Below are 53,620 nucleotides of genomic sequence, written 5' to 3'. Positions count from 1 at the left end.
GGCTATTGCGGCAGGAGCAGACGCCCCTGCCGCTGACATCAGCCGAAGCGGCCGGTGATGTACTGTTCGGTCTTCTCTTCCTTGGGCGCGGTGAAGATGGTGTCGGTGGCGCCGTACTCCACCAGCTCGCCCAGGTACATGAAGGCGGTGAAGTCGGAGACGCGGGCCGCCTGCTGCATGTTGTGGGTGACGATGGCGATGCAGTAGTCGGGCTTCAGTTCGTCCACCAGCTCCTCGATCTTGGAGGTGGAGATGGGGTCGAGCGCCGAGGTCGGCTCATCCAGCAGCAGGACGGCGGGACGCACCGCCACGGCGCGGGCGATGCATAGGCGCTGCTGCTGACCGCCGGACAGCGACAGGCCGCTCTGGCGCAGCTTGTCCTTCACCTCGCCCCACAGCGCCGTCTTGCGCAGGGCCTCTTCGACGCGCACGTCCATGTCGGCGCGGCTCAGCTTCTCATAGAGGCGGATACCGTAGGCGACGTTGTCGTAGATCGACATGGGGAAGGGCGTCGGCTTCTGGAACACCATGCCGACGCGGGCGCGCAGCAGGTTCAGGTCCTGCTTGGGCGAGAGCAGGTTCTCACCGTCCAGCAGGACCTCACCCTCGGCCCGCTGGTTCGGGTACAGGTCGTAGATGCGGTTCAGGATGCGGAGCAGCGTGGACTTGCCGCAGCCCGACGGGCCGATGAACGCCGTCACCCGCTTGTCGAACAGCGGCAGGTTGATGGCTTTCAGGGCGTGGTAACCCCCGTAGTAGAAGTTCAGGTTGCGGACGCTGATCTTCTCGCGCAGGTCACCGTCGGTGGCGAGGGCCGCCTGGGACTGTTCCGCCGTCATGGAAAGCGCGGTCATGGGGATCACTGGCCTTTCTTGGTGCCGATGGAAGCGAGCATACGCGCGCCGATGTTGAGCGCGAGGATGGCGACCGTGATGAGGAGCGAACCGCCCCAGGCCAGCCGCTGCCAATCCTCATAGGGGCTGAGGGCGAACTGGAAGATGGTGACCGGCAGGTTCGCCATCGGGGCGTTCATGTCCACGCTCCAGAACTGGTTGTTCAGGGCGGTGAACAGCAGGGGCGCCGTCTCGCCGCTGATGCGGGCGACGGCCAGGAGGATGCCGGTCATGATGCCGCTGCGGGCGGCGCGGTAGGTCACCTGGACGATGACCTTCCAGCGGGGCGCCCCCAGGGCGGCCGCGGCCTCGCGCAGCGAGCCGGGCACCAGGTTCAGCATGTCCTCGGTCGTCCGCACCACCACCGGGATGACCAGGACGGCCAGGGACACCGCCCCCGCCCAGGCGGAGAAGTGGCCCATGGGGACCACCAGGACGGTGTAGATGAACAGGCCGACGATGATGGACGGCGCCGACAGGAGGATGTCGTTGATGAAGCGCGTCACCTCCGCCAGCTTCGTGCCCTTGCCGTATTCGGCCAGGTAGGTGCCGGCCATGATGCCGATGGGCGTGCCGATCGCCATGCCCAGGATGGTCATGACCAGGCTGCCGAAGATGGCGTTCAGCAGGCCGCCGGCGCTGCCGGGCGGCGGCGTCATCTGGGTGAACAGCGACACGCTGATGGCGCTGAGGCCGTTGATCAGCAGGACCGCCAGGATCCACACCAGCCACAACAGGCCGAAGGCGGCGGCGCCAATTGCCAGCCCCATGGTGATGGTGTTGGAAATCTTGCGCCGCTTGTAGCGGCCCATGGCGAAATTGGTGCCGGGTGACATATCGGTGATGGCCATGGCTCAGACCCCCGCCTTGCGGTTCATGCGCACCAGCATCAGCTTGGCCATCGCGAGCACGATGAAGGTGATGACGAAGAGGACGAGGCCCAACGCGATCAGCGACGAGGTGTAGGTCTCGCCCACCGCCTCGGTGAACTCATTGGCGATGGCCGCCGAGATGGTCGTACCCGGCGCCAGCAGCGAGTTGGCGATGCGGTGGGAGTTGCCGATGACGAAGGTCACGGCCATGGTCTCGCCCAGCGCGCGGCCCAGCCCCAGCATGACGCCGCCCACCAGGCCCACACGGGTGTAGGGGATGGTGATGTCACGCACCACTTCCCACGTCGTGGCGCCCAGGCCATAGGCGCTCTCGCGCAGCATGGTGGGCATGGTCTCGAACACGTCGCGGGTGATGGAGGTGATGAAGGGCAGGATCATGATGGCCAGAATCAGGCCGGCGGTCAGGACGCCGATGCCGTAGGGCGGGCCCTTGAACCAGATGCCGATCCCGGGAACGTTGCCCAGGGTATTGATCAGGAAGGGCTGTACCGTCCGCTGCAGGAAGGGCGCGAACACGAACAGGCCCCAGATGCCATAGATGATGCTGGGGATGCCCGCCAGCAGCTCCACCGCGACGCCGATGGGCCGCTTGGCCCAGGCCGGGCACAGCTCGGTCAGGAAGATGGCGATGCCGAAGCTGACGGGGACCCCGACCAGCATGGCGATGGCCGAGGTGACCAGCGTGCCGTAGATCGGCGCCAGCGCGCCGAACTTCTCGGTCACCGGGTTCCAAATCTCGGTCCCGACGAAGCCGAAGCCGAACAGCTTCAGGGCCGGCCAGGCGCCGTGGATGAGGGAGATGATCACGCCGCCCAGCAGCGTCAGCACCAAGAGGGCGAAAAACAGGGTGGCGCCGCGAAACAGAAAGTCGTTGCGGCGTTGCGTGCGCGCCCGCGGGCTCGCCGCGCTGATGTCCGATGCCTTTACCGCCATGTCCACCAAAGCACCCCTCCGGCCGTAGGCCTGGTAATGACCTAAAAAACCCGGATGTCCAAAAGGAAGCCCACAAAGCTGGAGAGGAGCCGCTGGCGACCCCTCTCCCCTCTTCGTCCGCCGGTCCTGCGACCGAAGGCGGCTTCCTTTTACCCGAGGACTCTTACTTCGACCAGACCGGCTTGCCGTCGGCGGTCTTGATCGTGGCCCAGGACTTCTGGACCTGGGCGACCACGGCGGCCGGCATCGGGACATAGTCCAGCTGCTCGGCGGCCGGACCACCGCTGGTGTAGGCCCAATCGAAGAACTTCAGGGCCTCGCCCACTGCCGCCGCGTCCTGCGGCTGGCTGTAGACCAGGATGAAGCTGGCGCCGGTGATCGGCCAGCTCTCGGCACCCGGCTGGTCGACCAGCACCAGGTAGAAGCCCGGGGCGTTGGCCCAGTCGGCGCCGGCGGCGGCGGCCTGGAACGCCTTGATTTCCGGGGCGACGACCTTGCCGTCCTTGTTCTTCAGCTTGGTGAAGGTCAGGGTGTTCTGCTTGGCGTAGGCGTATTCGACGTAGCCGATGGCGCCGTCGGTCAGCTTCACCATGTTGGCCACACCCTCGTTGCCCTTGGCGCCCAGACCGGCGGCCCACTGGACGGAGGTGTTGGCGCCGACGCGCTCGGAGAATTCCTTGTCTTCCTTGGACAGGTAGGTGGTCCACAGGAAGTTCGTGCCCGACCCGTCGGAACGGTACACCGGAACGATGGAGGTGCTGGGCAGGGCCAGGCCGGGGTTCAGCGCCTTGATGGCCGGATCGTTCCAGGCGGCGATCTGCCCCAGGTAGATCTTGGCGATGGTCGGGCCGTCCAGCTGGATCTGGCCGGGGGCGATGCCCTTCACGTTGATCACCGGGACGACGCCGCCCATGATCATCGGGAACTGCTGCAGACCCGCTTCCTTCAGCTCTTCAGCCTTCAGGGGCATGTCGGACGCGCCGAAGGTGACCGTCTTCGCCTTGATCTGCTTGATCCCGCCGCCGGAACCGATGGACTGGTAGTTCAGACCGACGCCGGTCTTCGCCTTATAGGCCTCGGCCCACTTGGCATAGATCGGATACGGGAAGGTGGCGCCGGCGCCGCTGATGTCGGCTGCCTGGGCGGCGCCCACCATCATGACCGCAGCCGCGGCGGCAACCACGCCCTTCAGCAGGTTCTTCGGTTGAAAGTTCACGGGATTCCCCCACGGGTTGGAACATTTGAGGTCGACCATCTCGGGGCACCGGCCGGTCAATCCCAGGGGCATGCCCCGCGACCGATCCTGATCCCGTCTCGACGGGCGGACCCTAGATTCCGGGTCCTGAACCTTTGGTGACGTCTTTGTTACGTTTTTGTGAAACCGTGGGCCTTTTGTCGCAGGCCCGCCCCGCGTTCACGCCCCGTACCCTAGGGCCGGCATGCAACACCTGGGGTCGGGGTCGGTGCCGCCGCCCGACCGCTGGTGAAAGAACCGATCCTCAAGTTCCTCTCAACCATCGGCCTGACCTTTTGCCCGCGGTGCTTTTTCTGCGGCTGCCCACTCCCGTATTCAGGGGGCCAAGCAGCCTCCCGGGGTGCGCCCTATTCACCACACTATAGATACGATGGGACGACCGGACCTTTTTTTATGGCCGGTATAACCACGCCACCTTCTATTGCGACGGGGGGGAATTTGTTGGCCAGCCTTACTTTAAGGCCCCTAAAACCCCCGACTCGAAACTGTTGCATCTGGGCCACAGCTGGCCGCTTTCATAAATCTGTCAGACTTCAGCAGTCTCGCTGTCATGCTATATTGCTACCGAGCGCTTCGTTAGGGCCGCAGCCCAACGCTCCAAACGCGTGACGTCGGCCCCGCAACCACCGGGACTTGGGCGGCATGCCGTAGACCGGATGATGGGAGAATCAAAGAATGAAGCTGAAGACCGTGTTGCTCGCTGGCACGGTGCTGGGTGTGGCTTTCGCCGCCGCTGGCGCCTCCGCTGCTGAAAAGACCGAGAAGAAGGCCAGCGCCAACGCTGCCACCGCCGCCGCCGCCACCCCTCTGGCCACCCAGGCCCAGATCGACGCGCTGAACAAGCAGATCCAGGCGCTGCAGTCGCAGCTGCAGGCACTGGCGACCCAGTCCGACGCCGCCAACAAGGCCGCCGCCGAATCCAAGGCCGCCGCCGAGAAGGCCGCCACGTCGGTGACCACCGCCACCGCCAACCTGCCCAGCATCACCTTCCCCAACGGCGTGCCGACCATCACGTCCGCGGACAAGGCGTTCAGCTTCCAGCCCGTCGGGCGCATCCACCTGGACTACGGCTACAATTTCCAGGATGCGAAGAGCCCCGACAATCGCGCCAACAAGGACATCACCGACGGCTTCAACTTCCGTCGCGCCTACCTCGGCTTCGCCGGCAAGGCGTTCAACGACTTCACCTACAACGTGACGGCCGACTTCCCGGGCCGCTTCAACCAGTCCGGTCGCCTGCAGACCGCCCAGCTGTCCTATAACGGCTACAAGGGCTGGATCATCGACGTCGGCGCCATGCAGCCGGCCTTCACCTTCGAAGATTCCATCAGCTCCAACGACATCGGCCTGCTTGAGCGTCCCGGCATCAACAACGTCGTGACCGGCCTGATCGCCAGCGAAGGCCGCGTGTCGGCCGGTGTCCGCACCTTCGGCGAGAACTACTTCGCCGACGTCTACCTGACCGGTGACAGCGTCAACACCAGCCCGTTTGGCAGCACCACGGTGCTGACCAGCACCGCGGGCGCCACCTCGTCCGTCACGTCCAGCGCCACGACGGGTGTCGCCGACGACCAGAAGGCCGTCTTCGCCCGTGCCGCCTACCGCCCGATCAATGACGAGCACACCATCGTCCATGTCGGCGCCGATGTCGGCTACATGTACGCCCCGCCGCAGACCAACGGCGTGAACGCCGCCGGTTCGCATGTCCTGTCCCTGTCCGAGCGTCCGGAAAACCGCTATGGCGGCCTGGGCTCCATCCTGAGCACCGGCAACATCAACGCCGACAGCGTCGCCATCTACGGCGGCGAGCTGGCCGCCCGTTACGACAGCTTCTGGGTGCAGGGTGAAGGTTACCAGATCGACATCCAGCGCCGTAAGGACCTGTCCACGGCCACCAGCGACCCGAGCTTCTTCGGCTACTACGCCGAAGCCGGCTGGGTGCTGACCGGCCAGAAGCGTAACTACGTCGCCAACCAGGGCGCGTTCAGCGCCCCGACGGTCGACAAGCCCCTCAACCCGGGCGCTGGCCAGTGGGGCACCTGGGAAGCGGTGGTGCGTTACAGCTTCCTGAACCTGAACTCCGACACCTGGGCCACCAACACCGCCAATCGCGTGCGCGGCGGCCAGCAGGAAATTTGGAGCCTGGGTCTGAACTGGTACCTGACCCCCAGCGTCCGCTTCATGCTGGACTATCAGTTCATCGACCTGAAGAAGTACTCGTCCGCCACCAACAACACCCAGGTGGGCGACAACTGGCAGTCGTTGGGCGGTCGCGTCCAGTTCACGTTCTAAGGCCCGCCCCTCCCCCCGTGGGAGGAACGGCTGATGTCAAGGAAGCCCCGCCGGTTCGCCGGCGGGGCTTTTCTTTGGCTGCGACACTTGTGCACGGACGGATCCGGCGCGCGGCCATATCTTCGCGCGGGTGGATCGCGGAAAATTGTCATGGTTCGGTTATAGAACCCATAATCAGTAACAGTATCGGCGTTGCAGCCGGGCCGCTGCGACGAGAGGAGAGGATTGAGTGATGGACGAGGGGCGTGGCAGCGGTGGAACGCCGCCGGATGACGGCGCAGCGCATCTGGCGCGTGACGAGGACCAGGAGGCCGCCATCGCCGCCGAACTCGCGGACGAGGCCGAGCAATTGGCGGAGGCCGACCTGCTGGAGGGTGACGACGACGGCAACGACGGCGCGGACGAGGACGCGGGGCTTGACGCCGGCCCGGCGTCCGACGGCGTCGGTCCGACCGGCAGCAAGCGCGTGGCCTGCGGCGTTACCGGCAAGTTGCGTCCCAAGCGCGACCTGATCAGCCTGGACACCCTGCGCCCCAGCCTGGCGGTGCGCATCCGCCGCGATCATCCCGGCCTGCCGGCCGATGGCCTGGTCAGCCGCGGCGTCATCGCCCGCTACCGCTCGCTGTACGTGGAGGAACTGCTACAGCAGGAAAAGGGCGAGCTGACGGAACTGGATCGCCAGGTGGCCGAAAGCATCGCCACCCACGAAACCCTGGCGGAGAACATCGAGGAGGGCTACGCCGAGGAACGCACCCTGGGCGAGCGCATGTCGGACCACCTGGCCAGCTTCGGCGGCAGTTGGACCTTCATCCTGACCTTCGGCGCCTTCCTGATCGCCTGGATGATCATCAGCGGCTTCCAGGGGGACAGGTCTTTCGATCCCTATCCCTTCATCCTGCTCAACCTGCTGCTGTCCTGCCTGGCGGCCATCCAGGCGCCCATCATCATGATGAGCCAGAAGCGGCAGGAGGCCAAGGATCGCCTGCGGTCCGAAAACGACTACCGGGTGAACCTCAAGGCCGAACTCGAGATTCGCCATCTGCACGAAAAAATTGATTATCTCATCCAGCGCCAGTGGAAGCGGCTCACGGAGATTCAGCAGCTGCAGCTGGAGATTATGCAGGAAAAGCGCTACCGCCGCTGACCCATATATCCCTTTCGAGCCGCCTTCCGGTTATTCCTGGCTAGCTAGGGCGTGGGGGCTACGCGAAAGGGCTAAAGCGACCGGACACAAGTGAGGGTTGTCTAATGCGGCGAATGCGCCAATATTAAACACTCCGATTGAGTTGCATCTGCGTCGGAGGTTTGGATCATGGCCAACCATGATGTTTTGGTGATCGACCCGAGTACCCTGTTCCGTCAAGGACTAAGGCAACTGCTCCCGCAGGATTTTCGCGTGGTTTCCGAAGCGCGGGACGTTGACGGCGTGCGGACGGAACTGAACAATCCCACACCAAATGATACATCCCTGGCCCAGCCGTCCGGCAAGGGCATCGCGCTGGTCCTGTTCGACGTGACCGACGCGGGTGAATTGCGGACGGCCGCCAGCCAACTGCACAGCCTGTTCCCCGAAGCCCGGCTGGTCTATCTGACCAACGGCTTCGACGCCCCCCGCCTGCGCATGGCGCTGGAAGCCGGTATTGACGGTTACCTGACCAAGGACCGGTCGTCCAACGCCCTGATCCAATCCCTGCATCTCGTCATGCTGGGGGAAAAGGTCTTCCCGTCCGACCTGGCGCTGCTGCTGACCCAACAGAGCCATCCCGGCGTCGGTTCCGGCGGCCCGCACAAAGGCCTGTCGATGCGGGAAACCCAAATCCTGCGCGCCCTGGTCAAAGGTGAAAGCAACAAGGTCATCGCCAACGGCCTGCACATCACCGAGGCGACGGTGAAGGTTCACCTGAAAAGCCTGCTGCGTAAGATCAACTGCAACAACCGCACCCAGGCCGCCATCTGGGCGCTGAACAACGGCCTGACCGAAGCCACCCCTACGGCGGGCGCGGCCTGAAGCCAGGCGCCCCTGCACCCTGACACCCGGAGCGTGGCCCCGTTCAGAGGCCCCCGCCCCCATGAGGCCCCGCCGTTTTGAACGTGGGCTCGCAAAAGAAAAAGGCCGCCGTCCCAGGCAGGGGATGGCGGCCTTTTCTTTTTGCGGCCGCGGGGCCGGCGGCGGCTTCCACCAGCGGCACGAGATTCCGACTCGTGCCGCTGTAGGACGCGACCGCGTCCGCCGGAGCGAGTACCGAAGGAACGGAGCGAGGAAGCCAAGCGACCGGATGGTCGCGCCCGGCGATTGAGGGACGATATTATAACAGCGGCACGAGATTCCGATCTCGTGCCGCTGTAGGACGCGACCGCGTCCGCCGGAGCGAGTACCGAAGGAACGGAGCGAGGAAGCCAAGCGACCGGATGGTCGCGCCCGGCGATTGAGGGACGGTATTAAGCCGCCGCGCGTTGGCGCCGCAGCGCCACGGCGTAGAAGATGGCCCCGGCCGCCAGAAGGGCCGCCACCTGGCCACCGAAGTAGGCGAAGGGCGACAGCCGGTCATAAAGCTGCACATAGAGGCCGCCCACCATGTCGCCGGCGAAAATGGTCAGGTAGAAGACCGCGGTGATCGACGATTTCAGGCGGGCCGGCGCCTCCATATAGGCCCATTGCAGGCCGATCATGCTGATGCACAGCTCGCCGAAGCCCAACAGCACGTTGGACGTCAGCATGAACCAGATGCTGACCGGATGCTCCTTGCTGGCCAGCCCGCCCGCCACCGCCATGATGGCGATGGACAGCGCGGTGATGCCGAAGCCCACGAACACCTTGGTCCGCGCCGGGGTCAGGACGCCACGGCGGCGGTCCACCCACCCCCAGACGGCGTTGAAGATGGGGGTCAGCAGGATGATCATCAGCGGATTCACCGCCTGCATCTGGTCCGGGGTCAGGTCGACACCGAAGGGCCAGAGGTTCAGGTCGATATAGTCGCGGGCGAAGAACACCCAGGTGGTGGCCGTCTGGTCGTAGGCCATCCAGAACACCAGGATCATGGGGAAGCCCAGCAGCATGCGCATCAGGCGGACGCGCTCCTCCGGCGTCATGCTGGCCTGGCCGGGTCCCCCTTGGGTCCGGGCGGCCGCGCGGCTGGCGGCACTTTCCTGCGGATAGAAGCGCCGACCGGCGGCGAACACGATCAAGGCCCCGGTCATCAGCGCCGCCGGCAACATCAGCGCCACCTGGTAGCCCGCCTTGTCGCGCACCCACGGCAGCGCGTAGGAGGTGACGAAGCCCCCGACGTTGATGGCCACGTAGAAGTAGCTGAAGGCCTTGTCCATCAGGGCTTCCTTGCCCTGTTCCTGGTACATGCGGGCCATCATCGGGCTGACGTTGGGTTTGATGGCGCCGGCGCCCATGGCCAGCAGGCCCAGGCTGGCGTACAGCATCCACGGGCTGCCGGCGAAACCCAAAGCCACTTGGCCGAAGATGTAGGGAAAGGAGAAGAAGATGATGGTGGGATAGCGGCCGAGCCAGCGGTCGGCGATGTAGCCGCCAACCAGGGGCAGGGCATAACAGGACGCCATGAAGATTTGGATGACGGTGGCGGCGTCGCTGTCGGAAAAGCCCAGCTGGGAGGTGATGTACAACGCCAGCAGGGTCCGCATGCCGTAGTAGCAGGCGCGCTCGGCCAACTCACCCCAGAAAACGAACCAGAAACCCACCGGATGCCGAACGCGTGCCCTGAGCTGTGCCTGCATGCCCAAATCCTTGAAAATGGAGCGTAGATGCGCGGCCCCCGAACGGCTTGAGCGGAGGATGTGCCCACCTGTTGTTCCGCGCGGCCCGTTCCGCCAGGGCCGTCGTTCGCCCGCTTCGTTAGGGGAATCGGACGCGCGACACAAGCCGGGAATGGCAAATCGCCAGCCCATCAAAAAATTTAGCGGAAGGCCGCCGCGTCTGGCCGGCGGTGGCCCACCCCGCGCGTGGCCTGGCTTCCAGGAAGGGCCGGCACCATCGGCGCGCTGTCAGGGCGTGCGCGGATGAGGCAAAGTGTAGCGCCGGCATAAACGGGGATCCCGTATTCCCCATTCGCGGGCTGCCTCTCTTTTGATTGTCTTGTGCGCTGCGGGAGCGGCCTGTTAATTGGCGGAAATGATGGTTGCCCTGGATGCCAGCGCGCGCAGCGATGCCCGCCCCCGTAGCTTGGACCTGCCCGTGGCCACGGCGCTGGGCCTGTTCGCCTTGGCGGTGGTCCTGACCCCGCTGTTCTTCGTGCTGGTGCCGCCGCTGACGGACTACGCCAACCATCTGGCGCGCATGCAGATCATCGCGCGCCTGAGCCAGGAACCGTTGCTGCAGCGGTTCTACACCATCGACTGGCAGGTCATCCCCAACCTGGCCATGGACCTGGTGGTGCCCCCCCTGGTCAAGGTGGTGAACGTGTTCGCCGCCGGCAAGCTGTTCATCGCCGCCATCGTCGTCAGCATCGTCACCGGCACCTGGGCCCTGCACCGCGCCCTGCACCGGGCGGAGCATGGGCCGGGCGGCGCCAACGCCCTGCTGGCCATGGCCTTCATGTACAATGGCATCTTCCTGCTGGGCTTCACCAACTTCCTGTTCGGCATCGGCCTGGCCCTGTGGGGCACGGCCATCCGCCTGTCGTTGCGCCGCCAGTCGCATCTGCGGCGTCTGGCCGCCTCCACCGTCACGGTGCTGGTGCTGTTCTTCTGCCATCTGTTCGCCGTCGGCCTCTATGGCATGGCCATCTTCTGCCTGGAGGCGCCGGACCTGGCCCGCCGGCCCTGGCGCCAGGCGCTGCGCCATCTGGGCCTGATGGCCCTGCCCTTCCTGGTGGTCCTGCCCCTGCTGGCGCTCAGCCCGACCATGGGCCTGGCCGACCAGGTGGTGTGGAGCTGGGTCGGCAAGGGCGAGGGCTTGCGCTTCCTCGTCACCACCTTCCATGAGAATTGGGAGGTGCCCCTGGGCCTGGTCGGGCTGGCCGTGGTCGTGGCCCTGCTGGCCACCCGGCGCATGCACCTGCATGCCGCCGGCTGGATGCTGCTGGCCACGGGGGCCGCGACCTACATCGCCATGCCCACCATCCTGTTCGGCTCGGCCTATGCCGACGAACGGTTGCCGGTGGCCCTGCTGTTCCTGGGCCTGGGCTTCGTGCGCTTCGAATTCCGCAGCCGCCTGGGCCGACTGACGGCGCTGGGCGCCATCCTGGCCATCATCGTGGCGCGCAGCGTGGTCATGATCGGCGACTGGCTGCCCCTGGGCCAGGTGTACAAGGATATGCGGGCGTCCATGGCGGTGGTGGAGCCCGGCTCCACCATCCTGGTGGCGGAGGCGACGGTGCCGACGGGCGACGTCAACTTCAACGCCGCCTTCAGCCATGCGCCCTGCCTGGCCATCATCGACCGGCAAAGCCTGGTCAGCACCGCCTTCAGCGTGGCGGGCAAGCAGGTGCTGGCGGTCAAGCCCGCCTATACCGAGCGCGTGGACCGCGAGGATGGCGATCCGCCCAGCACGGGGGAGATGATGAAGGCGGTGGCCACCCCCTTCCCCGTCGGCACCTACTTCTGGCAGGACTGGCGGCGTGACTATGACTACGTCATCGTCCTGAACACCGAGGCCGGACATCGGGAGTTGACGGGCCTGGCCGACCTGGTTCATGAGGGCAAGGGGTTCCAGCTCTATCGCGTGCTGCACGACGCGCCGACGCTCCCCGCCCCCTAAGACCGCCCGCGAAGGACGGCATACCCGGGGCGCCCGCCACCAACCGCACTGGACACCGCCCCCCCGAATGGATCCCTGGACCTGGGCCCTGCTGATCGGCGCCGCCTTCGCGGCCGGCATCCTGAACGCCGTCGCCGGCGGTGGCAGCTTCCTTGGCTTTCCGGCCCTGGTGTTCGCGGGCCTGCCGCCCGTCACCGCCAACGCCACCAACACCGTGGCCCTGTTCCCCGGATCGTTCGCCAGCGTCTACGCCTATCGGCGCGATTTCCAGCCCATCCAGGGCGTGGGCATGGTGCCCATGGTGGCGGTCAGCCTGGCGGGCAGCGTGGCCGGCGCCCTGCTGCTGCTGAACACGCCGGAATCGGTGTTCGTGGCCTTGGTGCCCTGGCTGTTGCTGCTGGCCACCCTGGTCTTCGCCTTCGGCCGCCAACTGACCGCGTTGATGAAGGATCGCCTGCACCTGACGCCCACGGCGCTGCTGTGCTGCCAGTTCGTCATCGCCATCTATGGCGGCTATTACGGCGGCGGGGTGGGCATCCTGTCCATGGCGGCCATGACCCTGTTCGGCCTGCGCGACATGCACGCCATGAACGCCTGGAAAACCCTGCTGAGCGGCAGCCTGAACGCCATCGCCACCCTGACCTTCGCCCTGGGCGGCCGGGTGGTGTGGGGCCCCGCCCTGGTCATGATGGTCGCGGCCATCGCCGGTGGTTATTTGGGGGCCGCCGTGGCCCGCCGCCTGCCCGGCGAGCTTGTCCGGCGGTTCGTCATCCTGACGGGCGTGGCCATGACCCTGTATTTCTTCGGTAAACTCTATCTTTGAGGCGCGTCAGCGGCCGGCGGACACCACCACCGGGTCTGGGGCGATCCCGGCCTCCTGCGTCGCCTCCGGCGGCGCGCTCAGCACCACCGCGGTCAGGAAGGCGGACACCGCCACCAGCACCATCAGGTCGACACCACGGCCGCGGTCGTTGAAGCGGCGCATCAAATTGGCGAGATCGGATGGCATGGCTCGGTTCCCCCGGGGGCGCCGGAGGACGTTCCGGCCCACCTGATACGGATGGGGTGCGACAACCGTGCGCCTTGAAACCGGCGATTTCAAAAAAATGGGAAACCGGCGATTTCAAAAAAGACGGCCGCGCCCCGTTGAGGCTGCCCAGACTGAAACCCTCAACGGAAGGCGCGGCCGTCCACGAAAGGGGGCTCTGGGAGAAACACCCCTTTTCCTCTCAAGACAATCAGGCGGTGCCCGGCCCCGCCCCTCCTCCTACCGGCACCCGCGCGTGAACACGGGCGTGCCGTTACCGCGCCATGCGGCCGGATAAGAAGGACGTGGTGATTGCCGGAAACCGTCGGCGATTCGATCCCTGCGCTTTTTCCACCGGTCGCGCGAAGCGGACAGCCCCCGCAACCACCGATGGTTGAGAGGAAGAATTCCAGGATAAGACAACGCTGTCAAGTCTGATTCCGTGAGACTATCGGGCACAATGCCCGTCATGCGGGACAGAACTTGTCAGAAGGAGTCAGCCGGGTGGCAGCGGGGCGCCCGCCTCCAGGGCCAACTTCTCCTCCGGCCCGTCCTCGCGCAAATCGACCGGGATGGCCTTGGAGGTCTTGGCGCCCATGTCCTTCAGCTGCTCCACCTGGCGCACCAGGTTGCCGCTGCCGGTGCTGAGCTTGGTCATGGCGCCGCCATAGGTCTTCTGCGCCCGGTCCAACTGGGTGCCCAGGCTGCGCATGTCCTCCAGAAATCCCACGAACTTGTCGTACAGCTTGCCGGCGCGGTCGGCGATGGCCTCGGCGTTGCGGTTGCGGCGCTCCACCTGCCAGACGTTGGCCACGGTGCGCAGCGCCACCATCAGGGTGGTGGGCGTGGCGATGGCCACATTCATGTCGGCGGCGTACGCGGTCAGGGCCGGATCCTCCTGCACCGCCACGGCCAGCGCGCCCTCGATGGGCACGAACATCAGGACGTAGTCCAGCGCGCTGCCCACGGCGCCCGTGTAATCCTTGGATCCCAGGGTCTTGATATGGGCGCGCAGCGAGACGACGTGGCGGGCGAGCGCCGCCATGCGCTCCACCTCGGTATCCGCGTTCACGTGCGCCTCGAAGGCCGTCAGCGACACCTTGGCGTCGATCACCACCCGTTGGCCGCCCGGCAGGTTCACCACCACGTCGGGGCGCAGCCGGCCACCCTCGGCATCCGTACGGCTTTCCTGGGTCACGTACTCCTCACCCTCGCGCAGGCCGGAGCGTTCCAGGATGGTGGACAGGATCATCTCGCCCCAGGCGCCCTGGGTCTGGGCCTTGCCCTTCAGCGCCTGGGTCAAATTATGCGTCTCGCTGGTCATGCGGGCGCTGGTGTCGGTCAGCTGGCGGATCTGCTGGGCCAGGGCGGCCCGGTCCTTGGCGCTTTCCGTATGGGCCAGTTGCAGGCCCTGCTGGAATTCCACCATGCGGTCCCGCAAGGGGGCCAGCAGGCCGTCCAGCTGGCTGCGGTTCTGCTTGGCGAAGGTCTCGCCGTGGCGGGTCATCACCTCGTCGGCCAGGACCTTGAATTCCTTGGCCATCGCCTCCCGCGCCTGGGACAGCAGAAGCAGCTTCTCCTCCGCCTGCTTCAGCTCGCGCACCAGCGCCTCGCGCGAGGCGGCCAGGTCCTGGGACAGCCGCGCCTTCTCCTCCCGCACGGCCGACAGGTCGCGTTCCAGCAAGGGCACGCGGGACGCCCGTTCCCCCTCGACCGCCAGGCGGCGATCGATTTCGGCCTTGGCGTCGCGCAGGTCCGCCAGGTCGGCTTCCAGCGCGGCCAGCCGTTCCGCTTGCGCCGCCCGCGCGCCAGCGCCGGCCACGCGCGCGGCCACCAGGGCCACGACCAGCGCCGCCACGAAACCGAGGGCCAGGGAGAGGAGATCGAGGGACATGGACGCGCGTCCTGCTCAAGAAGATGGGGGTAAGGGCTTGATACACCCCCATCCGCTTGAGCGGAAGGCATCACAGGAACAAAACGGGGACGGGTGCCCGTGCGGAGACGCCCCCGGCCGCTGGTCCCGGCCAGCGCGCTTACTGCGCCGGGTAGGGGCTCTTCCCGCCCTCGGCGATGAAGCGGTCGATGCGGGCCTCCAGCACCGGCAGCGGCACCGACCCCAGCTTCAGCACCGTGTCGTGGAAGTTGCGCAGGTCGAACTTCTGGCCCAGCGCCTTCTCCGCCTTGGCGCGGGCCTTCAGGATGGCCATCTCGCCCAGATAGTAGGACAACGCCTGGCCCGGCCAAGCGATGTAGCGGTCGACCTCCGTCTCGATCTCATGGTCGGCCAGGGCCGTGTTGTCGTGCAGGTATTGCTGGGCCTGTTCGCGCGTCCAGCCCTTGGCATGGATGCCGGTGTCCACCACCAGGCGGGCGGCGCGCCACATCTGGTAGCTCAGCATGCCGAAGCGCTCATACGGCGTCTCATACATGCCCATCTCCTCGCCCAACTTCTCGCAGTAGAGCGCCCAGCCCTCACCATAGGCGGAGATGTAGACCTTCTGCCGGAATTCCGGCTGATCCTTCTGTTCCGCCGCGATGGGCATCTGGAAGGCGTGGCCGGGAGCGGATTCGTGCAGGGTCAGCGCCGGCAAGGAGTAGAGGGCGCGGGCCGGCAGATTGTAGGTGTTGACCAGGTAGACGCCGGGACCGCCGCGGCCGGAGGTGTAGAAGGGGGCGATGTCCGCCGGCACCGGGATGATGGCGAAGCGCGACCGCGGCAGGTAGCCGAAATACTGGTCGGCCTTGCCGTCGAATTTCTTGGCGATCCACGCCGCCCGCATCAGCAGCTCTTCCGGCGTCTTGGCGTAGAACTGCGGATCGGTGCGCAGGAATTTCAGGAAGGCGGGGAAGTCGCCCTGGAATTTCACCTCCTTCATCACGTCCAGCATCTGGGCGTGGATCTTGGCGACCTCATCCAGGCCGATCTTGTGGATCTGGTCGGCCGTCATGTCGACGGTGGCGAATTCCTTGATCTTGGACTGGTAGTAGGCCTTGCCGTCCGGCAGCGTCTCCGCCGCCAGGTCGGTGCGGGCACCGGGGAAGTACTCCTCGCGCACGAACTTCAGCAGCGCCTGGTGGGCGGGCACCACCGACTTGGTGATGGCGGCCACGGCGGCGGCGCGCAATTCCGTTTGGGTGGCGGCCGGGATGCTGTCCGGCATCTGCTTGAAGGGCGTGTAGTAGACGTTGTCTTCGGGCGTCTTGGCCTCGACCACGTTCACCAGGCCGCTGTCGCGGCCGGCCAGCGTCACCTTGGGCGGGGTGAAACCGCGCTTCAGGCCGGCGCGCATGTTCACGATCTGCTCGTTGAAATAGCGCGGGATGTCATTCATCTGGCCGATGAAGGCCTTGTACTCCGCCGCCGTATGGAACGGCTTGCGCGCGCCACCGGCCAGATTGGACCAGAAGGAGCTGTCGGCGTTCAGCGGCTTTTCATAGTCACGGAACTGCTGGCTGGCCAGCAACACCGCGATCTGGTCACGATAGATGCCGTAGTTGACCTTGGCCTCGGGCGAGAGGTCGGCCTGGGGGACGGCCTCCAACTCCTTCATGATGCCATCCCAATATTTCAAGCGCCGGTCCTGGGTGGCGGCGTCGACCTTGGGCAGGTGGTTGGTGACCTGGTCGGTACTGTCCTCGTCGTCCTCGCCCTTGAACTCCTCCTGCCGCCACGTCCATTCCTTGGTGTAGATCGCCTTGAACTGGGCGTCCGCCTTGCCGGCCACAGGATTGGCGGGCGTGGCGGCGTGCGCCACGGTGGCCAGGGGCCCGGTCACCTGACCGATCGACACGGCGCTCACGAAAAGGGCGGTACCGACAAGCAGGCGGGCGGCCAGTCGATTGGAAGGCAGGCGGTTCATCAGATAGGCGCTCCCTGAGAGGCTGACGCTGCGACGACGCGGCAACCGAAGACCGGTCCCGCGGAATAGCCGGTCTCCGGCTCAAACCGGATGACGACAGTGAATTTGCCCGCCGTCAGATCGGCGGGGATGGGGTATTCCACATCAAAGAACGCACCCGGCCGTTCCGCGTCCAGCTTTTGCGTGGCGATGCGGGTGCCATCGACCAGGATGTGGAACCAGCGGCGGCGCTCGTCGCCCCAGTATGTGGCCTGCAGCACCAGGGCGCCGGACCGAACCTTGGCCTTGAACTCGAAGAAGCCGCCCGTACGCGCGTCACGCCCGTTCCGGCCCCGGTAGGTCACGGGGTAGGAGGTCTTGGCCTCCAGCCCATGGTCGCGTTCCGGCTGCATCTCGCCCAGGTGCATGACGTCGACGGAGCGCGCCTGGATGTCGCGCTGGCGCGCGGCCTCCTGTGCCAGGGCCGCTTCGGCCGTTTTCCACTGCGGCTCGGTATAGCGCTTGAAATAGACGGCCGTGCGCCGGGTGTACTGCTGATAGAAGGGCTTGAACTCCATGTCGCCCGGCCGGCCAATGCCGGCGGTCCGCCACACCATCGCATCGGGGGCGGCACGCTGAAAGCCATCCAGGACGGACGCCGCCACCAGGGCTGGCGCGGGCCCCTGGAAGGCCTCCGCCACCGGCGTCGGTTGGGGGGAACCGGTGGGCGCCTCACTCTTCGGCGCCGGGCCCAGATCGGCCGCCAGCACCAGGGGGCCGTGCAGGAAGGCCACCGTGTCGGCATCGTCGTTGGTCGATTCCAGGCGCAGCGCCATGGGCAGTCGCAAGGCGACGGCATCGCCGGCCTTCCATTCCCGCCGCACGACGGCATAGCCGTTCCGCGCCTGCATCTCCTGCGGCTTGCCGTTCACCGCCAGCGTGGCGCCGGTGCACCAGGCGGGGATGCGGAAGCTGATGGCGAACGTGGCCGGGCGCTTCAGCGCCTTCAGCGTCAGCAGCACCGTCTCCGCTTCCGGATAGCGGGTGTCGAGTTCCACCACCGCCCCACGCTCCGCCCAGGTGAGGGTGGAGGGGATGTAAAGATTGACGGCCAGATCCTCCGCGCCGCCGTTTCCCGTGTTGGCCCGCCAGTAGATGCTCTCGCCATGCTTGGCGTGGCTTTCCATGCCGCTGCCGACACAGCACCAGAAATCCTCGGTGGGGGTGGAGAAATCGCGCGCCGCGCCGGACATCAGCGGCGTCATGTAGGTGAACATGCCCGTTTCCGGGTTCTGCTGCGCCAGCACATGGTTCAAATGCGCGCGCTCATAGAAGTCGAAATAGCGCGCGTCGGCCTGGCGGGCGTACAGCATGCGGGTCAGCTTCAGCATGTTGTAGCTGTTGCAGCCCTCACAGGTCTGTTCGGTGATGTGACGCGAGATGGAGCGCGGCTCCTGGAAATACTCGCGGTCCGCGTTGCCGCCGATGACATAGGAATGGTTGGTGGTCACCGTCTGCCAGAAGAAGGCCGAGGCCTTGGCATGGCGTTCCGCCCCCGTCAGTTCCGCCAGGCGGGCCAGGCCGATCAGCTTGGGGATCTGGGTGTTGGCGTGGATGTTGGCCAGCTCATCCCGGCCTTCCGACAGGGGTACCAGCACCTTGGCGTGGTAGAGCCGCTCCGCCAGCAGCAGCCAGCGGCGATCACCGGTGTGGGCGTAGAGTTCGGCGAAGCTCTCGTTGATGCCGCCATGCTCGCAATCCAGCACCTTCTGGACCTGCTCGTCATTCAGGTGGCTGAACACCCCATCGATATAGCCGCCCAACTTGACGGCCACGTCCAGGGCCTGGGTGTTGCCGCACAGGGTCTGGGCGTCGAACAGGCCGGCATAAAGCTTGTGCCAGTTGTACAGCGGCACCCAGCAGCCGTTAAGGTCGAACCCGGCGGAGCGGATGTCGCCACGCCGCAGTTCATCGAACACGACCTTGCCGTCCTCGACGATGTCGCCGCGCTTGCGGGTGAAGCCGGCGACATAGCCGTCGCCCTGGGCCTTCTGGCACTCCGCCAGTTCGGCGACGATGTAGTCCACCCGCCGCTTGCATTCCGCGTCGCCGGTCTGGGCGTGCATGAGGGCCAGCGCGCTCAAATAGTGGCCCAGGGTGTGGCCGGCAATGGTGTCGGCCTCCCACCCGCCATAGACCGCACCCTTGGCCTCAAGCCCGGCGCCGGTACGGAAGTTGTGCAGCAGGCGGTCGGGTTCCAGGCTGTGCAGATAGCGCGTGTTGGCATCCACCGCCGCCTTGAAGGGCGAGGGCTTCAGCCGCACGGCCGACAGCGGGAAGGGCTGGGCCGTGCCGGACGCCAAGGGCGGCGCAAGCGGGGCCGCCACCGCCGGCAGGGACATCAGGGCGGCGGCCGAGGCCGCGCCGCGCAGGATGGTGCGCCGCGACGGCGCACTGAAATTCGTCATGGGGTTGTCTCCCAGCTCACGCGCCATCACCATGCCCCTGTGTTTTTGGATTTGTTGTCGTGATCAGATTGGGGCGCCCCGGCATAAACGCCATGGGCCGCCGGCGATGCGGGCGGCGGAGCAAAGGGACCCAACTGCCAAGCTGGTTTGGGATATCGTATACGATTTTGCATCTTGAAGAACTACGCCTCCGGTCATAGGACGGAAGTGAGGGATGAGGGCGCCTTACGAGAAGCGGTCCAGGGCCATGGCCGGGTCCGGCCGCGTGCGGCCGGCGACGATATCGGCCATGCGGCGCGCACTGACGGCGGCCAAGGTCAGGCCCAGGTGCTGATGACCACAGGCGGCATACAGACCGCGGTGCCGACGGCTGGCGTCCAGCATGGGCAGGTAGTCGGGCAAACTGGGACGACACCCCGTCCATTCGCTGCTGTCCCCACCGGGGGCCATCAGGCCGACCTCCCGCAGATGGTGGCGCAGCAGGGCCGGGCGGCGGGGATCGGGCGCGTCATCGGGGCCGTTGAAATCGGTGAAACTGGTGGCGCGCAGGCCCATCGCCATGGGTGTCACGATAACGGTGCGGTCCTCGAACACCACCGGGCGGTCGAGCCCCGAGTCGCCCGGCACCACGACATGATAACCGCGCTCCGCGATCATCGGGACGCGATAGCCCAGGGGCTCCAGCAAGGTGCCCGAGTCGACGCCCAGCGCCACCAGCACGGCGTCGGCCGTCATCACGCCACCGCCATGGCGCAGCCGCCAGCCCGCCCCGTCGGTTTCCAGGGATTGGACGTCCGCCTTCTCGATGCGCCCGCCACGGGCCAGGAAGCTTGCCACCAGATCCTGGGTCAGGCCGAAGGGGTCGTTGACGTGGCCCGTGCCGGTATAGGTCATGCCGCCCGTCACCCGGTGCCGCAGGGCCTCGGGCAAGGCCGGCCAATCCTCAGGCCGGGAGCCCCAGTTGGTGACGGGCACGCCCAGGGCCTGGGCGGCGGCCACGGATGCCGCGATGGCGGCCTCCGGTGCGGCACTTTCCCAGACGCTATGATGGCCACGCGTCTGGAAGCGCGCCTCGGCGCCCGTGCCCACCAGCAGGCCGCGCCAGTCCTGCACCACGGTTTCGATCAGGCCGGACAGGATCGCGGTGCCCTGGGCGTGGGCGCGCGGCAGGCAGGCGGCCAGGAAATCCTTGGCCCACCCCCGGGCGAGGATGGGCAGGGCGCCCTTGCGGATACCCAGCGGGCCTTTGGGATTCAACAACAGGCGCGGCACGCGGCGCAACGTGGCGAAGGACGCCAGGGGCAACAGTTGTTCGGTGGCGATGTGGCCGGCATTGCCATAGGAGCAGCCGCGCCCCGGCTCATCCCTGTCGATCAGGACGACCTCATGGCCGTCGCGCACCAGGGCCAACGCCGTCGCCGTGCCCACCACACCCGCCCCCACCACCGCGATGGTGCCGGCACCGGGGCGGAACGGCATGGGTGGGTTGCGGCTATTATCAGCGGCCGACATGTGCGGAGTCCCTTGATTGGATACAATATCCCATTATAGTATCCATCGGAGCGCATGCCGACAAGCGCGTATGCGGAATCGTGAAAGGTTTTAAGAGATGGCCCTGCCCAACTGGCGCGGTGTGTTCCCCGCGGTGACGACGCAGTTCAACGAAGACCTCAGCATCAACCTGGCGGAAACGCAGCGGGTGATCGACGGGCTGATCCGCGACGGCGTGCACGGCCTGATCATCATGGGCACCGTGGGCGAAAACAACTCCCTTGAGCCTGACGAGAAGCGCAAGGTCCTGGCCGCCGCCAAGGAAGTGACCGCCGGCCGCGTGCCCGTGATCACCGGCGTGTCGGAGCTGACCACGCCGCGCGCCGTCGCCTATGCCCGGGACGCCGCCGAAATCGGCGCCGACGGCCTGATGCTGCTGCCGGCCATGGTGTACGTGCCGACCGAGGAAGAGCTGTTCCGCCACTTCGCCGCCGTGGCCGCCGCCTCGCCGCTGCCCATCATGCTGTACAACAACCCGCCGGCCTACCGCGTGGACATCAGCGTGGCCCTGCTGCAGCGCCTGGCGGAAATTCCGACCATCGTGGCGCTGAAGGAATCGGCCCCCGACACCCGCCGCTTCACCGATCTCGCCAATGCCATCGACGAGACCAAGCTGATGCTGATGGCGGGCCTGGACGACGTGGCCCTGGAAGGCCTGCTGCTGGGCGCCAAGGGCTGGATCTCCGGCCTGACCAACGCCTTCCCCAAGGAGTCGGTGGCGCTCTATGACGCCGTCGTCGCCGGCGACCTGGCCAAGGCCCGCGCCATCTACCGCTGGTTCCTGCCGCTGCTGCACCTGGATGCCCGCCACGACCTGGTGCAGAGTATCAAGTTGGCTGAGCAGGTGATGGGCCGGGGTTCCGAGCGCGTGCGCCCGCCGCGCTACCTCCTGGAAGGCCAGACCCGCGCCGACGTGATCGCCATGGTCGAGAAGGCCGCCGCGACTCGTCCGAGTCTCTAAGTAGTTCCCTCAGACGCCGGCGGGGCTTGTTCGTTTTCCTCAAGCGCCGGCGCCAGCGTCCGCTGGCTTGGCTATTCTCGCTGCGCCCTGCGGTGCTCGCTCCGGCGCCCGCCGTCGCGGGCTAGCGAAACTGGAACTGGGGAACCAGTTCCAGTTTCGCCAGTATCCCCAGTAGTCATCTGCCTTGAAGGCCTGCTCCCATGACCACCGCCCCCAGCGCTCCGACCGGCGATCCCGTGCTGCCCACGGGCCGTCAAACCTTCGCCTGCATCGACGGGCACACCTGCGGCAACCCGGTGCGCTTGGTCATGGGCGGCCACCCGCCCCTGGTGGGCGCCACGATGAGCGAGAAGCGCCAGGATTTCCTGTCGCGCTTCGACTGGATCCGTACGGCGCTGTGCTTTGAGCCGCGCGGCCACGACATGATGTCGGGCGGCTTCGTCTACCCGCCGTGCAGCCCGGAGGCCGACGCCTCCATCCTGTTCATCGAGACCTCGGGCTGCCTGCCCATGTGCGGTCACGGCACCATCGGCATGGTGACCTTCGCCCTGGAACACGGCCTGATCCGCCCCCGCACGCCGGGCAAGCTGGTGCTGGACGTGCCCGCCGGCCAGATCGGCGTCGAGTATGAGATGGCGGCCGGCAAGGTGACCTGGGTACGGCTGTTCAACATCGACAGCTTCCTGCACAGCCGGGGCATCACCATCGAGGTGCCGGAGCTGGGCCCCATCACCCTGGACATCAGCTACGGCGGCAACTTCTACGGCATCATCGAGCCGCAAGGCGCCTACAAGGGCATCGACGACCTGGGCGCCCAGAAGATCATCCATTACAGCGGCCTGGTGCGCCAGCTGGTGCGGGAGAAGATCACCCCCGTCCACCCGCTGGACAGCACCATCCGGGGCTTGAGCCACGTGATGTGGGTGGATAAGCCCAAGCACCGGGACGCCCACGGCCGCAACGCCGTGTTCTACGGCGACCGCGCCATCGACCGCTCGCCCTGCGGCACCGGCACCTCGGCCCGCATGGCCCACCTGGCGGCCCAGGGCAAGCTCAGCGTCGGCCAGAGCTTCGTGCACGAGAGCATCATCGGCAGCCTGTTCGAGGGCCGCGTGGAAAGTGCGGGCAAGCTCGGCGACTTCCCCAGCATCCGCCCGTCCATCAAGGGCTGGGCGGTGCAGACCGGCCTCAACACCATTTACGTCGACCCCACCCAGGATCCGTTCTGGCGTGGCTTCCAGGTCTAAGTCCCAAGCCTGGCTTAGATCTGGCGTTTCCTCCCAAGGCACATCCTGACAAGGGCCGGTCCTCGCGGATCGGCCCTTTTTTTCGCCCTCAGACGCCGGGCGGGCGCATCCGCGCCCTTGGCTTGTCCTCCGTTTCCGGTCCGCTGATGCTCCCCGGAAACGTCCGGCACCCGCAGTCGCGGGCTACAGCCGCATGATCAATGGACCATGCGGCTGGATGCCCCGCTTAATGATGCAACCCGAAGGGGTTATCCACGTCGGTCGGCGGGGTGGTGAACCAGCGGGGGCCGTCTTCCGTCATGTAGACATGGTCCTCGAAGCGCACGCCGAACTTGCCGTAGAGGCACAGCATGGGCTCCACGCTGAAGCAAAGGCCAGCTTCCAGCGGCTGCTTGTTGCCGCCGACGATGTAGGCGGGCTCATGCAGGTCCAGGCCCACACCGTGGCCGGTGCGGTGGGGGCAGCCCGGCACCTGGTAGCCAGGGCCGTAGCCGCGCGATTCCAGGAAGCTGCGGGCGGCGATGTCCACCGCCTCGCACGGCACGCCGATCTGGGCGGCGTTGAAGGCCGCCATCTGGGCGTCGCGCTCATCCTCCCACACCCGGCGGTATTCGATGGAGGCGTGGCCGAAGGCGTAGCAGCGGGTGATGTCCGACTTGTAGCCCTCGATGGCGCAGCCGGTGTCGATCAGGACGGGATCGCCCTCCTTCAGGAACCATTCGCCCGGGGCACCGTGGGGATAGGCGGTGGCCTCGCCGAACTGCACGGCGCAGAAGGTGTTGCCGCCGTCCGCCCCCAGGGCGCGATGGGCCTGGCCGATGAAGGCCACCACCTCATCCGGGGTGATGCCGGGACGCAGGATGCCGGCCGCCAGGCGGTGGACCTCCAGCGTGATGGCCTTGGCATGGGACAGCAGGGCGATCTCATGCGCCGACTTCACCCGCCGGCAGGCCTCCGTCAGGGGCCGCGCGTCGACCAGCGTCGCCTGCGGCAGACTGGCCGCCAGATCGAAGAACACGCCGGCATAGCCCAGCGCGTCCACCGCCACGGTGGCCCCGCCGCCCGACTGGCCGCGCACCAGATCCGCCACCAGGGCGTAGGCGCTTTCATCCTCCTGCCAGGTCAGGATCCGGTCACCGATGGTGAGGTGACCGCGCAGCTTGGGCTCCTCGAACGCCGGGCAGACGTAAATGGGATCGCCGTCCTTCAGGATCAGCGCCGCCGTCAGCCGCTCACTGGGGTGCCAATCGAGGCCGGTGAAATACAGCAGGTTGGAAGACGCCGGCAGCAGCAGGGCGTCCACCTTGCGTGCCGCCATCTGGGCGCGCACCGCCTCGATCCGGGCGCGGAACTCTTCCGCCGTGATGGGCTGCACCGCCGCCCGCCGGGATTTCAAGGTCGACAGCACCGCCGGGGCTGACAGCCCCCCAACACCCTTGGTCATTTTCAAAAATCCGTCTTTTTCAGGATCGTGAGAGATATGGCAACGGCATGAGCATGCCTCATGCCGTTGTAGGACGCGACTGCGTCCGCCGGAGCTTTTGGGGGAGCGTCAGCGGACTAAAAAGCGAGAACAAGCCAAGCTGCCGGATGGCGGCGCCCGGCGCCTGAGGGAACTTGCCAGGTCAATCATTCAGACGGCGCAGCGGCACCACCAACAACAGCAGCAGCACCGCGGCCGCGCAGGACCACAGGCCAGCCGTCAGATACACCGCCTGGTATGAGGCCAATTGCGCCGCCGCCGGCAGGCCGCTGTCGACCACCGTCGCCTGGGCCACCAGCGCGCTCAGGCGCTGGCCATAGGCGGTGGACAGGAACCACAGGCCCACCAGCAGGCTGGTGATGGCCGGGGGAGCCAGACGGGTGATGGCCGACAGGCCGGTGGGCGACAGGCACAGCTCCCCCACCTCCTGCAGCAGGTAGAGCGACAGCAGCCAGGCCACGCCGACGCGCAGGCCCGCCGGGGTCAGCTCGATGCCGCCGGCCAGCGCCAGGAAGCCCAGGCCCACGAACAGCACGCCCAGGGCGAATTTGGTGACCGGGCCGGGATCGCGCCGCCGCCGGTCCATCCAGCGCCACAATCCCGCCAGCGGCAGGGCCAGAAGGATGACGAAGGCCTTGTCGGGGAACTGCAGCACGGGGGCCGGGACCAGTACGGGGCCGATATGGCGGTCGGTCCATTCGGCGGCGAAGACGTTCAGCGACGCCGGCCCCTGGTAGAACAGCGTCCAGTACAGCACCGACACCAGCATGAGCAGCAGCAGCAGCGCCAGGTGGCGGCGCTGGCGCGCATCGTAGCTCCGCGCGAAATAGAAAACGGCGGCCAATCCGGCCACGGCGGCGATGTCCAGCACATGGCCCACCACCTTGGGGTGGTCGACGATCAGCCAGCAGGCCAGCGCCACGGCCAGCCCGCCGGCCAGCGCCAGCACCCCGCCACGGCTGGTGCCGGCGGTGCGGGGCCCACCCTCGGCCACCGGCAGCTCCGGCGGCAGCAGGCGGCGGCCCAGGGTGAAGGTCGCCAGCGCCACCGCCATGCCGATGCCGGCGGCCCCGAAGCCCCATTCCCAGCCCAGCACGGCGCCCAGCCAGCCGCAGACGATGCTGCCCATCAGGCCACCGGCGTTGATGCCCAGGTAGAAGATCAGGAATCCCCGGTCACGCGCCGCGTGGCGCTGGCCATAAAGGCGGCCGACCAGGGCGGAAATGTTGGGCTTCAGCAGGCCCACGCCGGCGGCGATCAGCGCCAGCGACAGATAGAAGAGCTTAAGCCCCGGACCATCCGGCTTCTTTTCCAGCCGGCCCACCAGGGTGACCGGGGCGCCGTCGGGACCGGCATAGGTCAGCGTCCGGACATCGGGGTCGCCATCCGGCACGCCGACCAGGCTGGTGATCACCTGGGCGGTGCCGTTCACCACCACCTGGCGGGCGCCCTCCTCCCCCTCGGCGGGGTAGAGGATGGGGCGCTTCAGGTCATAGCTGGCGTCGGGCGTCACCAGCCGTTCCACCGTCTGCGCCGGCTGCCAGGCCATCAGCCCGTGGCCCAGCATCAGCAGGACGGCACCGGCGCGCACGGCATGGCGGGCGCCCACCCAACGGTCGGCGATGAACCCGCCCACCACCGGGCACATATAGACCAGCACGCCGAAGGCGCCGAGCTGGGCATAGGCCGAGACCTTGTCCATGGACAGGTGCCACAGCAGGAAGAAGATCAGGATGGATTGCAGGCCGTAATAGGAGAACCGTTCCCAGAACTCGACCGCGAACAGGAGATAGAGACCGGGGGGATGCCCGCCGCTGGCGTCGTCGCCCTCCGGCGCACCCGCCACCGCGACGCCATTCCCTGGACCGCTGTCCGCACCCGCCATCGCCGCCATGCTGTGCCCTGTCCCGTTATCGTCTTTGATCATGCCTCTGGGCGCGCGTGGCCCTGGCAGGGGGATAGCGTATCGGATACGATATCCAAACTGTCAAGCTCGGCGCCGCCCCGTCCCCGGGCCCCATCCCCGGAACGGACGGCCGTGGCGCCCTCGCTTGAGGCTGAACGGGAAATAGACCGGGCCATGCACCAACAACCCATGGCGCGTCCGCCCCGAACCGTCTAGCCTATTTTAGAAAAACAATTGCTTTTACATCCGTTTTAAGGATGTTCAGGGGCAATTCACAGGGTCGCCTTTTCCAATCCGCATCCCTTCCCAAGAAGCCACCAAATGATTGCACGCGCCAAGATCGAACGGAAATCGTTGTCGGCCCAGGTGGTCGACGCCCTGCGGCAGATGATTCTTTCCGGCGAATACGCCCTGGGCGCCCAGTTGCGCCAGGATGAGATCGCCCAGAAGCTGGGCGTCAGCCGCATCCCGGTGCGCGAGGCGCTGCAGCAGCTGGAGGCGGAGGGCCTGGTGGCCACCATCCCCTACAAGGGCTCGGTGGTGGCGCAGCTGTCCCCCGCCCAGGTGCGGGAATATTTCGAGGTGCGACTGCTGCTGGAGATCGACCTGCTGAACCGCGCCATCCCGCAGTTGAGCGCGAAGCAGATCAAGAAGGCGGAAGGCGTGCTGAAGGACCTGCACACCGCCGACCCCAGCCGCTGGGGCACCCTGAACTGGCAGCTGCACGAGGCGCTGTACGAGCCGGCCCAGCGCCCGGTGATGCTGGAGATGGTGAAGCGCATCCACGACAGCCTGGACCGCTATGTCCGGCTGCACCTCTCCATCACCCCGGCCATCCACGACCGCTCCATGGCCGAGCACGACGCGCTGGTGGCCCTTTGCCGCGACGGCAAGCGCACGGAAGCCGTGGACCTGCTGCGCACCCACCTGACCCACGCGCTGGAGGAACTGGTGGCCGTGCTGGAAGGGCAGGAGGCGGCGCCGGCGGCCTGATGCCCCGGTTCCCTCGACCCACAGGCGCCCGCATCCCAACGAGCCGTTTGCCCCGCCCGTCCCGGCATATGCCCGGTACGGTAACAGCGAAATGATGATTTGAGAATCATTCTTAATCGCAGTATCGTCGTGCCGTTGTTTCACTGGCGCGGAAGGGGACCACCATCATGGCAGAGACGGAAGCGACGCTGGACGAGATCCTGGACGAGCCCATCGTGCGCTTGCTGATGGAGCGCGACCGCGTGTCGGAAGGGGAGGTGCGGACGCTGATCCGGGACACCTCCCCCCTGCTCTCGCTGTTCCTGTTCGCGGCCTGACCGACATCACCCCACTGTCACCCTGTTGCAGGCGTGGGCCAGGCCCACGCCGCCGGTCTCGCGCGCGGATCTGTTGGCCTAAGCCCAGCGCCGGCTGGCGGCAGGGTGGTTGTCCGGCAACCGGGCGCCCTGGCCGGACAGCTTTTCCCGCAGCGTACCGGGCGTGTACTCGGTCTTGTAGGCGCCCCGGCGTTGCAGTTCCGGCACCACCAGGTCGATGAAGTCGGTGAAGCATTCCGGCGTCACCGTGCGCGCCAGGATGAAGCCGTCGACGTCCGCCTGGTCCACCCACGCCATCAGTTCATCCGCCACCGTCGCGGGTCCGCCGACGATGGGCGCCTGGCGTCCGCCCAGCCGCAGGCCGTCCACCAGACCGCGCCGTGTCAGCACCTTGTCCCGCCGGCGGGCGGCCTGGTTCTCGATGTTGGAGGTGACGGCCTGACTCTGCCCGGCATGGATGGGTTCGTCCCAGTCCTTGGCGGCGAAGTCCATGCCCAGCGAGGCCGAGGCATGGGCCAAGGCGCCCTCCACGCTGGCGTGGCGCTCATAGTCCTGCCGCTTGACCTCGGCCAGGGCGTCGGTCTCCGCCGCCACCACGGTGGCGCCCACGAAGACCTTGAGGTCGGCCGGATCACGGCCCAGGCTGCGGGCCAGGCCGCGCAGGTCGGCCACCAGGCGGGCGACGTGCGGCTTGGGGCCGCCGTTGACGAAGACGCATTCGGCATGGGCGGCGGCGAACTTGCGCCCCCGGTCGGACGAGCCCGCTTGGTACAGCACCGGCGTGCGCTGGGGCGACGGTTCGGCCAGATGCACACCCTGCATCCGGAAATGGGGGCCGCGGTGGCGGATGGCGCGCACGCGGGCCGGGTCGGCGTACACCCCCGCCTCACGGTCGCGGCGCACGGCGTCGTCGGCCCAGCTGCCCTCCCACAGGCGGTAGACCACGTCCATGTATTCCTCGGCCACGGCATAGCGGTCATCATGCGCCGCCTGGCCGTCCAGCCCCAGGGCACGGGCCGCGCTGTCCAGATAGCCGGTGACGATATTCCAGCCGATGCGCCCGCCCGTCAGATGGTCCAGCGTGCTCATGCGCCGGGCGAAGGTGTAGGGCGGCTCATAGCTCACATTGGCGGTGACGCCGAAGCCCAGATGGGTGGTCGCCGCCGCCATGGCCGGGACCAGCAGCAGGGGATCGCCCACCGGCACCTGCACCGCCTCGCGCACCGCGACCTCAGGCCCACCCTGGTAAACGTCGTAGACGCCCAGCACGTCGGCCAGGAACAGGCCGTCGAACAAACCGCGCTCCAGCGTGCGCGCCAGCTCCATCCAATAGGCCAGGTCGGTGTATTGCGTCGAACGGTCGCGCGGATGGCGCCACAAGCCCTGGTGGATGTGGCCGACACAGTTCATGTCGAAGGCGTTGAGGCGGATCTGCTTCATCACGGGCGGGTCCGGTTGGGGGCCTGGGGCGCGGGGCGGCGCCATGATGGCAAGGTGGCCACAATGCCGCCATGAAATTGCCAAGTGACACCCGGGGATGGATCTCCTATGACACGGGACTGTCCATATAGCCTATGCCGGGTCCTCCCCGCCCCGGTCGTTTCCAGGGAACGGTTCCGCCCGTGTCGCGATCCATCCGGTTCGGCCTGCCGGCCACTGTCATTTCCGCCACCCCGCTCTGGGCCGCCCCCCTCTGGGCCGCCCTTCTGCTGGCCGGCTGTGCCGCCGACTATTCGCCCAACACCTACAATGCCGCCGCCGTGCAGCAGGCCAACAAGGCCGAGCCGGGAATCATCATCGGCTTCCGCCAGGTGTCGATCAGCGCCAGCGGCACGGTTGGCGCCGTGGCCGGCGGGGCCGCGGGCGGCATCCTGGGGTCACAGCTGGGCCCCAGCAGCGCGCTGGGCGCCGTGGGCGGCACCGTGGTGGGCACCATCGTCGGTACCAGCGCGGAGCACATGACCGGCGACACCACCGGCTGGGAATATATCGTGCGCAAGCCCAACGGCGACCTGCTGTCGGTCACCCAGCGCGAGCCCGCCCCCATCCCCCTGGGCCAGAAGGTGCTGGTCATCACCGGCGCCCAGGCGCGCATCGTGCCCGACTATACCGTCGCCATCGACCCGCCGGCGGAGACGAAGGCGGCGGAACCAAAGCCCGAGTCCAAGCCGGCCAAGCCCGCGCAAGCGGTGGCGGTCACCCCCGCACCGGTCACACCAGCCCCTGTCACCCCCACCGCCGTCACACCCGTCCCCACGGCGCCGGAGCCGGCCACCGCCGTGCCCGCCCCGGCCGCGCCGACACCGCAGCCGGAGGCGGCCCAGACCGCCGCGGCGCCGGAACCGACGCCCGCGCAGCCGGCGCAGCCACCCCAGATCGCGACGCCCCCAGCCACGACGCCCCAAGCCACGACGACGCCCGCCACGACGCCACCTGCCGGGCCCCCCGACACCGCGACGCCACCGACGGACGGCGCCGCCCCCAAGACCGGCTGGGTGCCGGCCGAGCCGGACTCCGCTCCGGCGACGACAGCCACCGAGGGCGATACGCCCAAATAAGGACAGCCGCCCCATGACCGCGCCGCGCACGCCCTATCCCCCCATCGAGCCCTATGAAACCGGCACGCTGGATGTCGGCGATGGACACGTGATCCATTACGAGCGCTGCGGCACCCGGGGGGCCAAGCCCGTGGTCTTCCTGCACGGCGGCCCAGGCGGCGGCATCAGTCCCGGCCATCGCCGCCTGTTCGACCCCGCCCTCTACGACATCCTGCTGTTCGACCAGCGCGGCTGTGGCAAGTCCACGCCGCACGCCAGCCTGGAGGCCAACACCACCTGGCACCTGGTGGCGGATATCGAGCGCCTGCGGGAAATGGCGGGCGTGGAGAAGTGGCAGGTGTTCGGCGGCTCCTGGGGATCCACCCTGGCGCTGGCCTATGCCGAGACCCACCCGGAGCGGGTGAGCGAGCTGGTGCTGCGCGGCATCTACACCCTGACCCGGGCCGAATTGCTCTGGTACTATCAGTTCGGCGCGTCGGAGATGTTCCCCGACAAGTGGGAACGCTTCCAGGCGCCGATTCCCGAGGCCGAGCGCCACGACATGATGGCCGCCTACCGCCGCCGCCTGACCGGCGATGACGAGGCGGCCAAGCTGGAAGCCGCCAAGGCCTGGGCCATCTGGGAGGGTGAGACGGTGACCCTGCTGCCCGATCCGGACCTGGCCGCGGTCTTCCAGGACGGGCGCTACGCCCTGGCCTTCGCCCGCATCGAGAACCACTATTTCGTGCACGGCGCCTGGCTGGAGGAAGGGCAGTTGCTGCGCGACGCGCACAAGCTGCGGCACATCCCCGGCACCATCGTCCATGGCCGCTACGACATGCCCTGCCCCGCCCGCTACGCCTACGCCCTGCACAAGGCCTGGCCGGAAGCGGACTTCCACCTGATCGAAGGGGCCGGCCACGCCCATTCCGAACCCGGCATCCTGGACCAGCTGATCCGCGCGACCGATCGCTACGCCGGCAAGAACTGAGGCGTCGCAAGCCGGCCAGGACATGCGCCTGAGCCGGCTTTCATACCTTGCGGTACCGCTACTTCAACACCTCATCCAGCGCGCCCTTCCATACCTTGGCCTGGGTCAGGGTCTGGTGGCCGCGCGTCTGGTCCGACGCCGGGATCAGGACATAGCGGCCGGTGGGGATGCGCGTCATCGCCGCCTCCATCACCCCCAGTTCGGCGGGGTTCAGCAGGTCGTCGGCGAAGTTCACCGCCACCAGCTTGGCCTTGATCTTCTCCAGGTCGGGGGCCGGGTCGTAGTCGTAGGACGATTCGAACCAGTAGAGATAGTCGTTGGCGTCCACGGTCCGGCCGTAGTCCGCCACCCACTGGCCGTAGAGGGTGGTGGCCGCCGCCCGGCTGGGCGCCTGCTGCTGCAGGATGGCGGCGTTGTTGACCATGATGTTGAAGATGGGCAGGGCGTGGGTATAGCCCGCCGGCGGGGTCGTGTATTCCCCGCCCTTCCAGTCCGGATCATTGCGGATGGCATCGATGATCAGTTGGCGCCACAGCATGTTGCGACCGGAGATGGCCACGGGTTGGGAGGCGATGGGCATCAACGCATCCATCATCCCCGGGTGGCGCTCACCCCAGATCCAGGTCTGCATGCCGCCCATGGACGTGCCGGCCACCAGCTTCAGGTGCTTGATGCCCAGGCCCTTGGTGACCGTCAGGTACTGGCCCTCGACCGCGTCGACATAGCCGTAGTGGGGGAAGCGGCCCTTCAGCCCGTCCGACGGCTTGGAGGAGCCGCCATGGCCGATGCCGTCGGCCAGGATGATGAAATACTTGGCGGCGTCCAGCGGCTGGCCCGGCCCGAACAGTTCCCCGCCCAGGCTGGGGTTCAGGAAGTTGCGGCCGCTGCCGGTGGTGCCGTGCAGCAGCAGCACGCCATTGGTGATGGCGCCCGACGCATCCCGCTGGGGCGTGCCCAGGGTGGTGTAATGGAATTTGGCGTTCGCCAGATGCTCCCCATTGCTCAGCGCGAAATCAGGCACGACCACGTCGCCGTCCGCCTGGTTGGGATAGCTGGGCGGCTTCGTGTCGGCGGCAAGCGCACCGCCCGCCGCCGCCAACAGGGCGGCGACGGCCAAGGCAAGGGCGGAGCCGGTGAACCGGGCTTTCTTCATCAACATGACCTTCTGCCTGCGGGCTGCCTGCGGGCTTCTCGGGAGCCCTTCGTGAAAGGGGATCAGGCGGCGCGGAGCGCCGCCAGGAAGGTGGAAACGCGGGCGCGCAAGCCATCGGACTGGCTGGTCAAATCGTCGGCGGCCATCAGCACCTCGCTCGCCACCGTCCCCGTTTCCTCCGCCACCTGGCGCACGCCGTTCATGCCGGCGCTGACCTCGCTGGTGCCGCGGGCCGCCTCGGCCACGTTGCGGGCGATTTCCTGCGTGGCCGCCCCCTGTTCCTCCACCGCCGCGGCGATGGTGGTGGTGATGTGGTCGATCTGGCCGATGGTCTGGCCAATGGCGGCGATGGCGCCGGCCGCCTCCCCCGTCGCGGCCTGCATGGATTCGATCTGCTGGCGGATGTCGTTGGTGGCCCGTTCCGTCTGATTGGCCAGGGCCTTCACCTCCGACGCCACCACGGCGAAGCCCTTGCCCGCCTCGCCCGCGCGCGCCGCCTCGATGGTGGCGTTCAGGGCCAACAGGTTGGTCTGCCCGGCGATGTCGGCGATCAGGGCCACCACAGCGCCGATCTGCTCGGCCGCCGTCGTCAGGCTGGACACGGCCTGGTTGGTGCGCGTCGCCTCCGCCACCGCCTTGGCGGCGATGGTGGCCGACACCGACACCTGGCGCCCGATCTCGCCGATGCTGGCGCCCAGTTCCTCCGCCGCCACGGCCACCGTCTGCACATTGGCCGCCGCCTGTTCGGAGGCGCCGGCCACCGCCACGGCGTCGCGGGCCCCCGTCTCGGCGATGCGGCTCAGGCTCTCCGCCGTCTCGTGCAGACCGCCTGACGCCTGGCTGACCGACTGCAGGGTGTGGGCGACATCGCTGTCGAAGGTCTGAACCAGCGCATCCACCCGGTTCGCCCGTTCGGTCCTGGCCGCGGCCTCCGCCGCCTGCGCCGCCGCCAGTTCGTCCCCCTGGCGCATGCTGGCGCGGAAAACGTCGATGGCGCGGGCCATGTCGCCCACCTCATCCCCGCGCGCCGTGCCCTCCAGCGTGAAACCGTAATCCTTGTCGGCCAGGCGGCGCATGATGCCGGCCAGCCGCGCCAGATGCCGCACCACATCACGGTCCAGCCACAAAACCGCCCCCGCCGACACCGCCACCGCCACCAAGGCGACGAGGGCGATGCTCCACAGGGCATGGCTGTAAGCCTGTCGCACCACTTCGTTGGCTTGGGCCGCCCCCTGGCGGTCATGGCTCGCCAGCGCCTCCAGCGCCTCCTGAACCTTGCGGAAGGCCTGGACGATCTCCCCGTTCATGGCCTTTTCCGCCTGCTCGCGGTTCTGCTTGGCGAGATCGAAGGCGGCGGTCATGGACGCCTCGTAGGGCCCGCGCAACGCCTGGTACTTGCCATAGAGGGCGGCGGCCTCGCCCGTCACACCGATGGCGTCGAAGCGCTTCAGCGCCGCCGCCAGGTCGGCCGTCTGCTTGCCGTAAAGCTTCAGGGCCTCGCCCCGCGCGGCATCGTCGGCCGCCACCGCCACCCGGCTGGCGGCGATGCGCTGACGGGCGGTGTACGCCTTCATATCGCCGATGACGTCGATGGACGGCAGCCAAACCGTCCGAATCTCGGCGGCGGCACTATTGATTGTGCCGATCTGCCATAAGGAGAGCAGGCTGATGGCGATGGTCAACAGTAACAGGCCACCGAACGCGGCCAGCAATTTGGGGCGAAGGGCGAGATTCATAAAATTCACCGTTAATTCTATCTGCTTCGCGGCAATTCAACCTAAGGGGCTTTAGAGCTTATAAGCCCTCTGTTACGCTTTGACGTGATGCGTCGAATCCGCCCACCGGCCATGTTTCAACAGCATTCCAAGGGGGCTGGCGCCATTATCTCTCGACAGCGGGACCGGCCGGGGTCAAGGTCGGCGGCAAGAGCCGACATTAATGCAAAGGACAATGGTGCAATGACCGGAAACCGGCAGGCGCCCACCGGCACCCCAAAGGCCATTCCCGGGGGCGGGACGCCGGAGGGCATGGTGCTGGATGAGTCTCATCGCTATTTCACCGGCATCGCCTACCCCCGGCGCTATTACCAGGAACTGAACCCGGCCTCGATCGCCTACGCCGCCCTGCAGTGCGGCTACCAGGCCCCACGGCTGGACCGGCCTTTCCGCTATCTGGACCTGGGCTGCGGCCATGGCTACAGCCCGCTGCTGTTCGCCAGCCTGTTCCCCCAGGGCCATTTCATGGGCGTGGATTTCAATCCCGTGCATGTGACCAGCGCCGAAGGCCTGCGCCAGGCCGCCGGGCTGGACAATGCCAGCTTCAGCGCCGCGAGCTTCCAGGATCTGGCGACGGATGAGCGCGGCCCCAGCGGCGACTGCGACTTCATCGTCATGCACGGGATCATGAGCTGGGTCAGCGAGACGGTGCGGCGGGAGATCGGCGCCGTCATCCGCCGCCGCCTGAAGCCCGGCGGCATCGTCTATGCCAGCTATAACTGCCAGCCGGGCTGGGCCGGCAAGATGCCCATCCGCGCGCTGATGGTGGACGCCTACGCCGTCACCACCGGCACGGTGGAGGAGCGGGTGAACAAGGTGCGCGCCTTCCTGCGCCAGATGGCGGACACCGGCGCCCTGTACTTCGACGCCAATCCCGCGATCAAGCAGCAGCTGGAAGCCATCGAGAGCCTGGACGCCGGCTACGTCGCCCATGAATACCTGAATGAATATTGGCGCGTCTTCTATCACAAGGAAATGGCCACCTTCATGGGCGGCCATGGCGCCGGTTTCATCGGTTCCGGCACCCATGCCGACAACGTGCCGCTGCTGGCCGTGCCGGAGAAGCCGCGCGCCCTGATGGCGGCCATGCCCACCTCGCTGTTGCGCGAGGGCGTGCGCGACATGGCGCTGAACCGCCAGTTCCGCCGCGACATCTACGCCAACGGCCTGGCGCCCCTGAGCCTGGACGCCCTGCTGACCGTCCACCGCGGCACCCGCTACGCCCTGGCCCGCCGGCGGGCGGACTGCGCCATGGTCGTGCCCCGGTCCTTCGGCGATGTCGCCCTGCATGAAGGCTTCTTCGCCCCGCTGCTGGACCGGCTGGCGGCGGGACCTGCGATGTTCGATGAGCTCGCGGCCCTGGCGCCCCTGAACGAGTGGGCGGTGGCGGACCAGGTGCAGGCGCTGCAGGTGCTGGTGGGCGCGGACTATGTCCGCGCGATCGTCGACGGGGCCGGGGTGGCGGCGGACAGCCCCACGGTGCGCCGTTTCAACCAGGCGGCCCTGGCCGCCGCGCTGGCCGACGACCAGCCGGACGTGGCGCTGGCCGCCCCCGCCCTGTCCGGCGCCCTGCGCGTGCATCTGGACGATACGGCGGATCTGCCGGTGGATTTGCCGGGCGCGACCTTCAGCGCTTAGCGCGGCTTCACGCGTCAGATACGTCCCTCTGGGCCGATCATCGCGCCCTACGCCGGCGGCGGGGCGGACGACTCGCGCACCACCAGACGGGGCGTCACCGTCAGGGGCTGGGAGGTCTTGGACTTGGCGGAACCGGCATCGCCCTCGTTGATGCGGGCGATCAGCCGGTCGGCCGCCAGCCGGCCCATGTCGTGGATGGGCAGGCGCACGGTGGACAGGGCCGGGCACATGCGCGAGGACAGCGGCGTGTCGTCGAAGCCCACCACCGTGAGGTCACGCGGGATGGCGATGCCCAGGCGGTAGGCCGCCCGGTAGATGCCGGCTGCCATCTCGTCATTGCTGGCGAAGATGGCGGTGGGGCGGTCTGGGCCGGTCAGCAGCTCCATGCCCCGCGTCTCCCCGGACTCGAAGGTGTACTGGCCCTCGAGAATCCAGGATTCCGGCACCGACACCCCCCGCTCCGCCAGCGCGCCGATGAAGCCCTCGCGCCGCTCAAGGGTGGAACGATAGCGCTGCGGCCCGGTGATCAGCGCCACCTGGGTGTGGCCCAACTGGGCCAGGTGCGCCCCCACCTCCGCCGCCCCCGCGCGGTCGGTGTGCAGCACCATGGCCTTGGGCTCATCCAACGGCACGGACATCAGGCGCATGTAGGGGCAGTCGATGGCGCGCAACAGGGCCACCAGGGCCGCATCCTCCGACAGGGGCGGGATCAGGATGACGCCGTCCAGGTTCTGGCGCTGGATGAAAGCCTTCACGTCCGCCAGGAAGCCCGGCGCCACCTGGCGACAGGGATGGACCACCAGCTCGAACCCCTCGCGGTGGCAGGCCTCCAGGATGCCGCCCTGGACGTTCACGATGTATTGGGCGTTGGGGTTGTCGTAGATGAGGCCCAGCAGGAAGGAGCGGTTGATGGCCAAGCCGCGCGCCTGCGGGCTGGGGACGTAGCCGATGCGGGCCACCACCGCGTCCACCACCGCGCGGGTGGCGTCATGGACGTGGGGCGACTGGTTGATGACCCGGGAGACCGTCTTCTTCGACACCTTGGCCAGGCGCGCCACGTCGTTGATGGTGGGCGGGCGGGCCAGGGTCCAGGCGGGTATGGCCGTGGCGTCCGGGGCCTCCGCCAACCGGCCGTCGCCGGCCAGCGCCTTGCGGCGGTGGGCCCGTTTGGCTGCCGGGGTGTCGATATCCGCCAAGGACTGCTCCGCTAACGGTCGATGCGCGCCGGCGCGTAGCGCGGCGTCACCAGATGGATCAAGGCGAACGCCACGAAATAGGCGCCGGCCGCCATCAGGAAGATGGGACGGTAGCTGCCGGTGGCCTGCAGGATCCAGCCGGCCGCCTGGGCCATCAGCATACTGCCGATGCCGCCCGCCGCCCCACCCAAACCGATCACCGATCCCGCAGCCCAGCGGGGGAACAGATCGGACGGCAGCGCATAGAGATTGACGGAAAAGCCCTGATGCCCGGCGCAGGCGAAACCGATCAGCAGCGCCGCCACCCACAGGCTGGACGTTTCCATGGCCAGCGCCACCGGCATCACCACCAGCGCGCAGACCAGGAAGGCGATCTTCCGCGCCCGGTTGAGGCCCACGCCCCGGGCCAGCAGGCGGGAAGAGCCCCAGCCCCCCAGCACGCTGCCGACATCGGCCAGGATGTAGATCAGCACCAGGGGCGGCCCGAAGCCCTTGAGGTCCAGGCCATAGCGCTTGGCGAAGAAGTCCGGCAGCCAGAACAGGAAGGTCCACCAGATTGGATCGATGACGAAACGACCAAGGACATAGGCCCAGGTTTCCCGTGTCGCCAGCACCCGCCGCCAGGACAGCCGCACCGGCGGCGGCACCGGGTCGGCCTCGATATAGGCCAACTCCTCGGCCGAAAGACGCGCGACCTCGCGCGGGCGGCGGTAAAGGGCCAGCCATGCGACCAGCCAGACGATGGTGAACAGGCCCGTCACCAGGAAGGCGGCGCGCCAGCCCCAGGCCAGCGTCACCACCGGCACGATCAGCGGTGTCAGGATGGCGCCGACATTGGCGCCGGCGTTGGCCAGGCCGATGGCCAGGGCCCGTTCCCGCTGTGGGAACCATTCCGCCACCGCCGCCAGGCTGGCGGGGAACGCGCCCGATTCGCCGAGGGCCAAGGGCACACGGGCCAGCGCGAAGCTGGCGACGGACGACGCGGCGGCGTGGGCCATGTGGGCGATGGTCCAGATGCCCACCGCCAGGGCATAGCCGACCCGGGCGCCGATGCGATCCACCAGCCGGCCGAACACCAGATAGCCGCTGGCGTAGGCCGCCTGGAACCAGAAGACGATGGTGCCGTAGCCGATTTCGGTCCAACCGTAGCGTTCCTGCAGCAGGGGCTTCAGCACCCCCAGCACCTGCCGGTCGACGTAGCTGAGCGCCACGGCGGAGAACAGCAGGAAGCAGACCAGCCACCGGTAGCGGCCCTGCGGCTTGGCCATCCCAGGGGGTACCCCAGGGGCGTCAGGCGGCACTGTCTCCACGGCCGGCGGGGCGACGCTCACCGCGCCGCCACCACATCGATGGCGCACACGATCGCCTGGCCGGTGACGGGGCGGAAGTCGAGTTCCAGGCCGTCGCCGCCCTTCACCTCGACGGACACGGTGCGGTCCAGCGCCTTCAGGGGCCCGCCGGCCTCGGCCGCGACATCCAGGCGCTTCACCACCACGCCGCCATTGGCGGCGACGTCAAACACCCGGGCGCCGGCCGCCAGCGCCGGCTCGACGAAGTGCAGGGTGACCTGATAGCGCCCGGCCGGCACCGGCACATGATAGCGGAACGCGCCCTCGCGATAGGTCTCGAACAACACGGGGTCGGGGGTGCCGGTGACGGCGGGCGGGGTCGTGTCCGGCTTGCCGAATTCCGGTCCCGGGTTGCGGTCGTGCGGCGTGCCGCCGGTGACAAAAGCGTCGGAGCCATAGCGGGCGCCGGCCGCGGTGGTCAGGCCGGCCGAGGCCCCGGCGCGGATGCGGATCTCGTCCGCCCGGCCGCCGAAGCGCCAGGTGAGGCTATCGCCGATCGCCTTGCCCCCAATATCGGCAGAGGCCACCAGCACGTTGTCGCCCACATCCAGGCGCACCGCCGGCCAGCGGCAGATGTGCTCGGGACAAGGTGCGGTACCCAGGTCGCGGCCGTTCAGGGTCAGACGCGCGGTCGCGGCATTGCTGTAGGCCTGGACGTCGGTCACGGGATAGGCACGGTCGACATAGCGGCGGCCATTCAGGTGCAGCACCGGCTGGTCGCTCCAGTCCGCCTTGTAGAAGAAGAACACGTCCTTCTTGACCGTGCGGTCATAGGACACCAAGCCCTTGTCGTTGGTGTCGACCATGTCGCCTTCGGTGCGGCTGTCGCTGGCGAAGTCGAACATGTTCCAGATGAAGGTGCCCCAGAGGTAGGGCCGCGCCTTCAGCTGCGCCCACCAAATCTCATGCAGCCGGCTTTCCAGCTCTTCCGGATGGAAATGGCCCTTGGCGTAGACGACGCCGGCCTGCGCCTGGTCGGTATGCTGGGTCAGGGCGCCGCCGGCGCCGTATTCGCTGACCGACAGCGGCAGGCGGGGGTGCAATTTGTGCAGCCGGTCCAGCACCGGGCCCAAATCCTCCGGCTTGTCGTAGTACCAGCCCTGATAGCGGTTGTAGCCCAGCAGGTCCGTGATCTCCGCCACCACGTCCAACCCGGGCTTAGGCTGGTCGGGCCAGGGCTCGCAACAGTCCGCCATGGTGGTGGGGCGGGTATGGTCCAGATCGTACGCCGCCTGGTTCAACCGGGTCAGCAGCGGCCGGGCCTTGCTGACGCCCCGGCCAAAGGACGCCATCAGGTTCACCTCGTTGCCGATGGACCAGGTGACGACGCTGGGATGGTTGTAGTTCTGCTTGATCAGTTCATGCAGCTGGCTGTCGGCATTGTCGGCGAAGGCGGCGGACGTGACGCCCTTGTCCCCCTCCGGCGTTTCGGGCGCGGTGCGGTTGACCAGGGGGATTTCCGCCCAGACCACCACCCCATCCTTGTCAGCCAGGTCATAGATGGCCTGGTCATGCTGGTAATGGGCCAGGCGCAGGGTGTTGATGCCCAGGTCCAGCATGATGTCCATGTCCTGGGCCTGGTCGGCGGGGGTGATGGCCCAGCCCTTGCCCGGCCGATCCTGGTGACGGGAGACACCGTGCAGGGACACATGCCGCCCGTTCAGGAAAAAGCCCTGGTCGGGATCGAAGCGGAAGCTGCGGATGCCCAGCGGCTGGGTCACCTGGTCCAGCATCTGGCCGTCCGCCGTCTCCACCCTCGTGACCACCTGATAGAGATAGGGGTCGGTGCGGCCGTCCCAAAGATGGGGGTTGGGCACGCTCAAGCTCTGTTCCGGCTCCTCCAGCGCACCGGCGGCCAACGACAGGGGATGGCTGTCGGTCGCCACGGGGACGCCCTGGGCATCGACGATGGCGGTCTTCACCACCACCTGCCGCGCCTGGGCCGCATCGTTCTTGACCCGGGCGGTCACCGCGATGATCGCCGTGTGCCCGTCGACGGAATCGGTGTGGGCGTAAAGGCCCGGGCCGCCCCAATCCAGCATGTCGATGTGCACCGGATCGGTGGCGATCAGCGAGACCTGGCGATACAGCCCGCCGAACAGGAAGAAGTCGCCGGACATGGGAATGACGTCGGTGGTGGGCGACCCCGCCTTCGATGGGCTGGAATTGTCGGTCCGGACGGCCAGCACATTCACCTTGCCCAGCTTCAGCGCCGGCGTGGCGTCGAAGCGGAAGCGGCCGAAGGCGCCCTGGTGCACGCCCAGCTTCCGCCCGTTCAGCCAGACCTCCGTATTGATGCTGGCGCCATCGAACTGCAGCCAGACCTTGGCGTGGGTATAATCGGCCGGCGGGGTGAAGCGGAGGCGGTACCAGCCGGCCCCACGCGTGGCGTTGTAGTCGGGCCCCCGCTGGGCCGTCCCGCCGAGATGGTTCCAGGTGTGGGGCAGGCCGACGGTGGCCCAGCCGGTGTCGTTGAAGGCCGGCGCCTCGGCACCCCCCACATCACCCTGATGGAACTGCCAGCCGGCGCTGAGCGGCAGGTCGCGCCGTTCCCCGGCATGCGCGCCGCTGGCCATCAGGGCGAGGGCGGCCACCGCCAGGACGGGATGACGAAGGCGCTGGCGGTTCAGGCGGCGGGCGGCGTGAGGCGGCATGGGTGTCCTTCCTGACATCGTTTCTTGGTGCATGGGGCGAAAGCCGGGGGCGGGCAATGGGTGAAGGCTACGCTAATGGCATCCAACCGGTTCGGTCGCGAAAACATTTGATCCGAACCCGTGACAAATAAGAAGGCCACCCGCCCGCAAGCCGTTCCCGGAGGCGCCCCGCGGGCGGGTGGAGGGGGAGAGCGCTCAGTAGTTGAAGCCCAGGCGCATGCCAAGGTAGCGGTTGTAGTCCCGGGGCAGGGTCTGGGTATAGGCGAACACGCCCCAAGTGCCGCGGGCGTTGGCCATGTTCACGGCATAATGCTGGTCGAACAGGTTGTTGGCGAAAAGGGTCAGGCTGTAGCGCTGATTGTCCCGCTCCACGAAGGAAATGGAGAGGTTGGCGATGCCGTAGGCGTCCTGCACCGTGCCCGGATCCTGCGTCAGGCTGAAGTTAACCTTGCTCTGCCAGGAATAATTCAGATTGATGTCGCTGGTGACGGGCAGGCCTTCCAGCGGCAGGTGATAGCTGGCCCCGATGTTGAACTTTTCCTCCGGCGCGTTGGGCAGGCGCTTGCCCGCCAGATTCTGCACGTTCAAGGGGGCGGGCAAGAGGCTGCACGCCTGGCCGCTGTAGCACTGGGCATAGGGGAAATCCGTCACCCGGGCGTCGGTGTAGGCGAAGCCGCCGGTCAGGCTGAGTTCCGGCGTCAGCCGGGCCAGCCAATCCAGTTCCAGGCCCCGCGTCCGCACCCCGCCGACGTTGGTCAGCAGGAAATTGGTCGTCACCCCGGGCACGATGGATTGCACCTGGAAGTCCGTATACTCCGTATCGTAAGCGGTGACGTTCAGGACGAGGTGGCGGTCGAACAGCTCGCTCTTCACGCCCAGCTCGTAGTTGTTCGACATCTCCGGCCGGATGGGTTGGTTGGCCGCCACCACCGCGCTGAAGCTGCTGGTCAGGTCATAAGCCAGGCCCTTGTAGCCGCGAGAATATGTGGCGAAGGCCATGACATCGGGCGACACCTGGTATTGCAGGCCGACCCTGCCGGTGGCGACCGTGTCCCCGTCGCCGGTGGAGGCCCCCGCCAGCGGATAGGACGTCTGCTTGTAATAGTCGTTGAAGCGGTAGCTGCCCTCTTCGCGGTTGATGCGCAGGCCGGTGATCAGCGTCCAGTCGGGCAGGAAGGTCCAGGTCGTCTGGCCGAAAGCCGCGTAATTCTGGTACTGGGCCTCGCCCCGCCAGTCGGCGGCCCCCACCCGGGTGTAGGGGCCGCGGTGGAAGCCGCGCACGAAATCCTCATCCGACGCGTAGATGCCGGCGAGATAGCCGAAGGGCACGGCATCATGCGAGGCGAGGCGGAATTCCTGGCTGAAGGTGCGGGCGTCGAACGTTCCGCCCTGGACCAGGCCGCCATGGCTGGCCGGGGTGATCTGGCCATTGGCGGCGGTGTAGGGGGTGAGCGCGCCCAGCACGTCCTGCGCCGTGCCATCAAGGTCGGTATGGTCGCTGAGACGGTACTTGTTCCATCCGGTGATGGAGATCAGGGCCATGTCGTCGAAATCATAGGTCATGTGGACGGACCCGCCATAATCCAGCGTGTCGGAGCGGGGCGCCTGATCCTGGCTGACGTTGGTGTTGTCGGGGCCGGGCACGACGCCGGGCAGCACCTTGGCCGGGGTGGCGCCGGCGATGCCAAGCAGCAAGGCGCCGGAGTCCACCCGTGCCAGCGTGCCGACGCAGCAATTGGACTGGTCCTTGTTGTAGTGGGCGGACAGCGTGCCCTCGAACCGGTCGGTCGGCTTCCATTGCAGCTTGCCGTGCAGGCTCCACGACCGGTCGGCGCCCAGCTTGTCGTCCGTCGCCAGGTTGTGGATGTTGCCGCCGTACTGGTGCTGCGAAGCCGTCAGGCGGAAACTCAGCGTGTCGCTGAGGGGGCCGGAGATGCTGACATTGGTGCGCTGTTCGTCATCGTCGGTGACGGTGACGTCGCCATACGCCGTGAAGGTGTCGGTCGGCGCCTTGGTGGTGACGCTGACCACGCCGGCGGAGGCCGACTTGCCGAACAGCGTGCTCTGCGGCCCGCGCAACACCTCCACCCGGTCAACGTCGGCCAGGTCGGTGAAGGCCTGGGCCTGCAGGCCCACCGCCACGTCGTCGATCACCACCAGGACGCTGGGCTCCACGCCGATGCTGTAGGCGAAGGTGCCGATGCCACGGATGACGATGGCGCTGTTGGCCGGCTGGTCACCCGCCGACACGGTCATGGACGGCGCCAGCTTGGTGATGTCGGCGAACTGGGTGACGCCCGCCTTGGCCAGCGCGTCGGCGCTCACCACCGTGACCGCCACGGGAATGTCCTGGACGTTTTCCGCCCGCTTCTGCGCCGTCACCACGATCTCGGCGATCGCGTCGGCGGTGTCGGCAGCCGCGCTTTGCGGCGATGCGGGCGGCGGATTCGATTGGGCTTTGGCCTGGATGCTCCCATTCATCACACCCAGCAGCGCAGCCGTGGCCAACAAGGCCATTTTTCTGCTCATTGGAGCGTTCCCTTCCCCTGTGTCAGGCCGCTCGAGCGACCCTTTATAATTGGTATGGCGATATTGGTCATACCACATGGCGCCTGTCAAGCCTGCTCCAGCCGCCTGGCCTGACCGCATGCTACCCCAGTAATCGGGCATCCATGGGACCCACGTCCCCATAAACAACAAGGGCGCGGCCAGATCGCCGCGCCCAAGGGAAACCAAGCGGGACAAACCACCCTTACCAATTATGCAGGGTACCGTCCTCCAGACGGTTCACCGGCAAATAAGCCCGGCGGTAAGGGTAGCGGGCGGCCAGCGCCTCATCCAAATCCACCCCCAGGCCGGGGGCGTCACCCGGGTGCAGATAGCCGTCCTTGAAACTGTAGGCGTGGGGGAACACGGCATCCGTCTCCGCCGTGTGCCGCATATACTCCTGGACGCCGAAATTGGGGATGGACAGGTCGAAATGCAGGGCCGCCGCCATGGTCACCGGCGACAGGTCGGTGGCGCCGTGGCAGCCGGTGCGCACCTGATACAGTTCGGCCAGGTTGGCGATGCGCCGCAGATGGGTGATGCCGCCGGCGTGCACCACCGTGGCGCGGATATAGTCAATCAGCTGGTTCTGGATCAGATCCTTGGCATCCCAGATGCTGTTGAACACCTCCCCCACCGCCAGGGGGGTGGTGGTGTGCTGGCGGATCAGGCGGAAGGCCTCCTGGTTTTCCGCCGGCGTCGGGTCCTCCAGCCAGAACGGGCGATAGGGCTCCAGGCTTCCACCCAGGCGCCCGGCCTCGATGGGCGTCAGGCGATGGTGGACGTCATGCAGCAGGTGGACGTCATTGCCCAGGGCCAGCCGCGCCGCCTCGAACAGCTTGGGCACCGTGCGCAGGTACTTGGCGGTCGACCAGACATTCTCCGTCGGCAGGGCGCCATCCGCCGGCTCATAGAACATCTTGTCGCCCGACACGCCGTAGGTGGACGGCAGGCCGGGGACACCCGATTGCAACCGGATCGCCTTGTAGCCCATCGCCTGGTACTTGCGCGCCTCCTCCACCGTCTCCTCGATGGTCTGGCCGTTGGCATGGCCGTAGACCATGACGCCCGAGCGGCAGGCACCACCCAGCAGCTGGTACAGCGGCATGCCGGCGGCCTTGGCCTTGATGTCCCACAGCGCCATGTCCACGGCGGCGATGGCCGACATGGTGACGGGCCCCCGGCGCCAATAGGCGCCCTTGTACAGATACTGCCAGATGTCCTCGATCTGGTGGGCGTCGCGGCCGATCAGGCAGGGGATGACATGGTCCGCCAGATAGCTGACCACCGCCAGTTCGCGGCCGTTCAAGGTGGCGTCGCCCAGGCCGTACAGCCCGTCCGCCGTCTCGATGCGCAGCGTGACGAAATTGCGGCCGGGGCAGGTGACCACCACCCGGGCGTCCTTGATCTTCAACATCGGGTCCAACCTTCACCAGTGGAGAGGGCGGCTCATCCCGCCCCGGAGGCGGCCTTACGATCCGCACAAAATTGGTCTTACCACTTATGTCTTCCATACACCAGGGGACCTGTCAAGAAGACGATATTGAACTGGCGGAGTGAACGGCCCCTGCCCTATCCTGATTTGGTCCGCCCTTGATCTGGTCAGAGCAATCCCATGCTGCCCATTCCCGCCAGTGGCCAGAGGCTGTACCGCCACGTGGCCGACGCCATCGCCGCCGACATCCGCCGGGGAACCTACGCCCCCGGCCAGCGCCTGCCGTCCGAGCGCGACCTGGCGGAGAAATTCGACGTCAGCCGGCCGACAGTGCGCGAGGCCATGATCACCCTGGAAATCCTGGGCCTGGTGGAGGCGCGGCACGGCTCCGGCATCTATGTCACGGACCAGCTGCCGGCGCAGGAGTCCTCGGCGGAACTGGACATCGGCGCATTCGAGCTGACCGAAGCCCGGCGCCTGGTGGAGGGCGAGGTGGCGGCCCTGGCCGCCACCACCATCAATGATGAGGAATTGGCGGAACTGGCCACCCTGCTGCACGAAATCGGGGAGGAGAACGCGCGCAACGCCGTGGGGGAGAAGGCCGACCGCCGCTTCCACCTGACCATCGCCCGCGCCACCCGCAACTCCGCGCTGATCGGCGTGGTCGAGCAGCTGTGGGACATGCGCTACAAGTCGCCCCTGTGCATGGCCATGCTGGAGCGCGCCCGCACGGTGGGCGACCATCCCCGGGTGGAGGAACACCAGCGCATCCTGCACAGCCTGGCCGCCCGTGACAGCCAAGGGGCCCGCGCCGCCATGCGCGACCATCTGGGCCGGGTCATCGAGGGCCTGCTGGAGGCCACGGAGATGGAAGCCGTGCAGCGCGCCCGCGCCGAGGTGGCGGCCAAGCGCAACGAACTGCGCCGCCGCGCGGGCGTCTGACGGGCGCGAATCGTCAGTTCAGCAGCCGGTTCGCGCGCAGGCGCGCCACGGCGAGGTCAATGAACGCCCGCACCTTGGCCGGCGCGTGGCGTCCTTCGGGATGCAGCACGTGGATGGGCAGCGGCGGTTCCTCATGCTCGCTGAGCACGATCCGCAGGCGACCTTCCAGCAAGGCTGGACCGACCTGATAGTGCAGCACCCGCGTCAGCCCCCACCCCGACAGGGCGGTCGCGATCGCCGCGTCGTTGGTGTTGCAGGACAGGGTGGGGTGGAGGAGCACCCGCTGGTCGTCGGCGAACCGCCATTCCGGCGACGCCCAGGCGCTGGTCGAGGCGGCGATGCGATGATCCTTCAGGTCGGTTGGTGTCGTGGGAATGCCGTGCCTCTCGAAATAGGCGGGCGCCCCGCAGATCACCCGGCGGACCGAGCCCACCTTAATGGCGGTGAACCCCGAGTCCGGCAGACGGCCGATGCGGACGGCGACATCGATGCCCTCTTCAATGATGTTCACGGGACGGTCGATGAAAAAGGTGCGGGCGGACATCGCCGGATAGGCGTCCAGATATTCCGTCACAATGGGCAGCACGTGCATCCGCCCGAACAGCGCCGACGCCGTGACGGTCAGCGTCCCCGATGGTGTGGCGTAAGAGCCGGCGGCGGCGGCCTCCGCCTCGGCCAGGTCCGCCAGGATGCGCCGGCAATCGTCGAAATAGCGGCTGCCCGCCTCGGTCAGCTTCACCGACCGCGTCGTCCGGACGAAAAGCCGGGCGCCGATGGCGTCCTCCAAGGCCGCGATGGTGCGGGTCACCACCGGCGCGCTCATCCGCATGTGGCGGGCGGTCGCGGCGAAGCTCTCCGTCTCCGCGACCTTCACGAACATGCGCATGGCCTGCCAGCGATCCATCGATCCTTACCTTCCGCTGTCCCGCCCTTCATATCAGCCGGGCGCGGGACTCGGCACAAGTACAGGGATCCGGGATCGGCCTGTCGCCAAAATAATCCCGTATCGGAATACCGCCGTCACCGGACGTGATCGCCATCATGCCCGGCGTGGCGGTTCCAGGTCAGAGGGCCAGTTGGACGCGGGCGTCCGCACCCGGCGCCGGCGCCGCCGGGACGGCGCAGCAGACCAGCACCTCATCATCCGCCACCGGCGCCGTGGGTTGCTTCACATAGGTGACCGATCCCGCCAGCAGCTTGGTGCGGCACGTGCCGCAGCTTCCGGAGCGGCAGCTGAATTCCGGGGCCAGGCCCCGCGCTTCAGCCAGTTCCAGCAGAGTTCCCGAGTCCGGCGTCCACCGCGCCTCCTTCAGGGAATGGGTAAAGACCACCGGAACCGGCACGGTCGCAGGTGGCGGACGCGGCGGCGCGGCGACGGTGGCGTCGGCCGTCCGCACCAGCGAGGAAGGTCCGAACGCCTCGGCATGGATGCGGTCATCGGCGATGTTGAGACCGCGCAGGCCGTCATAAAGCGCCTGCATGAAGGGCGCCGGCCCACACAGGTAGAAGTCGTAGTCGTTGAAAGGCAGGAAACGACCCAGCAGCGCCATGTCGATGCGCCCGGCGGCCTCATAGTCGACACCCGGCTGGGCATCCGTGACGTCGCTGAGCACGCGCACCACCCGCACCGCCCCGTTGGCCGTGGCCGTCAGCTCCGCCAACTCCGCATCGAAGGGACGTTCGGCCTTGGACCGGGCGGCGTGGAACAGCGTGGTCGGCCGGATGCCCCGGGTGCGCAGCCCTTCATAGACCACGTGGCGCAGCATGGCGAGCATGGGGGTGATGCCCACCCCGCCGCCCAGCAACACGGCCGGGCGCTTCTGGCGGGCGTCGATGGTGAAGGCGCCGGCGGGGGCCCGCGCCTCGATGATGTCGCCCACGCGGATGACGTCGTGCAGGTGGCATGAGACAGCCCCCTCGCGCTTGACGCTGATGCGGTAGACGCCATCCGACGGCGCCACGGACAGGGTGTAGGTCCGGATGACGGGCCTGTCCGCCCCGGGCAGGCTCAGCCGGATGGGCAGGTGCTGGCCCGCCTCGTGCGGAATGAGCCCGGCACCGTCATCCGGCAGCAGATGGAAGGAGCGGATCTGGGCGCTTTCCTCCACGATCCGGGTCACCTTGAACGGCCGCCACCGCGTCGGGAGATCGGCGGCGCGGAGACGGTCGGCGGCCTGCGCCCAGTCACCCGTCATCAGCGAATTGGGCGACCAGCCGTCCTCATGGAAAGACCAGCGCAGGGGAAACGCGGCCGGTCGCCGCACCACGCGGCGGGGGCGGAACGTCCACAGCCGCTCCGCCCCCTGGAAAGCCGCGATCTCAGGCGACTCCAGGACCACCTGGGCGTCGCCGGTCATCTGCAGCATGTCGCCGGTCGCGAAATCGATGAAGACCAGCCCGGCCTTGCCGTTCACCAGGATGTTGCCCAGCGTGGCGAAGAACAGGTTGCCGGCGAAGTCGGGAATGGTCAGCGTGCCGTCCTCGGCGACGCGGACGAAGCCCGCCCTGCCGCCGCGATGCGACACGTCGACCTGACGGCGGTCGTCGCGGTCGGCATAGGACGCGACAAAGAAGGTGTCCGCCGCCGCGATCATGCGGCGCGCGGCCGGATCCAGCCCCGCGCCCTCCAGCACCTCGCCCACGAACGGCTCGCCGGGTTCCCGGGCGAAGCGATGGTCGCGCCGCTGGATATACTGCGGGCAGTTGCCGAAGCTCTGGTCGACCTCGAAGCGGAAGGGGCCGCCATCCGAGCGGAGGATGCCGTTCACCCGATTGCGCCGGCGCGTGTGCAGCTCTATCCCCAGCAGGCCGATGGCCTCGCCCTGCCGCATGCCCTCGCCCGCCGGGTCGGTGGGATCGGGCCGGGCGGCGATGTCCAGGGACTGCGGCGTGGGAGAGGAGATGAAGCCGGGCCGGCCGGCCAGAAGCGTGGCCCAGGCGTCACCCCGCCGGTCAACACTGCCCGCGACGACGAAGGGAATCTGGGCGTAGAACGCGCGATGCTGATCGGGCATGTAGTCCCGGATCACCCGTTGCCCCACCACCGCCATCCGTTCGGCGACGCCGGCCTTCTCCTGAAGGGCCGTCTCGCCGTCATGCCATACCGCCAGCGTCTTCTTCGTCAGGCTGTCGCTCATCATCCCTACCCCTTCCCGGTCGCGGTCGGTCGGGCGCACCCCTTGGTGCACCCGAGGCACCCGTCACTTGGCGGCGGACAGGCCGGCCGGCGTCTCGGCGAAGGGGACGAAGCCCGGCAGCGCCTCGATGCGGCGCAGGAAGGCGATCACCCGGGGATAGCCCGACAGGTCGACATTCCCCTCCGGCGCCCGCGCCACATAGCTGTACAGCGCCACGTCGGCGATGGTGGGATGGGTGCCAACCAGCCAGTCGCGGCCGGCCAGATAAGCCTCCAGCGTCTTCAGCAGGGCGTGGGCCCGGCCGATGACCTCATCCGGATTGTGCTTGGACCCGAAGACAGTCACCAGTCGGGCCGCCGCCGGGCCGTACGCGACCTCCCCGGCCGCCACCGACAGCCAGCGCTGCACGGCGGCCGCGCCCTGCGGATCCTCCGGCAGCCAGTCGCCACGGCCCAACTTGCGGGCGAGGTAGACGAGGATGGCGTTGGAGTCCGAGACGATGGCGCCGTCGTCGTCCAGCACCGGCACCTGACCGAAGGGATTGAGGGCCAGGAATTCCGGCGTCTTGTGGGCGCCCGCCATCAGGTCGACCTCGATCAGATCGTGCGGCTGCCCCAGCAGCGAGAGGAACAGACGTGCCCGATGGGCATGGCCCGACAGCGGGTGGTGGTAGAGCTTCATGGCCTGGTTCCTGATTTCGGGGCCGGGTTCATTCCCGATCCGCCACCACAAGGTCGCCCACTCAGCCCATGTTGAGAATTGCCGGTCTCGACACTTCATTATTGCCGCCAGCGTAATGATGCGGCCGCCCCGTCCTGCGATCGCGCCGCCCTGGCCCCCACCCGCGCTGGCCAGGATCATCAACGATGGCGCCGGCATCAAAACCCGAACTCCAGCTGCGCCGGCGGGCCGGACGCCTCGAAGCTGGAGACGGTGACCCCCAGCAGGCGCACGCCGGTGGGCAAGGGATAGACAGTGCGCACCAGGTCCACGGCGACGGTGCGCAGCGTGTCCTGGGCCACCACGGGGGCGGCCAGCGTGCGGCTGCGGGTGGCTTGGCGGAAGTCGCCATACTTGATCTTCACCGTCACGGTGCGGCCGAAGGCCTGGGCCTTCTCACACCACCCCCACACCTCATCCGCCATGGACAGCACCCCCTGCTCCACCGCCGCCGGTTCGGTCAGATCCTCCAGGAAGGTGGTTTCCGAACCGGAGGACTTGCGCGGCCGGTCCGGCACCACCGGGCGGTGGTCCTCACCATGGGCGATGGCGTGGTACCAGGGGCCGGACTTGCCGAAATGGGTCTGCAGGAAGGTGACCGTCTGCCGCCGCAGATCGGCGCCGGTATGGATGCCCAGGCCGTTCATCTTCTCCGCCGTCACCGGGCCCACGCCGTGGAACCTGCCCACCGGCAAGTTCTCGACGAAAGCCTCGCCCATGCCCGGGGGCACGACGAACTGGCCGTTGGGCTTGCGGTGGTCGGAGGCCAGCTTGGCCAGGAATTTGTTGTAGGAGACCCCGGCCGAGGCGTTCAGCCCCGTCTCCGCCTTGATGCGGGCGCGAATCTCCGTGGCCGTGGCGGTGGCCGTGGGAAGGCCCCGGCGGTTCTCCGTCACGTCCAGATAGGCCTCGTCCAGCGACAGTGGCTCGATCAAATCGGTGTAGTCGGCGAAGATCTCCCGGATTTGGCGGGAGATGGCGCGATAGACATCGAAGCGCGGCGCCACGAAGACCAGGGGCGGACATTTGCGCAGCGCCGTGGTCGACGGCATGGCCGAGCGCACACCGTACTCCCGCGCCTCATAGCTGGCCGCCGCGACCACGCCGCGCTTGGCGCCATAGCCCACGGCTACCGGCCGCCCGCGCAGGTGCGGGTTGTCGCGCTGTTCCACCGACGCGTAGAACGCGTCCATGTCGACATGGATGATCTTGCGGATGCCGGGGCTGGTCATGGCCCCGGCATCCTAGCAGATCATTCATGAACGGAAAGGGAACATTGCCATTGTTGGCCCGGTCCCTCGATCGCCGGGCGCCCGCATCCGCCGGCTTTGCGTCCTCACTTTTCGATCTTGAACACCTGGTAGGAGTGCGGCTGCACCGTGGCGGCGAAGTCGGTGCGGGCCGGCACGCCGTCGCGCTTCCAGCGGTCCGCCGCCTTGGCATCCACCGCCGCTGACGCCACGGCCTGATCGGTGGACAGGTTGCGCAGGTGCACGCCTTGGCCCAGCAGCGACAGGGTCACCGTCACCGGCTGGTCGCGGAAGGACTCCACCACGAAGGTGCCATTGTCGTACGCGAACAGGCTGACATGGTCCGGGCTGTCCAGACGCACGGGGAAGTCCCGCTGCAGGTACTTCTTCACTTCCGTCACCAGGCCTTGGGGCAGGTTGTACAGGTCGCCCGGGTTCTCCGGCATGGTCAGGACGTAAAGGATGCCCTTGGAATACCGGTTCATCAGCAGGATGGGAAAGCCCTTGGCGTTGGCCACGCCACGGAGGATGGGCCAGCTGTCGTTGGTGTAGAAATGTATCTCGGGGAACAGCACGGCCGGATTGTCGTGCGCCGGGTCGTTCAGGCTTTCGCCGTTGCCAGCGCCATAGCCGTTCAGGAAGTCATGGATGGCGACCTTGTGCCCGGTATCGCGCACCTCCAGGATGTCCTCGATGCCCTTGCCTTGCAGCGCCGAGAGCAGCCCGGAGGTGATGAACACCGTCTTGCCTGCCACAAGGTTGCCCTTGATCTCCTCCACGATCCTGGGGTCATGGGCGGCCGCCTGCGTCAGCAGGGCCACGTCGGCATTGACCGGGAACTTCGGCGACAGCTCGATGGGGATGCCGATGGTGCCCAGGTAGTTGTGCAGGAAGTCCTCGCCGGAGGACTGATAGGGCTTGTAGCTGGCGATGCCGATGGGCTGGCCCAGCTTGCCCAGATCCTTGTCCACCGTCTCCAGGGCATAGCCCGCCAGGCGGCCCCAGCCCGGGCGGGGGTCCTGACCGTCGCGGGGGGCGCCGGCCTTGTAGCCCGCCACCATGTCCTGCCAGCGGAAGGTGGTGGGCAGATCCGCCCAGGCCTGGCGGTTGCCCGGCTGGACCGCCTTGGCCTCCGACATGGGGCGCCAATTGAACAGGGTGATCTCCGGCGCCTTGGCGAACAGCGTGTCCCACAGCTGCTCGGCATAGCGGTCGGCATAAAGGGTGGAGTTGTCGTCGACCCAGCCGCCGCCGTTGCCGATGCCGCCTTTCGCGTCCTTGGGCCGGATATTGCTGTAGTAACGGTAGATCTCGTAGCTTTCATACTGCTGCAGCAGTTGGTCGGTCACCACCGGGTCGCGCGTCTCGGTGCCGGTGTAGATGGCGTCGAAGTCCTGGGACTCCTGCTCCAGGTCATAGCCCGCCCCCTGGAAGTGCTCGTACCAATTGGGGTACTTGATGACCATGCGGACCTTGGGGTTGGCCTCCTTGGCGGGCTTCAGCACCAGGTCGCGCGCCACGCCGCGCATGGTCTCCAGACGGTATTGGGTCCAGCTGCGGCCGCCCTTGGCGGCGATGTCGGCGTCGCTCTTGCTGGCATAGAAGAAGAAGTCATCCAGGATCACTTCGTCGAAGTGCTTGCCCGCCAGGCGGGCCGCCTTGGCGCATTCCTCCCGGTCGGCCGGCTTCTCGTAATCGAAGGTGCCGAACTGGCCGCCCTCGCCGCCGGCCGCCAGCGTGATGCCGCCGGACACCTGCACGCCCTTTTCCTCGAACCAGGCCTTGATGCGGGTGATCTCCTCATCCGTGGCGAAGACGTGGTTGCGGTAGACCTCCAGATAGACCTTGTTGAAATGGGTCTGCCGCATCGCCCGCTCGAACTCGCGGTCGAACGTGGCCTTGTCAGCCAGCTGGCGGGTGCTGTTGACGGCGATGTAGATCGCCACCCGGAAGTTCTCGTAGTGGTGGGCCGGGGCTGCGGGCTTGGCCTGGGCCGGCTGAGGCGCCAACGCGGCCGTCAGCGGCAGGCCGAACAGGGCGGCGCAGGCCAGGGCCTGGAACGCACGTCTCATCGATTCACTCCCTAACATGGTTTTATGGGCGCTCTTCCGGATGAAAACGATTTCTCGGAACCGGTATGCACGATGGTAGCGGTATCTTTTATTAAGCACATCAATACGGCCGTTACTCAAGGCGCCGCCGACCTGTTGGTCACCGACAGAGGGGGGGCAGGCCGTCGCACGGCTCTGGACACTTTCACCTTTCTTTTGTAAGGTGATTTTATCCTAAAGAAGTGATTGTGCGGCTATGACCGGTACACGACGCTATCAAAGCCCACTTAGAGCATCGAGCCTTTAATTGGACGCATATCCTGCGGCCTTGAGGTAGTTCCAGCATTCGTCGGGGTCGTAGAGGTCACAAATGTTTCCGATGGCTTTCCAGAGGTCGTCGATGGTCCTTGCGCCGATGCGCCTGAGGTGAGCCTTGAGTTTGGCGAATGCCATCTCGATGGG

At 67.4% G+C, this 53,620-nt stretch carries 38 protein-coding genes and 1 pseudogene; 13 read left to right on the top strand and 26 right to left on the bottom strand.

Annotated elements, in window-relative coordinates; all coding sequences use genetic code 11:
• Positions 1-38: 38 nt before the first annotated feature.
• The 4 genes from pstB to pstS all read right to left on the bottom strand — a co-directional run bounded on the left by pstB (position 39) and on the right by pstS (position 3,935).
• Positions 39-854: a phosphate ABC transporter ATP-binding protein PstB gene (gene pstB / locus FHS74_RS00190; protein WP_184796319.1), complete on the bottom strand. Its 816-nt coding sequence runs from the start codon at positions 852-854 to the stop codon at positions 39-41.
• 5 nt (positions 855-859) lie between these two features.
• On the bottom strand, positions 860-1,744 hold the full coding sequence (pstA, locus tag FHS74_RS00185; RefSeq protein WP_211106017.1) for a phosphate ABC transporter permease PstA: 885 nt from the start codon (positions 1,742-1,744) through the stop codon (positions 860-862).
• 3 nt (positions 1,745-1,747) lie between these two features.
• A complete protein-coding gene (gene pstC, locus FHS74_RS00180; protein WP_184796317.1) occupies positions 1,748-2,719 on the bottom strand; it encodes a phosphate ABC transporter permease subunit PstC in 972 nt (323 codons plus the stop codon).
• Between the two features lie 163 nt (positions 2,720-2,882).
• Positions 2,883-3,935, bottom strand: a complete 1,053-nt coding sequence (gene pstS, locus FHS74_RS00175) for a phosphate ABC transporter substrate-binding protein PstS (RefSeq protein ID WP_343066818.1) — start codon at positions 3,933-3,935, stop codon at positions 2,883-2,885.
• 714 nt (positions 3,936-4,649) lie between these two features.
• On the opposite strand from pstS, the gene FHS74_RS00170 reads away from it, so the two are divergent.
• From FHS74_RS00170 to FHS74_RS00160, 3 genes are all read left to right on the top strand, one after another.
• On the top strand, positions 4,650-6,266 hold the full coding sequence (locus tag FHS74_RS00170; RefSeq protein ID WP_184796315.1) for an OprO/OprP family phosphate-selective porin: 1,617 nt from the start codon (positions 4,650-4,652) through the stop codon (positions 6,264-6,266).
• A 232-nt stretch (positions 6,267-6,498) separates the two neighbouring features.
• Positions 6,499-7,410 carry a DUF1003 domain-containing protein gene (locus tag FHS74_RS00165; RefSeq protein WP_184796313.1) on the top strand — a complete coding sequence of 304 codons (912 nt, stop codon included), beginning with the start codon at positions 6,499-6,501 and terminating at the stop codon, positions 7,408-7,410.
• Between the two features lie 168 nt (positions 7,411-7,578).
• Entirely contained in the window at positions 7,579-8,274 is a 696-nt protein-coding gene (locus tag FHS74_RS00160; RefSeq protein ID WP_184796311.1) for a LuxR C-terminal-related transcriptional regulator, read from the top strand.
• A 431-nt stretch (positions 8,275-8,705) separates the two neighbouring features.
• On the opposite strand, the gene FHS74_RS00155 is transcribed toward FHS74_RS00160, so the two are convergent.
• Positions 8,706-10,010, bottom strand: a complete 1,305-nt coding sequence (locus tag FHS74_RS00155) for a peptide MFS transporter (protein ID WP_184796309.1) — start codon at positions 10,008-10,010, stop codon at positions 8,706-8,708.
• Positions 10,011-10,404: 394 nt separating this feature from the next.
• Here FHS74_RS00155 and FHS74_RS00150 point away from each other — a divergent pair, with 394 nt between their 5' ends.
• Together FHS74_RS00150 and FHS74_RS00145 are read left to right on the top strand one after the other, a co-directional pair.
• A complete protein-coding gene (locus FHS74_RS00150) occupies positions 10,405-11,991 on the top strand; it encodes a hypothetical protein (RefSeq protein ID WP_184796307.1) in 1,587 nt (528 codons plus the stop codon).
• A 67-nt stretch (positions 11,992-12,058) separates the two neighbouring features.
• Positions 12,059-12,814: a sulfite exporter TauE/SafE family protein gene (locus FHS74_RS00145; RefSeq protein ID WP_184796305.1), complete on the top strand. Its 756-nt coding sequence runs from the start codon at positions 12,059-12,061 to the stop codon at positions 12,812-12,814.
• A 6-nt stretch (positions 12,815-12,820) separates the two neighbouring features.
• Here the strand turns inward: FHS74_RS00145 and FHS74_RS00140 are convergent, their stop codons facing one another.
• The 5 genes from FHS74_RS00140 to FHS74_RS00120 all read right to left on the bottom strand — a co-directional run bounded on the left by FHS74_RS00140 (position 12,821) and on the right by FHS74_RS00120 (position 20,837).
• Positions 12,821-13,000, bottom strand: coding sequence for a hypothetical protein (locus tag FHS74_RS00140; RefSeq protein WP_184796303.1), 180 nt, complete (start codon positions 12,998-13,000; stop codon positions 12,821-12,823).
• 514 nt (positions 13,001-13,514) lie between these two features.
• Positions 13,515-14,912 carry a DNA recombination protein RmuC gene (locus FHS74_RS00135; protein WP_184796301.1) on the bottom strand — a complete coding sequence of 466 codons (1,398 nt, stop codon included), beginning with the start codon at positions 14,910-14,912 and terminating at the stop codon, positions 13,515-13,517.
• 139 nt (positions 14,913-15,051) lie between these two features.
• Positions 15,052-16,878, bottom strand: coding sequence for a DUF885 domain-containing protein (locus tag FHS74_RS00130; RefSeq protein ID WP_246462832.1), 1,827 nt, complete (start codon positions 16,876-16,878; stop codon positions 15,052-15,054).
• Positions 16,878-19,325: a glycoside hydrolase family 127 protein gene (locus FHS74_RS00125; protein WP_184796299.1), complete on the bottom strand. Its 2,448-nt coding sequence runs from the start codon at positions 19,323-19,325 to the stop codon at positions 16,878-16,880. Before FHS74_RS00125 ends, FHS74_RS00130 begins: the two co-directional genes overlap by 1 nt.
• A 225-nt stretch (positions 19,326-19,550) precedes the next feature.
• Complete coding sequence (locus FHS74_RS00120; protein WP_184796297.1) at positions 19,551-20,837, bottom strand: NAD(P)/FAD-dependent oxidoreductase; 1,287 nt, start codon at positions 20,835-20,837, stop codon at positions 19,551-19,553.
• Between the two features lie 97 nt (positions 20,838-20,934).
• On the opposite strand from FHS74_RS00120, the gene FHS74_RS00115 reads away from it, so the two are divergent.
• Together FHS74_RS00115 and FHS74_RS00110 are read left to right on the top strand one after the other, a co-directional pair.
• Complete coding sequence (locus tag FHS74_RS00115; RefSeq protein WP_184796295.1) at positions 20,935-21,837, top strand: dihydrodipicolinate synthase family protein; 903 nt, start codon at positions 20,935-20,937, stop codon at positions 21,835-21,837.
• Positions 21,838-22,037: 200 nt separating this feature from the next.
• Complete coding sequence (locus FHS74_RS00110; protein WP_184796293.1) at positions 22,038-23,084, top strand: 4-hydroxyproline epimerase; 1,047 nt, start codon at positions 22,038-22,040, stop codon at positions 23,082-23,084.
• A gap of 226 nt (positions 23,085-23,310) precedes the next feature.
• On the opposite strand, the gene FHS74_RS00105 is transcribed toward FHS74_RS00110, so the two are convergent.
• Together FHS74_RS00105 and FHS74_RS00100 are read right to left on the bottom strand one after the other, a co-directional pair.
• A complete protein-coding gene (locus tag FHS74_RS00105; RefSeq protein ID WP_184796291.1) occupies positions 23,311-24,528 on the bottom strand; it encodes a M24 family metallopeptidase in 1,218 nt (405 codons plus the stop codon).
• 181 nt (positions 24,529-24,709) lie between these two features.
• Positions 24,710-26,461, bottom strand: a complete 1,752-nt coding sequence (locus tag FHS74_RS00100) for a peptide MFS transporter (protein WP_184796289.1) — start codon at positions 26,459-26,461, stop codon at positions 24,710-24,712.
• A gap of 333 nt (positions 26,462-26,794) precedes the next feature.
• Here FHS74_RS00100 and FHS74_RS00095 point away from each other — a divergent pair, with 333 nt between their 5' ends.
• Positions 26,795-27,466, top strand: a complete 672-nt coding sequence (locus FHS74_RS00095) for a GntR family transcriptional regulator (protein ID WP_184796287.1) — start codon at positions 26,795-26,797, stop codon at positions 27,464-27,466.
• Between the two features lie 167 nt (positions 27,467-27,633).
• Positions 27,634-27,783 (top strand): hypothetical protein, encoded by a 150-nt coding sequence (locus FHS74_RS00090; protein WP_184796285.1) that lies wholly within the window; start codon positions 27,634-27,636, stop codon positions 27,781-27,783.
• Between the two features lie 78 nt (positions 27,784-27,861).
• Here FHS74_RS00090 and FHS74_RS00085 read toward each other — a convergent pair whose 3' ends face one another.
• Positions 27,862-29,223, bottom strand: a complete 1,362-nt coding sequence (locus FHS74_RS00085) for an LLM class flavin-dependent oxidoreductase (RefSeq protein ID WP_184796283.1) — start codon at positions 29,221-29,223, stop codon at positions 27,862-27,864.
• Between the two features lie 182 nt (positions 29,224-29,405).
• Here FHS74_RS00085 and FHS74_RS00080 point away from each other — a divergent pair, with 182 nt between their 5' ends.
• Together FHS74_RS00080 and pip are read left to right on the top strand one after the other, a co-directional pair.
• Positions 29,406-30,341 (top strand): hypothetical protein, encoded by a 936-nt coding sequence (locus FHS74_RS00080; RefSeq protein WP_184796281.1) that lies wholly within the window; start codon positions 29,406-29,408, stop codon positions 30,339-30,341.
• 13 nt (positions 30,342-30,354) lie between these two features.
• Complete coding sequence (gene pip / locus FHS74_RS00075) at positions 30,355-31,311, top strand: prolyl aminopeptidase (protein ID WP_184796279.1); 957 nt, start codon at positions 30,355-30,357, stop codon at positions 31,309-31,311.
• Positions 31,312-31,369: 58 nt separating this feature from the next.
• Here pip and FHS74_RS00070 read toward each other — a convergent pair whose 3' ends face one another.
• Both FHS74_RS00070 and FHS74_RS00065 read right to left on the bottom strand, forming a co-directional pair.
• The gene (locus FHS74_RS00070) at positions 31,370-32,464 is read right to left on the bottom strand and encodes an alpha/beta fold hydrolase (protein ID WP_184796277.1); all 1,095 of its coding nucleotides are present in this window, start codon (positions 32,462-32,464) and stop codon (positions 31,370-31,372) included.
• A gap of 62 nt (positions 32,465-32,526) precedes the next feature.
• The gene (locus FHS74_RS00065) at positions 32,527-34,200 is read right to left on the bottom strand and encodes a methyl-accepting chemotaxis protein (protein ID WP_184796276.1); all 1,674 of its coding nucleotides are present in this window, start codon (positions 34,198-34,200) and stop codon (positions 32,527-32,529) included.
• Between the two features lie 222 nt (positions 34,201-34,422).
• Between FHS74_RS00065 and FHS74_RS00060 the strand changes: the two genes are divergently transcribed.
• Positions 34,423-35,877 (top strand): class I SAM-dependent methyltransferase, encoded by a 1,455-nt coding sequence (locus tag FHS74_RS00060; protein ID WP_184796274.1) that lies wholly within the window; start codon positions 34,423-34,425, stop codon positions 35,875-35,877.
• Between the two features lie 47 nt (positions 35,878-35,924).
• Here FHS74_RS00060 and FHS74_RS00055 read toward each other — a convergent pair whose 3' ends face one another.
• The 5 genes from FHS74_RS00055 to manD form a co-directional block, all read right to left on the bottom strand.
• Positions 35,925-37,073: a LacI family DNA-binding transcriptional regulator gene (locus FHS74_RS00055; protein ID WP_246462831.1), complete on the bottom strand. Its 1,149-nt coding sequence runs from the start codon at positions 37,071-37,073 to the stop codon at positions 35,925-35,927.
• 11 nt (positions 37,074-37,084) lie between these two features.
• Positions 37,085-38,341 (bottom strand): MFS transporter, encoded by a 1,257-nt coding sequence (locus tag FHS74_RS00050; RefSeq protein ID WP_184796272.1) that lies wholly within the window; start codon positions 38,339-38,341, stop codon positions 37,085-37,087.
• A gap of 59 nt (positions 38,342-38,400) precedes the next feature.
• The gene (locus tag FHS74_RS00045; RefSeq protein ID WP_184796270.1) at positions 38,401-41,076 is read right to left on the bottom strand and encodes a glycoside hydrolase family 2 TIM barrel-domain containing protein; all 2,676 of its coding nucleotides are present in this window, start codon (positions 41,074-41,076) and stop codon (positions 38,401-38,403) included.
• A 195-nt stretch (positions 41,077-41,271) separates the two neighbouring features.
• Entirely contained in the window at positions 41,272-43,605 is a 2,334-nt protein-coding gene (locus tag FHS74_RS00040; protein ID WP_184796268.1) for a TonB-dependent receptor, read from the bottom strand.
• A gap of 223 nt (positions 43,606-43,828) precedes the next feature.
• The gene (gene manD / locus FHS74_RS00035; protein WP_184796266.1) at positions 43,829-45,040 is read right to left on the bottom strand and encodes a D-mannonate dehydratase ManD; all 1,212 of its coding nucleotides are present in this window, start codon (positions 45,038-45,040) and stop codon (positions 43,829-43,831) included.
• Between the two features lie 198 nt (positions 45,041-45,238).
• On the opposite strand from manD, the gene FHS74_RS00030 reads away from it, so the two are divergent.
• Positions 45,239-46,000 (top strand): FadR/GntR family transcriptional regulator, encoded by a 762-nt coding sequence (locus tag FHS74_RS00030; RefSeq protein WP_184796264.1) that lies wholly within the window; start codon positions 45,239-45,241, stop codon positions 45,998-46,000.
• A gap of 13 nt (positions 46,001-46,013) precedes the next feature.
• Here FHS74_RS00030 and FHS74_RS00025 read toward each other — a convergent pair whose 3' ends face one another.
• The 6 genes and pseudogenes from FHS74_RS00025 to FHS74_RS30215 all read right to left on the bottom strand — a co-directional run.
• Positions 46,014-46,904, bottom strand: a complete 891-nt coding sequence (locus tag FHS74_RS00025) for a LysR family transcriptional regulator (protein ID WP_184796262.1) — start codon at positions 46,902-46,904, stop codon at positions 46,014-46,016.
• Between the two features lie 160 nt (positions 46,905-47,064).
• On the bottom strand, positions 47,065-49,140 hold the full coding sequence (locus tag FHS74_RS00020) for a 2Fe-2S iron-sulfur cluster-binding protein (RefSeq protein WP_246462830.1): 2,076 nt from the start codon (positions 49,138-49,140) through the stop codon (positions 47,065-47,067).
• A gap of 60 nt (positions 49,141-49,200) precedes the next feature.
• Positions 49,201-49,818, bottom strand: a complete 618-nt coding sequence (locus FHS74_RS00015) for a glutathione S-transferase family protein (RefSeq protein WP_184796257.1) — start codon at positions 49,816-49,818, stop codon at positions 49,201-49,203.
• A gap of 197 nt (positions 49,819-50,015) precedes the next feature.
• Positions 50,016-51,089: a DNA polymerase IV gene (gene dinB / locus FHS74_RS00010; RefSeq protein WP_184796255.1), complete on the bottom strand. Its 1,074-nt coding sequence runs from the start codon at positions 51,087-51,089 to the stop codon at positions 50,016-50,018.
• Between the two features lie 104 nt (positions 51,090-51,193).
• Positions 51,194-53,179 carry a hypothetical protein gene (locus tag FHS74_RS00005; RefSeq protein ID WP_184796246.1) on the bottom strand — a complete coding sequence of 662 codons (1,986 nt, stop codon included), beginning with the start codon at positions 53,177-53,179 and terminating at the stop codon, positions 51,194-51,196.
• A gap of 282 nt (positions 53,180-53,461) precedes the next feature.
• Positions 53,462-53,620, bottom strand: a pseudogene (locus tag FHS74_RS30215) (IS630-like element ISSpo6 family transposase); the annotation flags it as partial.

The sequence above is a fragment of the Nitrospirillum iridis genome, from assembly GCF_014205765.1.
GTDB lineage: Bacteria > Pseudomonadota > Alphaproteobacteria > Azospirillales > Azospirillaceae > Nitrospirillum > Nitrospirillum iridis.
The sequence above is the reverse complement of the archived record's forward strand: the minus strand, read 5'-3'. Positions and strand labels throughout refer to the sequence as shown.

What these genes read in the sequence shown, in the direction of transcription:
- pstB (WP_184796319.1), bottom strand. Translation starts at nt 854, where the DNA reads ATGACCGCGCTTTCCATGACGGCGGAACAGTCCCAGGCGGCCCTCGCC.
- pstA (WP_211106017.1), bottom strand. Translation starts at nt 1,744, where the DNA reads ATGGCCATCACCGATATGTCACCCGGCACCAATTTCGCCATGGGCCGC.
- pstC (WP_184796317.1), bottom strand. Translation starts at nt 2,719, where the DNA reads ATGGCGGTAAAGGCATCGGACATCAGCGCGGCGAGCCCGCGGGCGCGC.
- FHS74_RS00170 (WP_184796315.1), top strand. Translation starts at nt 4,650, where the DNA reads ATGAAGCTGAAGACCGTGTTGCTCGCTGGCACGGTGCTGGGTGTGGCT.
- FHS74_RS00165 (WP_184796313.1), top strand. Translation starts at nt 6,499, where the DNA reads ATGGACGAGGGGCGTGGCAGCGGTGGAACGCCGCCGGATGACGGCGCA.
- FHS74_RS00160 (WP_184796311.1), top strand. Translation starts at nt 7,579, where the DNA reads ATGGCCAACCATGATGTTTTGGTGATCGACCCGAGTACCCTGTTCCGT.
- FHS74_RS00155 (WP_184796309.1), bottom strand. Translation starts at nt 10,010, where the DNA reads ATGCAGGCACAGCTCAGGGCACGCGTTCGGCATCCGGTGGGTTTCTGG.
- FHS74_RS00150 (WP_184796307.1), top strand. Translation starts at nt 10,405, where the DNA reads ATGATGGTTGCCCTGGATGCCAGCGCGCGCAGCGATGCCCGCCCCCGT.
- FHS74_RS00145 (WP_184796305.1), top strand. Translation starts at nt 12,059, where the DNA reads ATGGATCCCTGGACCTGGGCCCTGCTGATCGGCGCCGCCTTCGCGGCC.
- FHS74_RS00140 (WP_184796303.1), bottom strand. Translation starts at nt 13,000, where the DNA reads ATGCCATCCGATCTCGCCAATTTGATGCGCCGCTTCAACGACCGCGGC.
- FHS74_RS00135 (WP_184796301.1), bottom strand. Translation starts at nt 14,912, where the DNA reads ATGTCCCTCGATCTCCTCTCCCTGGCCCTCGGTTTCGTGGCGGCGCTG.
- FHS74_RS00130 (WP_246462832.1), bottom strand. Translation starts at nt 16,878, where the DNA reads ATGAACCGCCTGCCTTCCAATCGACTGGCCGCCCGCCTGCTTGTCGGT.
- FHS74_RS00125 (WP_184796299.1), bottom strand. Translation starts at nt 19,325, where the DNA reads ATGACGAATTTCAGTGCGCCGTCGCGGCGCACCATCCTGCGCGGCGCG.
- FHS74_RS00120 (WP_184796297.1), bottom strand. Translation starts at nt 20,837, where the DNA reads ATGTCGGCCGCTGATAATAGCCGCAACCCACCCATGCCGTTCCGCCCC.
- FHS74_RS00115 (WP_184796295.1), top strand. Translation starts at nt 20,935, where the DNA reads ATGGCCCTGCCCAACTGGCGCGGTGTGTTCCCCGCGGTGACGACGCAG.
- FHS74_RS00110 (WP_184796293.1), top strand. Translation starts at nt 22,038, where the DNA reads ATGACCACCGCCCCCAGCGCTCCGACCGGCGATCCCGTGCTGCCCACG.
- FHS74_RS00105 (WP_184796291.1), bottom strand. Translation starts at nt 24,528, where the DNA reads ATGACCAAGGGTGTTGGGGGGCTGTCAGCCCCGGCGGTGCTGTCGACC.
- FHS74_RS00100 (WP_184796289.1), bottom strand. Translation starts at nt 26,461, where the DNA reads ATGGCGGCGATGGCGGGTGCGGACAGCGGTCCAGGGAATGGCGTCGCG.
- FHS74_RS00095 (WP_184796287.1), top strand. Translation starts at nt 26,795, where the DNA reads ATGATTGCACGCGCCAAGATCGAACGGAAATCGTTGTCGGCCCAGGTG.
- FHS74_RS00090 (WP_184796285.1), top strand. Translation starts at nt 27,634, where the DNA reads ATGGCAGAGACGGAAGCGACGCTGGACGAGATCCTGGACGAGCCCATC.
- FHS74_RS00085 (WP_184796283.1), bottom strand. Translation starts at nt 29,223, where the DNA reads ATGAAGCAGATCCGCCTCAACGCCTTCGACATGAACTGTGTCGGCCAC.
- pip (WP_184796279.1), top strand. Translation starts at nt 30,355, where the DNA reads ATGACCGCGCCGCGCACGCCCTATCCCCCCATCGAGCCCTATGAAACC.
- FHS74_RS00070 (WP_184796277.1), bottom strand. Translation starts at nt 32,464, where the DNA reads ATGAAGAAAGCCCGGTTCACCGGCTCCGCCCTTGCCTTGGCCGTCGCC.
- FHS74_RS00065 (WP_184796276.1), bottom strand. Translation starts at nt 34,200, where the DNA reads ATGAATCTCGCCCTTCGCCCCAAATTGCTGGCCGCGTTCGGTGGCCTG.
- FHS74_RS00060 (WP_184796274.1), top strand. Translation starts at nt 34,423, where the DNA reads ATGACCGGAAACCGGCAGGCGCCCACCGGCACCCCAAAGGCCATTCCC.
- FHS74_RS00050 (WP_184796272.1), bottom strand. Translation starts at nt 38,341, where the DNA reads ATGGCCAAGCCGCAGGGCCGCTACCGGTGGCTGGTCTGCTTCCTGCTG.
- FHS74_RS00045 (WP_184796270.1), bottom strand. Translation starts at nt 41,076, where the DNA reads ATGCCGCCTCACGCCGCCCGCCGCCTGAACCGCCAGCGCCTTCGTCAT.
- FHS74_RS00040 (WP_184796268.1), bottom strand. Translation starts at nt 43,605, where the DNA reads ATGAGCAGAAAAATGGCCTTGTTGGCCACGGCTGCGCTGCTGGGTGTG.
- manD (WP_184796266.1), bottom strand. Translation starts at nt 45,040, where the DNA reads ATGTTGAAGATCAAGGACGCCCGGGTGGTGGTCACCTGCCCCGGCCGC.
- FHS74_RS00030 (WP_184796264.1), top strand. Translation starts at nt 45,239, where the DNA reads ATGCTGCCCATTCCCGCCAGTGGCCAGAGGCTGTACCGCCACGTGGCC.
- FHS74_RS00025 (WP_184796262.1), bottom strand. Translation starts at nt 46,904, where the DNA reads ATGGATCGCTGGCAGGCCATGCGCATGTTCGTGAAGGTCGCGGAGACG.
- FHS74_RS00020 (WP_246462830.1), bottom strand. Translation starts at nt 49,140, where the DNA reads ATGATGAGCGACAGCCTGACGAAGAAGACGCTGGCGGTATGGCATGAC.
- FHS74_RS00015 (WP_184796257.1), bottom strand. Translation starts at nt 49,818, where the DNA reads ATGAAGCTCTACCACCACCCGCTGTCGGGCCATGCCCATCGGGCACGT.
- dinB (WP_184796255.1), bottom strand. Translation starts at nt 51,089, where the DNA reads ATGACCAGCCCCGGCATCCGCAAGATCATCCATGTCGACATGGACGCG.
- FHS74_RS00005 (WP_184796246.1), bottom strand. Translation starts at nt 53,179, where the DNA reads ATGAGACGTGCGTTCCAGGCCCTGGCCTGCGCCGCCCTGTTCGGCCTG.